Genomic DNA, 57671 nt, shown 5'->3' on the forward strand with positions numbered 1-57671 from the left:
TGGCTTTTCGAAACACATGTGGCTTTTCGGCGGAATAGAGGGCACACAAAAGGGGGCACCGCCTCCACCCCCTACGGGTAGAGAACGGTGCCCCCTTTCAGCACGCAGAGTCAATACGCCAAGTCAGCGCGCCGGGAAGCATAACGCTCCCACCTGCAAACCTTTTAGCGGCGAGCGCGGCGCAGCTTCACCAGGCCACGGTTAATGTGTGCCGCCCAGAGCGGACCCTCATACAGGAACGCGGTGTAGCCCTGCACCAGGTCAGCGCCAGCGTCCAGGCGCTCCTGCACATCCTCAGCGGTGGTCACGCCACCAACGGAGATGATGGCGAGGTCGTCGCCAATTTCGCGCTTGAGCAGGCGCAGTACCTCCAGGGAGCGCGGCTTCAGCGGCGCACCGGAGAGGCCGCCAGCACCGATTTCCTTGACCTTGGTCATGTCGCTGGTCAGACCCAGGCCGTCGCGGGCAATGGTGGTGTTGGTGGCGATGATGCCGTCCAGCTTCAGCTCCTTAGCCAGGGCTGCCACCTCGATCACGTCCTCATCGACCAGGTCCGGCGCGATCTTCACGGTCAGCGGTACGTGGCGGTTGGGGCTGACGCGGTCTGCCTCTTCACGCACGGCAGCAAGCAGCGGGCGCAGCGACTCGATAGCCTGCAGGGTGCGCAGACCCGGAGTGTTCGGGGAAGAAACGTTGACGACCAGGTAGTCTGCCTGCGGTGCCAGGGTGCGGGTAGAGATCAGGTAGTCCTCGATAGCGTTCTCGAGCTCAACGACCTTGGTCTTGCCGATGTTCACGCCGATAACCGGGCGTACGGCGCCGCGGTATTCGGTTTCGAGGTCTGCGCGGGCGGCGGCAACGCGCGGGCCTGCCGCTGCGGCACCGTCGTTGTTGAAGCCCATGCGGTTGATGACCGCCTTATCTTCCACGAGGCGGAAGAGGCGCGGCTGCGGGTTGCCGGGCTGCGCCTGACCGGTGATAGTACCGATCTCGACGTGGCCGAAGCCGATACCAGCCAGCGCGGCAATGCCCTTACCGCCCTTGTCGAAGCCTGCAGCCAGGCCGAACGGCGAGGGGAAAGTAATGCCCATGACGGTGGTTGCCAGTTCGGGTGCGGGCTGGAAGTACTTGCGCAGCGCGCGGGTGATGCCGACGTTGCGCAGGGTCTGAACGCCCCAGAATCCGACGTGGTGTGCCTTCTCGGGGTCCATGCCCTTGAAGAAGATGTTGAAGAAGGTCGGGTAGATGCGCATTTGTTCTCCCTAGTGTTGGAGGGTGTGGGTGGTTTATGGGGCTATGAGCCGGGACTGTATGCCGGGCCGTTACTTGTCGTTGGCGACGGCGTCGACAGCGCCACCGTAGCGGCGGTCGCGGCGCGCATACTCTTCGACAGCTTCCCAGAGGGTGCGGCGGTCAACGTCGGGCCAGAGCACGTTCATGAAAATCATCTCGGCGTAGGCGCTCTGCCAGAGCAGGAAGTTCGAGATGCGCTGCTCACCGGAGGAACGCAGGAACAGGTCAACGTCGGGCAGGTCGGGCTCGTCCAGGTACTTCTGGATGGTCTTTTCGGTAATGTTGCCGGGCTTGATCTTGCCCGCCACAGCGTCCGCTGCGATAGCTGCCGCCGCGTCAGCGATTTCTGCGCGGCCGCCGTAGTTCACGCACATGGTGAGGGTGCAGACGGTGTTATCGATGGTTTCGCGCTCGCAGTGTTCGAGCTCTTCGATGACGTTCTTCCACAGCTTGGGTCGGCGGCCAGCCCAGCGGATGCGCACACCCCAGGTCTTGAGGGTCGCCAGCTGACGCTGCAGCACCTCGGTGGAGAAACGCATGATGAACGCGACTTCGCTGGGTGAGCGCTTCCAGTTTTCGGTGGAGAACGCGTAGGCGGTCACGTACGGGATGCCCATTTCGATAGCGCCCGCAACAACGTCCAGCAGTGCCGCCTCGCCGGCGCGGTGGCCCTCGGTGCGGGGCAGGCCGCGTTCGTTCGCCCAGCGTCCATTACCATCCATGACGACGGCGACGTGCTGCGGAATGAACTTCTTCGGGATCGGCGGCGGGGTTGCCCCGGTGGGGTGTGCGGGCGGGGGTACGGGCTGGGTGCGTGCCATGTGTGCCTTTCTTCCCTGGCGGGTTCTCCCCCGGGGTCGTTTGCCTAGATATGCACCAGGTATAAACCTGGCGTGCTGTTAGCTATTTTACCGTGACATAGCGCGCATGGGTGGGTGCTTTAGGGGTTATTTTGCGTCCTGGTTGGCCCATGTTTGACGCTCCGGCGTGCATCTTTTACGATGCAGGAATTTCTGCTTCGAGGGCGCTCGCCGTTTTCAGGGGGTGTTCGAGCAGGTTCTGGGTGGTTTTCAGGTAGAGTCCCAGAATTTTGGAGGCGACCGGCACCGGTGCTGCGTCAATAGTCGCCCAGGCGCGCGGATCCGCCGATGCGGTAGCGAGCGCATAGCCGAGCTCTTCGGCACGCAGGCCGGTCAGGGGTGTGTCGGTGGCGGGTGCGCATTGGGGGCAGAGGACCGTGTGGTGTCCGTAGGTGTGGGCGGTGTGGAAGGCAATGTACCTGCCGCTTCCGCTTGTAGCGCCGGGGGTGCTACTGTCTGCCCCGTTATCGCCCCGGCTATCGGCGTTCACGAGCGGGTTGCCGCATCGGGTGCAATTCTCACCGATGAGCGGCCAGCCAGCGGCGTTCATGCTGCGCGCCAGGTAGCGGGTCAGGATTCTCTGCGGCACGTGCTGCCCGTGCGCGAGCGCGGCAAGCGCCCCGTGGGTGAGGGTGTAAATATCGGCGGTGCTATCGGTGTCTTTGGTGAGTGCTTCCGCCAGTTCGGCGATGGTGGAGGCACACGTGTACGCATCGTAGTTCGCCATAATCGGTGCGGTGTAGGCGTGCAGGGTTGCCGCCTGGGTGATGGTGTGCAGGTTGGTTCTGCCGCGGCTGAAGGACAGATCGGTGTGCATGAACGGTTCGAGTCGCCCACCGAACTTGGAGGTGGGTTTGCGTACGGCTTTGGCGACGGCGTGGGTGATTCCGCCGTCGCGGGTGAGCATGATGATGATGCGGTCGGTTTCGCCGAGTTTTTGGGTGCGGAGGATGAGGGCGGCGTCGCGCCAGGTGCGGGGTTCGCTCACGGGTGTCTCCGTTCTCGGTACATGCTCGGTAGGTGCGTGGTGGATGCTCAGTAGATGCTGAGGGCAAGATCTACGCGGGTGTTGCGGGTACGGTTCGACCCCTGCCTCGTTACCCCGCGTAGGGGGTACCGGTCAGGGGTCGGTCCGTAACGTATGGGCGAGGCGCTATTTAGTCCTCGTACTCGATATCGTCGTCGTCTTCATCTTCTTCGTCGTCGACCAGTTCGTCGAAGTCGTCATCGTCTTCGTCACCGTAGACGCTCAAGGGGGTGACCTCGTTGTGCGCCTCGAAGAGGGCATCTTCGTAGGCTTCGAAGGCGTTGGCGATTTCTACGTACGCCTCATCGACGGCGGGGTCGTGTTCGCCGGTTCGGTTTACGACGGCGGTCAGGTGCGCCTCCAGCGCGTCAAGGAGGCGGGTGAGTTCGGTGCGAGGATCAATGCTCATGCCATTATTCTACTACCTACGCGCCTATGGTGTGCGCCGGGCGGTCATACGGCGGTTTAAACGCGGAACTATGAACGGGCGCGGCAGGTCAATCGGCAGATAAATTCGGTGCCGTGCAGAGAACGCCAAAGCCAGAGCGGTAAGCCCAGGTTGGTCAAGTCAGGCTGGGCAAGCCAAGCTGATAAAGCCAGGTTGGTCACGCGAAGCAGCGCGCGGCACATCAAGCACCGCATAGAAGACCTTACAGACACAGCGAACCCGCCGTCCCCAGCTCCCCCACTCCTCAAGGGAGCAGGTGCCGGGTGCGGCGGGTTCTTCTGTCGGTTAGCTCAGCTTGACGCTGCACCTACTGAATGTTTGCTTCTTACGGGTTGAGCCCGAGAGAATGAGAAGCCGGGGTTTTAGAAGCCCAGGGATGCTGCGGATGCGCGGATTGCCTCAGCGGATGCCTTCAGCTGTGCCAGCTCAGCCTCGTTCATGGGAACCTCGAGCACGCGCTGGATGCCCTCGCGGTTGACGATGGTGGGCAGGGACAGTGCAACGTCCTTGAAGCCGTACAGCTCGCCTGCAATGGTGGTGGAGACGGGCAGCACTGCGTTCTGGCCGCCGAGGAATGCCTCAGCGATACGTGCGCCGGAGATACCGATTGCGTAGTTGGTGGAACCCTTGCCCTCGATAACCTTGTATGCTGCGCGCATAGCTTCGGTTGCGAGCTCTGCACGGACCTCTTCGGTGAAGACAGGCTTGCCGTCCTGCTCCCACTCGGTCAGGGGAACCATGCCGATGTTTGCTGCGGACCAGACGGGGAACTCGGAGTCGCCGTGCTCACCAACAACGTTTGCGTGAACGCTCTTGATGGAGACGCCAGCCTTGTTAGCAATCAGCCAACGCAGGCGGGAGGAGTCCAGAACGGTACCGGAGGACAGCACGCGGTTTGCGGGCAGGCCGGTGATCTTCTGAGCCACAACGGTGAGAACGTCACAGGGGTTGGTGACGAGCATGATGATCGCGTTGGGTGCTACGGACAGGATGTTCGGCAGCAGCTTCTCGAGGATTGCGACGTTTGCGCCTGCCAGCTCGAGACGGGGCTGGCCGGGCTTCTGGCGAGCACCAGCGGTGATGATGACCATGTCGCAGTCGCGCAGCAGTTCGATGTCGTCGCCACCGGTTACGGTTGCTTCGTGTGCGAACATTGCGCCGTGTGCGATGTCCAGTGCTTCAGCGTGTGCGCGCTTGCCGTCGATGTCGTACAGGACGATTTCGTCTGCGGAGCCGCGGACCATAGCTGCGTATGCGGTTGCGCTACCGACGCCGCCTGCACCGATGACGCCGAGCTTGGTGGGGTTGTTGACACCGTTCATTGCTGTATGCCCTCTTTTCGTGAGAGTTATCCGTGTGGTGCGAGAGGATTCTCGCGGGGTTTATTAGGAAGCGGGTGTGTGCCTCGGGGTTGAATTTCCTTGGGTGGGCGTCCTTCCCCGGTGAGCTTGCTTCGTTACTTTCTATTATGCCGCAGATTCTGCGTTTTGTGTTGGGTTATTTTGCTTTTTTCGATGGGTGCTGGTGACTTTATGGGCTATTAGGGGTGTTTTTCACTCATAAAACCAAATAATGACCTTCTGACCTTTTGAGCAAGCTCACATGTCGCTCTCACATATCACTAAAGTAGCCCTCAACATCCACGGCACCGCCGGAAGCCTCAAAATCAGCACGAACCGCCTGCGCCAACTTGTCGTCAATCAGGAAATCCAAAGCCACAGAAGCCAAACCGAACGACGCATCCAAAGCAGCATCCACCGCCGCCGGAGTGTCCGCACAGTGCGCGAACTCCACCGTGTGCATACCGGTACCTTCGGGCGCAATCTGAATCAGCGGGTGAATACCGGGCACGCGCAGGCTCACATTACCGAAATCAGTAGAAGCCGCCATGGTGTCACTGACCGTGCCAGGCGGGTACGGGTGGCGACCCACCGAACGCTGAGCCGAAACCCAACGCTTCAACAGCGGACGGTTCGTGCGCACCGGCATGGTCATCGGCGAAGAATCCCACGTCACCTCCGCACTCACACCAGCCATAAGCGCCGCACCCTGCAGCACCTCCTCAACCCGTCGCGACAGCGCACGCAGAGTCGGCGCATGCTTAGAACGGATATTAATGTGCAAGCTCGCGGTGGCAGGAATCAGGTTCGGGGCGTCCCCACCGTGGTCAATAATCGCGTGAATACGGTCAGAACCGGGAATCTGCTGACGCAACAAACCCAAACCCTGATACGCCAGATTCGCCGCGTCCAGGGCGTTACGACCCATAAACGGGTGCGAGGAAGCATGCGCGCTCACGCCCGTGTAGGTCACGCGACATTCACGGCGACCCAACCACGCCTGATCAGCCACATCGATAAAGTAGGGGTGCACCATAATGGCGGCATCCACCTGCTCGAACGCGCCGGCACGCGCCATCAGCTCCTTACCGGCATCGGACTCTTCGGCAGGAGTGCCGTAATAGAGGACCCTACCGCTAAACGCCTCGGGGCCGGTGGCGAGCGCATCCGCCAGGGCAAGGAAAGCGCCCAGGCCGGATACCGCAATGACGTTGTGACCGCAGCCGTGACCGATGCCCGGCAGCGCGTCATATTCGGAGAGAATCGCGATGGTGCGGTGCTTGGCGGGGTCGTAGTCGGCGCTGGCGAGCTCCACCTTAAAGGCAGTATCCAGCCCGAAGGCGGGGTACTCGATGCTGAGGTTCGGGTTACTGAGGTTCGGGTAGGCTTCGCGGACCGCATCAACGAGCGTGCGGGAGGCGAAATACTCCTCGTAGGCAGTCTCAGGATGCGCGTGAATCGCCTTGAGAATTGCGGTCAAAGAATCCGCACGGGAGGCAACGGAATCGGCGAGGTCGCGGCGAATATGCGCCAGCCCGCTGTCTTCGTCGAGGCGGTGCCCGTGATGCTTGCCGTGACTACGTTCCTGCTCGGGATGCGCATGGTCGGGGTGCTTGTGCCCGTGCTTGCGGCGGTGCTCAGCGGCACGCTTACGCTGCTCGGTTTCGAGGGCGAGGATTTCGGAGTACTCGCTACCGCGCACGCAATCAGCGTCGGGTGCGTCGTAGTGGCGGGTTGTTGCGGCGGGTCGGTTCGGTGCCGTTCGACCGGAACTGTCAGAAGTAGGCTGGGTGTGGGCGGCGGTGCCCTGTGCGTTCGCGTCAGTCATGCTTCTACGCTACCGTCTGCGCTCGCCGGGCGCTAGATGCTCGGGCGTGATGGAGTCGAAAACACCCAAAAAGAAATATCTGTCACATAAAAGAAATTTTGTATATATCCTAGGAATCTTTGATTTATAGGAGTAGCGTTAAGCACATGGGAGCGACAATCCAGCCGCACCCGTCACCATCCGGCGCTAGCGATGCGAATGCCGGCAGGACAGTTCACAACCGGTCCAAACCATGTCGTTTGGGCCTCTGTCAATACAGTGACAGACCCAAGGACGCGAACCGTACCGGCAAGCACACACCGCAGTGAGCGCCACAACCACGCTAAGGAGCTCCAATCCCATGAAGGCAGCACGCTTCTACGACCGTAACGACATCCGCATTGAAGACATCCCCGCACCCGAAGCAGCTGCGGGCGAGGTTCTGATTAAGGTCGCCTGGTGCGGCATTTGCGGTACCGACCTGCACGAATACCTGGACGGCCCCATCTTCTGCCCCCAGCACGGTCACCCCCACCCCATTTCTGGCGAGGACTCCCCCGTCACCCTCGGTCACGAATTCTCCGGTGTTGTTGAGGCACTGGGCGAAGGCGTAGACGACCTTGAGGTTGGCGACCACGTTGTCGTCGAGCCCTACATCATTCGTGATGACGTCTACACCGGCCCCGACTCCAAGGACTACCACCTGTCTAAGGACATGAACTTCATTGGTCTGGCAGGTCGCGGTGGCGGTCTGTCCGAGAAGGTTGCTGTCAAGCGTCGCTGGGTTCACAAGATTCCTAACAACATTCCCCTGGACGAGGCTGCACTGATTGAGCCCCTGAGCGTTGGCTACCACGCTGTTGAGCGTGCAGGCGAGTTCGAAGAGGGCGCATTCGCACTGGTGACCGGTGCTGGCCCCATCGGTCTGCTGACCTCCGCAGTTCTGAAGGCTAAGGGCGCTAAGGTTATCATCTCTGAGCTGTCCCCGCTGCGCCGCCAGAAGGCTCTGGACTCCGGCGTTGCTGACTACGCTTTCTCCCCCGCAGAGGTTGACGTTCTGGCTGAGATTCACAAGCTGACCGACGGCCGTGGCGCTGATATCGCGTTCGAGTGCACCTCCGTTCAGCCCGCACTGGACCTGATTCTGGATGCTCTCAAGCCCACCGGTAAGGTCGTCATCGTCTCCATTTGGGGCAAGCCCGCTTCCCTGGATGTTCAGAAGGTTGTGCTCAAGGAGCTCGATATCCGCGGCACCATCGCATACGTGAACTCCCACCCGGAGACCATCAAGCTCGTTGAGTCCGGCAAGATTGACCTCAAGCCCTTCATCACCGGCAAGATCGCTGTGGAAGACCTGATTGACAAGGGCTTCGACACCCTGATCAACCACAACGAGACCGCTGTGAAGATTCTGGTCACCACCGACCCGGAGCGTCTGGCTGAGTAATCTCTCTGAGTGCTGAGTAATTCAGTTTCAGCTGATGCAGCTACTCTTCTAGCTTCCTTAGCGTAGCTAGTGTGGGGTGAGGTTCCTTTCGAGGAGCCCCACCCCACTACTTTTTTGTGCGCTTTTTACCGGGTGCACAAAACCGGGAATACAAAACCGAGCATACAAAAATCCCCGGTTCCGAAGAACCGGGGATTATCTGTGCGCGAGGGGGGACTTGAACCCCCACCCTCTAATACGAGGACTAGCACCTCAAGCTAGCGCGTCTGCCTATTCCGCCACCCGCGCAGGTGACTTTCGAACGTTTTCCTTTCGGTGCCGTTCGAAGCAACACGTAATACTATACGGGCTTTCTGGATACTCCGCAAATCGAAAGAGCATGTTCTGCGTCACACATTCGAGGTTGGTTAGTTCCCCACACCCCGGGTGATCTTCTCGCACCTTGAGTAATATGACCGGCACGCCCACTCAACTGCCATATTTTCGGTCATAACGACTAGAATAAAAAGCATGAATAATGAGAACCTCTCCCGCGAAGAAGCCGCAGAACGTTCGGCTCTCATCAGTGTCGACACCTACGACGTGCATGTCGACCTGACTAACGCCAAGGACCCCGAATTCGAGTCCTACCCCACCGTCACCACCGTCCGATTCTCCTGCAACACCCCCGGTGCAGAAACCTTCATCGACTACATCCACCACAGCGTCGACTCCGTTAAGCTCAACGGCACCGAACTGACCCTGGCTGATGTCGTCAACGGCGCACGCATCACCCTGTCCAACCTGCAGGCAGAAAACGTACTCACCATCCACGGTCGCTCCTACTACTCCCGCTCCGGCGAAGGTATGCACCGCTACTTCGACCCCTCCGACGGTCGCGTCTACCTGTACACCCAGTACGAGCCCTCCGACTGCCGCCGAGTCTTCCCGAACTTCGAGCAGCCCGACCTGAAGGCAGTCTTCAACTTCCGCATCACCGCGCCCAAGGACTGGGTCGTCAGCTCCAACGGCGTACTCGAAAGCCAGGTCGTAGACCCCACCGACGACTCCATCACCAAGCGAGTCTTCTCCCCCACCGCCAAGATCTCCACCTACATCACCGCAATCGTTGCCGGCGAATACTTCACCGCAACCACCACCTACAAGCCCAAGAGCAAGGTCAACAGCGGTGACATCCCCCTGGTCGCATACTGCCGCCAGTCCCTCAAGCCGCACTTCGACTACGACCACATCTTCATGGTCACCAAAAACGGCCTGGACTTCTTCCAGGACCTCTTCGACTACCCCTACCCGTACCCCAAGTACGAGCAGGCATTCGTGCCCGAATACAACATCGGCGCAATGGAGAACCCCGGCCTGGTTACCTTCACCGAAGACTACATCTTCGTCTCCGGCGCAACCGAGGACGACCTCGAAGGCCGCACCAACACCATCTGTCACGAAATGGCACACATGTGGTTCGGCGACCTCGTCACCATGAAGTGGTGGGACGACCTGTGGCTCAAGGAATCCTTCGCAGACTTCATGGGCACCCTCGGCGCTAAGGAAGCCAACAACTTCAACGACGCATGGGTCACCTTCGCGAACAATCGCAAGGCATGGGCATACATGCAGGACCAGCTGCCCACCACCCACCCCATCGTTGCTGACATCCCCCACCTGGAAGCAGCATCGCAGAACTTCGACGGCATCACCTACGCAAAGGGCGCATCCGTGCTCAAGCAGCTGGTCGCCTATGTCGGCTTCGACACCTTCATCGAGGCAGCACGCGTGTACTTCAAGCGCTTCGAGTGGGGCAACACCTCCCTGAACGACTTCCTGCAGGTACTCAACGAGGTGTCCGGCCGCGACATGCAGGCATGGGCTAACGCATGGCTGCAGACCTCCGGCGTGTCCGCACTGGGCACCAAGCGTGTCTACGGCGAAGACGGCCAGCTCACCGACCTGATCCTCACCCAGGAACTGCCCGCACAGCAGCCCGCAGGTCTGGGCCGCCCCCACGTGGCAAAGCTGGAAACCTTCGCGCTGACCGACGGCAAGCTCACCTCCACCGGCCTGCTCTCCCTCGAGTACCCGGCAGAGCCCGTCTCCGAGCACCGCGTGGAGCTCACCGATGAGCAGAAGAAGCTCGTTGGCGAAGCTGACCTGCTCATGCTCAACGCAGAGGACCACACCTACGCCAAGGTCGCCCTGACCGACGAAGACGGCCTGCAGGCAGCTATCGAAGGTGTCTCCACCCTCGAGTCCGCACTCTCCCGCGGCCTCATCTGGGGATCCCTCTGGGAGAACGTCCGCGACGCCCGCCTGCCCGTCACCACCTACGTCGACGCAGTCGTCCGCAACGTCTCCAAGGAACCGAGCGCATCCCTGCTGGGCACCATGGTCAACAACGCACAGGTCGCTATCGCAACCTTCTCCGCACCCACCGGCCGCGAGCGCCTCTATGACGCTCTCTATGACGCATTCGCAGCCGCACTGGCACAGGCTAAGCCCGGCTCCGACGAGCAGCTGATTCTGCTGCGCGCCCTGATTTCGGTCTCCACCAACGCGACCAAGGGTGAAGAGCTCTGCCGCGATATTGCCCGCGGTGCTTTCGAAGACACCACCGGCGATATTGCTGACGCAACCGGCATTCCTTACGACCAGAACCTGGGTTGGAGTGCACTGGGTGCGCTCGCAAGCCGCGACCTGGTGACCGTTGAGGATCTGGACCGTGCGGCTAAGTACAGCCCCTCCTCGATTTCTTCGAATGGTTACGCGTACGCGATTGCTGCTCTGCCCTCTGCTGAGCGTAAGGCTGCCGCGTACAAGACCATCATGGAAGACGAGTCGCTGTCGAACGACGCTCTGGCCTCGACCATTAACGGTTTTGCTCGCGGTCCGGTTGAGCTGCGTGAGTCCTACTACGACTCCTACTTTGAGGCTCTGCTGCCCATTTGGGCGTCCCGTTCGATTGGTATGGCGACCCGCATTGTGCGTGGCCTGTACCCGAAGGCTCCGTACAACACCGGCTCCACCGAGGGTCTGGGCGTTGAGGGCAACCCCTCCGTGGCGCTGGCTCAGCGTTGGCTGGAGGCGAACCCCGAGGCTCCTTCGGCTCTGCGTCGTCTGGTTCTGGAGGCTCAGGATCACGGTCGCCGTTCGATTGTGGCTCAGAAGTTCAACGCTTCCCTGCAGGGCTAAGCTGCATGGTTTAAGGGCTTGTGGCGGGGTGTGAGCCGGCATCTAGACTAGGTTCCGCTCTCCCCCGCTAGGTTCTCAATCCGCTGTGAGAGACTGCCGTTCGGCACGCTCCCGGTAACACACTGGGATGTGCCGGGCGGTGGTCTTTTTCGTGGCTTTCTCAGCCGAAATTTTTGTTTCGGGAGGCTCTACGCGGCAGGGTCGCGGCTCTTTAGTGCCTTGACGTGGGCCGGCGTTACCGGGGCTGATTCCTCTAAAAAGAAAACTATATGCACCCGGTGCTAAAAGACAGATAAATGTCACCCGTTTTTGTGAGCTGTCCACACTGAAAGCATGAGAGAATAGACTAGGTATCCGCTCGCTTAGACATACATATCAGAAGGAGTTTTCAGTGGTCGATTACGCACTCGGTGACCGCGGTAGCGTTGACATTGTCACCGATGATTACTACGAAGCAGAAACCCTCCAAATCTTTGAGGAACTGCACATCGACCGTGAACGTATCTGGTACGGTGAAGCGCGTCTTGTTCCCGAACCGGATAACCCTTACGAACCCAACAGCATTGCCGTCTACATTGACGAGTTCAAGGTAGGCCGCATGAGCGTGGAGGACTCCGCCGCGTACTGGGATTCCATTACCCGCGTGGTCGCCTCCGGCTACGAACCTATCGCGCATCTGCAGCTCTCCGCTGTTGCCGTACGCGCTGAAGGCGGCAGCATGCACGTGAAGAGCACCGGTGTGCTCTCCCTGTCCGCACCCGGTTCTCTCTTCCCCCTCAACGACGCACCGACCCGCGCAACCCTGCTGCCCCAGGGCCCGTCCATGAAGGTGCTCGACGAGAAGGAACACTCCGAATACCTGCACAGCATCCTGCCGCCCAGCGGTGAAGGCCGCGTGATCCTGACCCTGGAAGCGAACCAGCTCAAGACCTCCGACGGCCGCGTTGTTGACAGCGTGGAGGTGCGCCACGACCGTAAGCTCGTGGGCCGCCTGAGCACCCAGATGTCTGAGCAGCTCGCACCCGTGATTCGCTACGCGTTCGAGAACGACCGCCTCACCAGCGCATGGGGCACTATTCGCGGTAACACCCTCGAGCTGTCCCTGACCGTTCAGGCTGCACGCCCTGCCGATATTCCGCAGGAATGGTACGAGACCCTGCCCAACAACGTTCCGGCTCTACTGCCCGTTGGTGAAGACTACGAGGTGCCCCCGGCATTCGTGCCCACCGAAGGCGAACGCCACTACCTGGAGTCCTCTGCACAGCAGGCGCCGAAGAAGCGTCGCGGTTTCATGAGCTCCCTGACCGGTGGTTCCTCCGCCCCCGAGTCGACCCGCAGTGAACCCGCCGCAGAGAAGCCTGCCATCGAATACAGCCTGGAAGAAGAGGAGTACTACGAGCCGAACGAGCGTGACCGCCTGCTGAACCTGATCAAGGGTGCAGGCCTCGCCGTTCTGGTCGCCGGCCTGATCTCGATACTGTGGACCCCGATGCTCGGCATCCTCATCGCTATCCTGGGTGGCGCTGTCGCGGCTGTAGCATTCTACTTTGGTCGTCAGCCCTACTACGAGGACTACGAAGAATACGACGAGTACGAGGAAGAATACGAAGAGACCGACGAGGCTGAAGAAGTAGACTCGAAGGCATAAACTCCTCCACGACAGAGCGTAAAGATACAACGCAAAGATACAAAAGGGGCGGCTACCCCACCATCACGGTGAGGTAGCCACCCCTTTTGTGTGCCTACCATCCTGAGCATCATGAGCTACGCGTGGAGAGCCGATTAAAACCAGCGGGGGTGAAAGCCTCATCAGCTTTCACCCCCGTAAGGAGTCAGATCTTAGTCCTGACCATAAGTTGCCATGAACTGATCCATGCTGTCATGTTGCAAAGCATAGGACAGGTTAGCGTTCGCAGCCTGGTTCACGATAACAATCGACTGACCGTCGTAAGACCAACCCGGACCCGCGTTCGGCAGGGTAGTCATGCGCATCGTGGTGTCACCACTGGTCAGCACCGGAGCCGCAATCTGAGCAATCTGTGCAGCATCCAGACCGGAGTCCACACGCATGTAACCAGCGATGGACTCAACAGCAGACTGGAACGAACCCACGTTGCTCAACGCGCCCTTCGCCTTCATCGTGTTGTACAGGCCGCGCAGGAACGCACGCTGGTTACGAACACGCTGGTAGTCACCATCAGCGAACTGGTAACGAGCACGCACGAAGGCAAGTGCCGCGCCGCCGTCCATGTGCTGCATACCCTGCTTGAAGGACCAAATGTTGATATCAAAGTTGAAGGGGACCTGAACGTCCACGCCACCAACAGAATTCACCAGAGCCTTGAAGCCCTCGAACTCAATCTCAGCCACGTGATCAATCTTGATGCCCAGCAGGTTCTCAACGGTTGCCACCTGCAGAGAAATACCACCGTAGTTCAGCGCCGCGTTAATCTTTGCCGAACCGTAGCCGGGGATGTTCACCCAGGTATCACGCATAATCGAGACCAGGTACACGCCCTTGCCGTCAGCCGGGATGTGCATGAGCATGATGCTGTCCGCACGGGAGCCGCTCACCTGAGCAGCTTCAGAACCGGAACGGGTGTCACTACCGAGCAGCAGGATGTTCTTACCGGGGCCCTTCACGACATCGTAACTGTAACCGTCATCCAGGATGCCGTCGCCATCCTTATCGTGTTCGCTGGCGTTTGCTGCAAGAGCCGCAGCAGCATCGGAGCCGTTAGCGTTGGTACCGTTCTTGCCGGTATCCGAGTTGGTGACGGTTGGAGCCTTCAACTCCGTCACGTTCAGGGGCTTAGCTTCGCCAAGCTTTTCCTTAATTTTGGCCTGATCTTCATCCACCTTAGTGATGGAGTCGAACTTCTCGGTCTTGCTATCCCAGGTGTGGCCAGCACGCCAAATAAAGAAACCAATACCGAGGGTAATAACCAGCAGAAGAATCAGCAGGATCAGCAGAATACGCTTGACCCATTTCTTCTTCTGCGACGGTTCAGAGTGAGCGTCGCTCATTAAGTTGTCCTTTGTTTGAGGTGGTGATACGCGAGGCGCGCAGCGCATCCAGCGAAGTCTCTAGAATGCAGAGAGCCGGAGAATACCCGCCGATACGGGGCGGCGCTGGAGGGCACAGAAAATGCACAACTCGCAAAATACTTTCCCATTGTAACGCTGTCAGCGGGTCTGCGCACCGGCGAACGAAAGGTTTTACACTACAACTTTCCTCACGTTCACGCGATTTATTTTGCTATGTGCCGCAGAACGCACAATGCCCCGCCTCCCTGAAAACCAAGGAGAACGGGGCATTGATTTCGCTAAAAAGCAAAACTGGGACAGAAGATTTACTTCTTGCCGAAGTTGCCGAAGCGTGCGTTGAAGCGCTCGACGCGACCTGCGGAGTCCATGATGCGCTGCTTACCGGTGTAGAACGGGTGCGACTCGGACGAGATTTCAACCTCGACGATCGGGTACTCGTTGCCGTCTTCCCACTTCTCGGTCTTGTCCGAGGTCATGGTGGAACGGGTCAGGAAGACCTTGCCGGATGCGAGGTCGCGGAACAGAACCAGGTTGTAGTCCGGGTGGATTTCTGCCTTCATTGATTACCTTCTTCTGCTACTGGATTTTGCCAGTAGCCCTTATATAGATGGAGTAGGTTTTTCGATGTGCAGCTATCGAGAAAATCTCAGAGCGCATCACCATTGTGCCCGCATAGGGCGCACACAACCCATTAAGGGTACCACCTTCACGGATTAAATCCCAGTACGTTCCCTCACAGGCACCAACCCACACACCGCGAGGGCACCCGAAGAAGGCACTCACGCGGGTTAGGAACCAGGTTAGAAGTCAGTTTATGAACGTGGGCGGGTCTCCCAGAATGCCACAGCGCTCGCCGCCGCAACGTTCAAAGAATCCACACCGTGCGACATCGGAATCATCACCGTATCATCACACGCCGCCAAGGTGCGGGGCGACAGTCCGTGCCCCTCCGTGCCCAGAATCAGCGCAAGCTTCTCATCCCGGCGAGCAGACAGCTCCTCCAGGGTCAGCGAGTCCTCCTCCAAAGCCAACGCCGCGCTCTTAAAGCCCAGATCGTGCAGGGTCTGCAAGTCAGCAGGCCACGACTCCAGGCGAGCCCACGGCACCTGAAAAACGGTACCCATCGACACTCGAATCGAGCGGCGATACAGCGGATCAGCGCACCGCGGAGTCACCAGCACAGCATCCACGTTCAGCGCGGCAGCCGAACGGAAAATAGCGCCCACATTCGTGTGGTCCACGATATCTTCCAAAATCGCCACGCGAGAGGCACCCTGCAGCAACTGCTCCAGAAGCTGCGGCGCCGGACGAGCCACCGCCGCCAACGCACCACGATGCAGATGAAAACCGGTCACCTGCTCCAGCTGCTCCTCACTACCCACATACGCGGGAGTGTCAGGATGGGCGCGCAGAACATCCGCCAAATCATCAGCCCACTTCTCACTCATCAGGAAAGAAACGGGCTGATGACCGGCAACGAGCGCACGACGAATCACCTTCGAGGACTCCGCAATGTAAATACCCCACTGCGGCTCCATGGCGCTACGGAGCTTCACATCGGTCAGCTGCGTGTAGTAGCGCAAAGCCTGCTCGGGTGCCTGCGCCAGAGCCGTGACCGACTCGATGGCGTAGACACGCTCGGCACGCTCAGCAATCTGTTCGGCGCTCAGCTGCTTCGGGGCACGGCTCATGCGCGCTTGAACGCGGAGTAACGACCCGCGGAGGTGACGGTCAGAGCCAGATCCATGTCGTAGGTTGCTGCGAGGTTCGCCTCGGTAATGGTGGACAGGATCGGGCCGGCGGCGACCACGCCACCGTCACGGACCAGTAGAGCGTGGGTGAAGCCCGCCGGGATTTCCTCGAGGTGGTGGGTGATGAGCACGGTAGCCGGTGCGTAGGGGTCGGCGGCAAGTGCGGTCAGACGCTCGACCAGGTCCTCACGGCCGGAGATGTCCATGCCTGCGCCGGGCTCGTCCAGCAGCAGCAGTTCGGGGTCGGTCATGAGGGCGCGGGCAATCAGTGCACGCTTACGCTCGCCGTCGGAGAGGGAGCCGAAGGTGCGGTCAGCGAGGGTGTCGACACCCCATTCAGCCAGCAGCTCGGTGGCGCGCTCGTCGTCCATGACGTCGTATTCTTCCTTCCAGCGGCCGGACACAGCGTACGCTGCGGTCACGACAACGTCGGAAACCTTCTCGTTGGCGGGAATCTGGTTTGCCGAAGCACCGGAGGACAGACCAATGCGCGGGCGCAGGTCGAACACGTCAACAGCGCCGAGGGTCTCGTCAAGGATTTCAACCTCGCCGCTGGTCGGGTGCAGGCGGGCTGCCGCAACCGACAGCAGAGTGGACTTACCGGCGCCGTTGGGGCCCAGAACAACCCAGCGTTCACCTTCGTTCACAGTCCAGGAAACGTCGTTGAGAATCTTGCGGCCGCCGCGAATCACGGAGACATTCTGAAGGTTGAGTACGGTGCTCATGGTTCTTCTTCCAGTGAGTTAGATGGATGGGATGCGCCCCCACCCCGCAACCCGTGCCGAGTTATCGGAGCGGTTGGCGCATAGTGCGCGGGTACCCCACATTGGGTTCCTCGCGCGAAGCCTTATGGGCTATAGGTGCCGCCGCGTCAGGGGCGGCGCGCCTGATCAAATGTACCTTGTCAGAGGGGCGGGCGCATCCGCAACGGCACCTATAGCAGCTGAAGTTATTAGTCGATGAAGCCGCGTGCGCCACCGACCAGCTCAACGTGGCCGGTCTCAACGTCTGCGGTGACCATCTTCGCGATTTCCTGCGCGAACTCGTTGACGGTGTAGAGCTTGCCGGCGGTCTCGCGGCGCTGCTCAATAGCGCCGGGGTGCAGGCGGTTCAGCAGGGTTGCGGTGACGGTGCCTTCAATCATGTCAGCGGACACGACGACCAGGGAGATACCCTTCTCGGAAAGTGCGGGAATCTCGGCAATCAGTGCGTCTTCGCCTGCGCGCTTGGACTCTGCGACGGGCTTGTACTCGTCCATGGTCTCAACCTCGCGGATGAAGTGCGCCTGGTGGCTGGTCACGAACACGATGCGTGCGCCTTCGGGCATCTTTTCTGCAGCCAGGCGTGCCAGGTTCAGCTGTGCGTCACGGTTCAGGCGCATTGCGTAGTCTTCGCCCATGCCGGTTTCCATACCGCCCGAAGCGTTCAGGATCAGGTAGTCCAAGGAACCGAAGGTCTCCACGGCGGTGTTGACGAGGTTCTGCAGGTCCTCATTGTTGGTCACGTCAGCCTGCACTGCGATTGCCTTGCCGCCAGCCTCTTCAATAGCCTTGACGATCTTGTTCGCGCGCGGTGCCTTGGAGCGGTAGTTCACCACAATGTTCGCGCCCTCAGCGGAGAGAATCTGCGCGGTGTCTGCGCCAACGCCGCGGGAGGAGCCGGTAATGATGATGGTCTTGCCGGTCAGCTGTGCCATAGTTTTATGTCCTTAAGTTTAGAAAGGGTGCGCCCACGCTCGGGCGCTTCGTGCAGTCCGTACGGGGTGGGGTTAGTGACCCATGCCCAGGCCGCCATCAACGGGGATGACAGCACCAGAAATGTAGCTAGCCTCATCGGATGCGAGCCAGCGAATCACGCGAGCGACCTCTTCTGCCTCCGCAAAGCGACCAGCCGGGATGGACGCGAGGTAGTTCTTCTTGGTCTCTTCGGGCAGAACCTCGGTCATTGCGGTGTTAATGAAGCCCGGTGCCACCACGTTAGCGGTGATGTTACGGCCGCCCAGCTCACGGGTGATGGAGCGTGCCATGCCAACCAGCGCCGCCTTAGATGCGGAGTAATTGACCTGGCCGGGGGAACCGTACAGACCCACCACGGAGGACACCAGGATGATGCGGCCACGCTTGAGCTTCAGCATGCCCTTGATGGCGCGCTGAACCACGCGGAAAGAACCGGTGAGGTTGGTGTCGACCACGTCGGTGAAGTCGGATTCCTTCATGCGCATCAGCAGCATGTCGCGGGTGATACCTGCGTTGGCGACCAGCACCTCCACGGGACCGAATTCTGCCTCAATTTCCTTGAAAGCTTCGTTAATGCTGTCGGCATCGCGTACATCTGCCTTGACGGCGAAAAATTCTTCGGGGGCTTCACCGCTGCGGTAGGTGATGCAGACATTGTGTCCTGCTGCCTGGAATTCCTTGGCAATTTCGTAGCCGATGCCTCGGTTGCCGCCGGTGACCAGCACGGTCTTGGGAGTGTTCTCGCTCATGAGCTTCCTTGATGAGTCGACCCCTCACGATCAGAGCCGATGCAGCGGCTACGCGGTTGGGGTGTGGACGGATGGACAGACAAACCCTATTTTACCGCGTTTTAGCGCAAAGGTGCCGCAGGCTACACTCCACTCTTGAACACTGAACACCTGCTCCCCTTCTTTTACATGCCTCATCGGGCGCGTACACTATCTGAAGCGGAACAGCCCGCACCCCTTTTCCGCGGAATCACGCGGGCACGGAATAACACCGCACGTAGAGGCGCAATAGTAAGGATAAGAAAACATGGATCTGCTCGGTTCACTTTCACAGGACGCACAACCCGAGTACGCCAAGTGCTCCCGCAAGGGTTGCCAGCAGGCGGCAGAATTTCAGCTGCTCTGGAACAACCCGAAGGTGCATACCCCCGAGCGTCGCAAGATTTGGTTGGCGTGCTCCGAGCATGTGGGCTGGCTGGAGAACTACCTGCGCGAGCGTGAGTTCTGGAAGCAGACTCTTCCGTTTGAAGGGTAGTGCCATCGAGAGGTGATGTCGCTTGAGGTGACGCCGTTTGAGGGATAACCCCGTCTATCGAAAGTAATTTCGATATATGCTATATTTGTTCTAATTAGTTCGAGTGAACATCCCGACACCCGGGCAACCACACTCGCAGGGCAATCACACTCGCTGAGCATTCGCATTCAAGGAGGCACCTCCCCATGATGGGCTATTCGCACACCGTCAGCGCCGCAGCTGGCTGGCTAGTGCTCGTCGAGACGGGAGTAGTGCAGGTTCCCGATACCCCCACCCTCATCGTGACCACCCTGGCGTGCGCCGGTGCGGGCATGCTACCGGATATTGACCACCACAACGGCAGTATCGCCAACTCCATTCCGCCCATTTCACGCTGGGTAGCACGCATTGTCGGGGCAGTCAGCGGCGGACACCGTAAGGGAACACACTCCATTCTGGGCTTGGTTGCCTTCTGGGCGATCGCCTATTTCAGTGCCAACCTGAGCTACAACGGAATCCCCTGGGCTTCACTACTTCTTGCCGCATTCTCGGGCGGTCTAGCCTTGCGCGTGCTCGGCGCACCGGGTGGATGGATCGGTGCCGTCGCCCTCGGGTACGCCGCCTACACGACTGATTCACTGGCGCTGCTCCCCTGGGCTATTTCGGTCGGCGCCACCATCCACCTGATTGGCGACCTGCTGACAACCCGCGGGCTGCTGCCCCTCTACCCCATTGTTATCAAACCCCTGGTGGCATCCCCCCTATGGAAAAAGAGCGGCTACATGGCGCTGCCGATCCTGGGTGATGCCGGCAGTGTACGCGAGAAGGCACTCGTTCTAGCACTGACCGGGTACGTCGCCTGGTACGCGGCAGCCATGATGGGCTTTACCGAATACCCTCTGCAAATGTTCGGACTGGGTATTCACGCCGCATAACGTGCCGCATAACTAAATTCTCACCGAGGACAGCAAAGCGCCCCGTCACTTCCCTACGGAAGCGGCGGGGCGCTTTTCTAATCCTTATCCCGACCTATCGGGGTGAGAGATTAAGCGTCCTGGATGGGCCAGAAGACGTCAACCTCAACGTTCTCTTCACCGGAGGTGGGGTACTTCTCGAACTCAGTGTTGTGCATTGGTAGTTCTCCTTCGTGAGCGGGCGGGAATCTCTTCTCCCCCGCGCTAGCTCACCATCGGTAGTGAGCCCTAATGTTTCGCGTTTGCGTCCTCGCAGTGGCGGGAACAGTTACAAGTCTACGCCCCATGCATGTTGTGTTTCTACCATTTTTCCCACAATGTATGTAGAGACACATGAAAAATTCAAAAAGCCCACACAGACCCCCTGAAATATCGCCCGAGAGCTTTTCTTTCTCGCAGAAAAACCCACAAGGCAACATTATTTCCCGTCAAATACGCCGCGAGTTTGGTGTGTCAGAACCCACAAGTCACATGCACGGGAATGCAATTACACCACATATGATCAGAAAACAATACAACCCCACAGGTCAGGTCACATTTTTCCGCACTATTCACGAGAAAAATACCGACAATATCTCCGCAACACATTTTCAGAACACAAAAATACGCCACGAACAATAAAACAACGCGCAATACATACAAAAAGGCCCCGATGCCACACAGCACCGGAGCCTCCCCCATGCTTATATGCCAGCAAATAGTGCTCTACGCCAGCGAAATAAGATCCTGGTATTCCTTCGACCACAGGTCCTCCACCGCATCCGGCAGAAGCAGCACACGCTCGGGGTCCAGCGCCTCCACGGCGCCCTCATCGTGAGAAACCATCACGATTGCACCCTGGTACGCCTTCAACGCGTTCAGAATCTCCTCACGCGAGGCGGGGTCCAGGTTGTTGGTCGGCTCATCGAGCAGCAGCACGTTTGCACTCGATGCCACCAGGGTCGCCAGGGACAGACGGGTCTTCTCGCCGCCGGAAAGCACACCGGCAGGCTTATCCACGTCATCACCGGAGAACAGGAACGAACCCAAAATCGTACGCACACGGGTGTCATCCAGATCCGGGGCGGCAGACTTCATATTCTCAAAGACGGTGCGGTCGCCATCAAGAATTTCGTGTTCCTGCGCGAAATAACCCAGCTTCGCGCCGTGACCGTACACGACTTCACCCGTATCAGGCTCGGTGGAACCAGCCAGCATGCGCAGCAGAGTGGTCTTACCGGCACCGTTCAGACCCAGCACCACCACGCGCGAACCGCGGTCAATCGCCAAATCAACGTCCGTGAAAATCTCCAGAGAGCCATAGGACTTCGACAGGCCCTGGGCAGAGAGCGGAGTCTTACCGCACGGCGCCGGATCCGGGAAGCGAATCGCCGCAACCTTATCGCTTTGACGCTCATCCTCCAGACCGCGCAGAAGCTTCTCAGCACGCTTAATCATCTGCTGAGCAGCAACAGCCTTCGTCGCCTTCGCGCGCATCTTATTCGCCTGCTCCATCAGAGCATTCGCCTTCTTCTGCGCATTCGCACGCTCACGCTTGCGGCGGTGCTCATCCTGCTCACGCTGAGTCAGGTAGTTCTTCCAGCCCATGTTGTACTGGTCAATCACGCAGCGGTTCGCGTCCAGGTAGAAGACGCGGTTGACCACCAGCTCCATCAGGTCGACGTCGTGGCTAATGACCATCAGGCCGCCCGAGAAGTTCTTCAAGAAGTCACGCAGCCACATAATCGAGTCGGCATCCAGGTGGTTGGTCGGCTCGTCCAACAGCATGGTGTCCGCATTCGAGAAGAGAATACGCGCCAGCTCCACGCGGCGACGCTGACCACCCGACAGAGTAGACAGCGGCTGGGCAAGCACACGCTCCGGCAGGTCCAGGTTGGAGGTGATGACCGCCGCCTCCGACTCAGCCGCGTAGCCGCCACCGGCAATGAACTCAGCCTCAAGACGGTCGTAGCGGCGCATACCCTTAGCGCGCACCGCCGGGTCCTCACTCGCCATATCGTCCTGCGCCTGACGCATCTTGCGCGCCACGCCGTCCAGGCCACGCGCCGAAAGGATACGGTCACGCGCCAGCTGGCTCATGTCATCCACCTTCGGGTCCTGCGGAAGGTAGCCGATAGTACCGCTGCGGGTCACCGTACCGTCAGCGGGCAGGGTCAGACCGGCAAGCACCTTAGTCATAGTGGTCTTACCGGCACCGTTGCGGCCCACCAGACCGATCTTGTCACCCTTATCGATGCGGAAGGTGACCTCTTCCATGAGCAGGCGCGCACCTGCACGCAATTCGAGGTTCTGTACAGCAATCATGGGTGCCTTTCCGGATGGCGGTCTGGTGTGTGGGTTGATAGTGCTCGGTGGGCGGGATTTGCCGGGTTAGAAACGGCGAGCGCGCAGAGCACCTCATCAATTTTAGTGCAGGCGTGCCAAGTGCGCATATGGGGCACCTTTTGTTTTCATGGTGTGCGGTGTACGATACATACCGAACACTATTCGTAGAACATTGTTCAAAAATTGGGTTGTGACAAGCAGTCAACCACCGCTACCCTCAACTCTGTAGAAAAATCTGCAGAGCAATACGTACCAAAGGAGTACCACCCCAATGACCGATTCCGTGCGCGAATCAGCCCAGGAACCCCAGGCAACTCAGGCACCGCGCCGTAACGTAGCGGCAAAGACCTCCCTCGCCACCGATCTCTCCCTCATCGCAGTGTTCGCGGGCTTCATCGCCGCGCTCGCCATCATGCCCGCCGTCAGCTTGGGCGGCGTTGCGGTTCCCTTCACCTTCCAGACCCTCGGCATTTACATCACCGCACAGGTGCTCGGCGGCAAGCGTGCCACCGCCTCCGTAGCGCTGTACCTGCTGGTTGGTTTCGCTGGCCTGCCCATCTTCGCTAAGGGCGGCGCCGGTTTGGGTACGCTCGCCTCCCCGAGTGCCGGCTACCTGCTCGGCTTCCTGCCCTTCGCCGCTATTGCCGGTACCCTCGCCTACCTGTTCACCCGCAACACCCGTTCGGTTGGTGCGACCTTCCTCATGGCTCTGGTCGCGAACTTCTGCGGTTTTGTGGTTCTGACCGCCTGCGGTATCGCCGGTATGATGGTGAACGCCCACATGACTTTTGACGCCGCGTTCAGCGCGGCAATGGTATTCGTTCCCTGGGATCTGGTGAAGTCCACGATCGCGGTTCTGGTTGGTCTGTCGGTACGCCGCGCCTTCCCGTCCCTGGCTTCTGCCCAGCGTTAAAGGCACACGATGTGCCACACGAGAGGATAGCTATGTTTTTTCGCCGCTCCACGCGCCAGCCTGCACCGCAGCAGGTGCAGGGCGAGCAGGCGGTGAGCGCCTCTACCAGCATGCCCGCCCTTGAGCTTGAATCGGTGAGTGTTTTCACCGAGCTGCCCGAAGGCGGGCATCGCCGTATCCTCAAGGATGTGAGCCTGCAGTTCACGGCGAAGCGCACCGCGGTGCTGGGTCTGAACGGTAGCGGCAAGTCCACCCTACTGGGGCTTTTCAATGGGCTCACCCACCCGGATGAAGGTATTGTGCGCGTGAACGGTGTCGACACCATGGAGGCACCGAGCCGCGACTCGAAGGGTGCGAGTTCTCGCGCTGGTTCACAGGGCGCTTTTGAGGGTGTGGGCATGCTCTTCGCCCAACCGGAGGCGCAGCTGATTATGCCCACCGTTGCGGAAGATATTGACTTGAGCCTGCGCCGTGCCGCCGCCGTTGAAGGTAGCACCCTCAGCGGTGAGCAGCGCCTCGAACGGATTCGTGAACTGCTCCGCGAGCGCGGCCTTGAGCACCTTGAAAACCAGAGCGTTTTCACCCTCTCAGGAGGCGAAAAGCAGCTGGTCGCTCTCACCAGTGTGCTGGCGGCGCGCCCGCAGATTCTTCTGCTCGATGAGCCGACCACCCTGCTGGATTTGCGCAATCGCGCGCGGCTACTCAAGCATTTGGAGTCGCTGGATCAGATGCTGGTGCTCAGTACGCACGACCTGGATTTGGCGGCGTCCTGCGATGAAGCCGTGATTATTCATGACGGGCGCCTGCTCGCTCAGGGGGATGCGGGGCAGCTGGTACAGCAGTACCGCACGTGGTGTGCCGAGGGGTTCCCGAACGAGGGTGCGACCGAAGGTCTGGATTCGGCAGGAGGCGCGCATGGGCGCTAACACGCCGCGCGTGAATCCTCGCCCCGCCGGCCAGGGCTCGGATTTCAATCCCGGTACTCTGCTGGTGGGTTTCTATCAGCCGTTGAACACGCCGGTGCATCGGGCGCCGCTGTGGCTCAAGGGTACGCTCTTCTTTGGGTTGTTTCTGCTGTTGGCGGTGACCGGCTGGCAGGTGGCGCTGGTGGCTTTGGTCGCCTCCACTCTGTGCGCTCTATGGGCTGGCGTGCCTGCCTCCCAGCTGTGGCTGGTGGTTCGCGCGTTGTCTCTGCTACTACTGATTATGGTCGCCTATTACGTGTTGACGGCCCAGTACGCCTCCGGCGCGGATGCTATCGCGACTATGCTGACGGCTTTTTATGCGTCCCGCGCTCTGCTGGTGAGCACTCCCCTGCCGGTTCTGATTGACGGCTTTGTGAGGCTGTGTTCGCCGTTGCGTTTCGTGGGTCTTTCTCCCGAGCGTCTGGGTCTGCTGATTGCGTTGATGGTCCGGTCGATTCCGGCGCTCATGGATCGTTGGGGTGCGTTGCGCAGGGCGGCGGTGGCGCGTAACCTGCCCAAGCGCATGTATTGGCGGCTGCTGATTCCGTGGGTGGTGCAGGCGGTTGATTACGCGACGGCGACCGCTCGTGCTTTGCGGGCGCGGCACGTGGACGAACTGAAATAGCGCAGACACGCGAGAGGGGCGGGGTGAACCTTGTAGGTTCATCCCGCCCCTTCGCTTTAATCGCCCAGCTAGGCTGGTTTAGGGCGTTTCAATGAGGAGCGCCGCCGGGAGCTGCTCCCACCACAGGTACCAGTCGTGCTGACCGTAGAGCGCCTCCACGAGCTTGTCGAAGCCGCGGTAGACGCGCACCGGCATCGCCGAGGAAACCATCGTGTGCTCGACCGCCAGAATCTCGGCGTCGCGGCGGGTCGTGACCGGTACCGGCGTGTAGAACTCGATAAAGTCTGAGGCGATAACAGCCGGGTAGGCGTCATCGCGTTCAAACCAGTAGCGGGCAATGGACAGCATCGCCTCGGGGCTGGGGCTGGAATCCCAGCCGCCGAAGGGCAGGTAGGCGAACACCCCGGATACATCCCGCAGCGGCAGGTCCATAATCAGCAGTTCCGCGGCGCTGTCGATGTCGGTGGTTTTGACCTTCTCATTGATGATGCCGGCGGTCAGTTCGAAGGGGTACTCCGCCTTCAGCGGCATGCCGATATCGTCTTCACCGAGTTCGCCGTTTTCCATGAGACGGCGGTAGGTTTGCAGGTAGGCGCTCTCGTTCAGCTGTCGGAACGCCTCATGCGCGGCGACTTCTACACCGACCTGGTCCAGGTAATGATGCTGGTCGGTGATGAGCTCGTGTGCGTACCGCTTGACGGTGTCTGCGGTGATGTTCTGCACGGGCGTTGAGGTGCGCAGGGAGACGTTATTCTCAATGGTCCCGAGCAGGGTCGGGTCGAGGGCAACCACGATGGGGGTTGTTCCCCGGTTCTTGCCCTCGTAGAGGTGTTCGAGGTATCGCCGGTTAAGTTCGGCTCGTGGGGCGCCGTGGCGGATTCGCTCGTGTGGGTAGGGATACAAAGCGACGAAGCGCTCGTAGAGCTCTGCCATGGTGTTCTCCGATGTTTGGTTGCCCCCAGTTTATCGCGTATTTTCGCACAAAAATACGGGTTTTTGAAGGTTTTAGCAGGGCACGGAGTGCGAGCATTTTTTCCGTTTGATGAGTGTGTATCGGTGTGTGCTAAACACGCTTAAACTGCCTTAGTGTTGGGCGGTTTGTGCACCGATTTTCGCCAGAAAAAGACAGAAATTTTTTGCCACCATATGAGATTTTGGGCGAGTTACACCGGGCGGCACCAAAGGGGTCGGCGGACACTTTCGTGGAGGTGGCGGGCACCTCCTGAATGCCTGTTACCAACCGCAGATACACGGCAGAAAGGGCACTAAACCCACAATTTCAGAAGGAAAAATACCCTATTTTCTTCTTCGGCGCGTCATATTTGACGTATTAAGGGCGTCTCGGGCGAGTTCTGCCGCCGCCGCGTAGTTACTGGAGTAAAGTGTTGGTACCAGCTACCACCCGTGCCGCGTTGGTGCGGACAACGTCGCTGGGACCATCAACTCGCAGGAGTTCAAACCAACGGAGGTTCTCATGTCGAATAACTACTACAAAGAGATGGTTCGCCTGGCAGACAGCATCGCTGATAAGGCGCATGAGGGGCAGACTGACCGTAACGGCTGGCCCTATATCTCCCACCCCCGCCGTGTAGCTCTTGGGGCACGTAAGCTTGTGTCTGAGTTGGCTGCCGCAACTCACCCTGATACCTCTTTGGAAGAGCTGAAGGCTGAAGTGCAGATCGTGGCACTGTTGCATGACACGGTGGAGGATACCGGCGTTTCTCTCGCTTTCTTGGCGCGTCACTTCTCGACGCGTATTGTGGATGCGATTGAGGCCTTGACCCGCCGCCCGGGTGAGTCGCGTGAGTCGTATCTGAGCCGGGTGCGTGTGAATGATTTGGCTCGTCTGGTGAAGCTTGCCGATATTGCGGATAATACTGACCCGCAGCGTTTGGCGCTTCTGGAGGAACCGACTCGTACCTGCCTCATGATCAAGTATGAACACTCGCTGAAGCTGCTACACCTGAACGACTAGGTTCAGCGCTAACCGAAAATAGAAGCCGCCCGGTATGGATTGTGTTCCATGCCGGGCGGCTTCTATGAATCATCTATTGAATTAGCTCAGGTGAGAGACTGCGTAATCAGCTTCTTCCTCGGTGAAACCTTCAACGGAAGAAGTCAGCTGAGAACGGATTGCTTCAGGAGACATGTTCATCGTCTTCTGGTAGCTCTTTGCGCTCTCCAGGGCATTTGCGTTCCAGTCAGCCTTCATATTGTCCACAGCATACTGAGCAGCTTCAGGAGTGAACTTTTCGAATTCACTGGTGAGCTGGTCGTAGATACGCTGCTTGGACATGTGCATGGTGCGAGAATAAGACTCCGCCTTCTTCAAAGCAGACTTATATTCAGTGGGAACGCTGTTATCATTCTGCTTTGCGTTGGATTCCGCCCCAGCTACGGGAGAGGATTCAGTACCAGTTTTCTGAGAAGCCTCAGTAGTAGCAGCAGAAGAATCAGCAGCTGCAGAAGATGAAGAAGCGCTCGCACTCGTAGACTTGCTGGAGCCGCCGCCCATCATCGAAGCGCAACCGCCAAGAAGAACAAGAATAACGAGAGTGATAAACCACCAACGGAGGTAGAAAGGCTTCTTCTTAACGTAGACAGAACCGTCAGCGGCAATAATCTTTTGTGCCATGATTTCCTTTCGGCATCCTCAAGCAGCCATTGCATAAGGAGCCTAAATATGATGTGAGTGTATGATTCACAAGGAAATATACTTGACCCCCCCATTGTCAAAGTGGCAAAAATTGGCGTTGCTCAGAACAAGCATCCACTGCTCACATATCTGATATCGCACAAAAATACCCGCCCGGTGCCGAAGGCATACACCTTCCGCACCGGGCGGGTACCTTATCTGCGAGTCAGGAGCTTAGATGTTGAAGCCCAGCGCGCGCATCATATCGCGGCCGTCCTCAGTAATACGCTCCGGGCCCCACGGCGGCATCCAAACCCAGTTCACACGCCAAGAATCAACCAGGTTCTCCAGGTTGCTCTGAACCTGCTCCTCAATAACCTCCTGCAGCGGGCACGCCGCGGTGGTCAGAGTCAGGTCCAGAATGAGGGTTCCATCCTCATCCCAGCGCAGACCGTAGAGCAGACCAAGGTCAACAATATTGACGCCGAGCTCCGGGTCAATGACCTCCTTGAGGGCTTCCTCAATTTCTTCCTGAGGAACACGAACCTGCACAGTCTCAGTCATAGTTCTATCTTTCTATCAGAATCCGATAAGGAGAAGAAGCTTACTTCTTACCCACGTAAGAAACGTAGCCCTCTTCTTCCAGGCGGTCAGCCAGCTCGGGGCCGCCCTGGTCAACCATCTTGCCGTCCACGAACACGTGCACGAACTGCGGCTTGATGTAGCGCAGAATGCGGGTGTAGTGGGTAATCAGCATGACGCCCATGTCGTTAGCCTCGTGCGCACGGTTCACGCCCTCAGACACAATCTTCAGTGCGTCAACGTCCAGACCGGAGTCGGTCTCGTCCAGGATGCCGAACTTGGGCTTGAGCAGCTCCAGCTGAAGAATCTCGTGGCGCTTCTTCTCACCACCGGAGAAGCCCTCGTTCACGTTACGTGCGATGAAGTCGGGGTCAATCTCCAGGTTCTTCATGGCTTCCTTAACGTCCTTGGTCCAGGTACGCAGGGAGGGAGCCTTGCCGTCCACAGCGGTCTTAGCAGAACGCAGGAAGTTGGACATGGTCACACCGGGAATCTCAACCGGGTACTGCATAGCCAGGAACAGGCCTGCGCGTGCACGCTCGTCCACGCTCATCTCGGTGATGTCCTCACCGTCGAGCAGGATCTGACCGGAATCAACCTGGTACTTGGGGTGGCCAGCAATGGTGGAAGCCAGAGTGGACTTACCGGAACCGTTCGGGCCCATGATTGCGTGAATCTCGCCCGAGTTGATGGTCAGGTTAACGCCCTTCAGGATGGGCTTGGTGGTTTCGTCGTCGAGGATAACCGAGACGTGAAGGTCCTTGATTTCAAGAGTAGACATTGATTTCTCCTGGTAAAGCTTAGTTGTTGCTGAGGGCGAGCTCTGCCTCAAGGGCCTCGGTGAGCTGCTCTTCAAGTTCGGGGACACGGATCTGCTGAATGATCTCATTCAGGAAGCCGCGCACGACCAGACGGCGTGCCTCAGCCTCCGGAATACCGCGAGCCTGCAGGTACCACAGGTGCTGCTCATCGAGCTGGCCGGTGGTGGATGCGTGGCCGGCGCCCTCAATCAGGCCGGTCTCAATCTCCAGGTTCGGCACGGAGTCAGCGCGGGGGCCAACTTCCAGCAGCAGGTTACGGTTCAGCTCGTAGGTGTCGGTGCCTTCTGCATCCTTACCAATCAGAACGTCACCAACCCATACGGAGTGCGCACCCTTACCCTGCAGCGCGCCCTTGTAGGTCACGCGGGACTTGCAGTTGGGTACGGAGTGGTCCACGAACAGGCGGGACTCAATGTGCTGACCTGCGTCTACGAAGTACAGGCCGTACATTTCAGTCTCAGCGCCGGGAGCGGTGAACTTAGTGGAGGGGGTCACGCGCACCAGGTCGCCGCCGAGGGACACCACAACGTGCTTGAAGCGTGCGTTGCGGCCCAGCTTAGCGTAGTGTGCGGAGGCGTGGATTGCGTCGTCAGCCCACTGCTGCACGGAAACAACGTTCAGCTCAGCCTCGTCGTTCACCACGAACTCAACGTTCTGTGCCAGGACGGTGGAGCCGGTGTGGCGTAGAACCACGACAGCCTTCGAGAAGGGCTTAGCCTCAATCACGATGTGCTGCGCGGCTGCCTCGTTGCCGGTGCCGGTGATGTCGATTTCCACGTGCTCAGCCAGTTCAGCTTCGGCGGGGATGGTCACCACGGTTGCTTCGGTGAAGCTGGACCACGCGTTCGCTGCCACACGGTCCTCGGGGATACCTGCGGAGCCGATGCGTGCATCCTCACGGGAGACGGTCTCAACCTGAACCTGCTCGGGTGCAGTGATCTGCGGTGCCGGTGCGGTGCCGGTCAGCTTCTCCAGGTGCAGGCCACCCAGACGCTTCAGCGGGGTGAAGCGCCAGTCCTCTTCACGACCGGTCAGGGGCGCGAAGTCCTCCACGTTGTAGGAGGTCTTACGCTCTGCACGGGATGCTTCGAGTACCTTCTGGATGTTGTTCGGGTTGGAGCCCTGGTGGTGTGCCTCGGTGGCACGGTACAGGGTGTCATCGTGGGCGAACTCGGTGGCGAGCTTCTCGCCCTCCTGGTCCATGCCGGGGATGATCGGGGAGTGGTAACCCAGGGTTTCTTCGTTGGTCGGCATTAGCCCACAGATCCTTCCATCTGAAGTTCGATCAGGCGGTTCAGTTCGAGTGCGTACTCCATCGGCAGCTCGCGGGCGATAGGCTCAACGAAGCCGCGGACGATCATCGCCATTGCTTCTTCTTCGCTCAGGCCGCGCTGCATCAGGTAGAACAGCTGGTCCTCGGAGACGCGGGAAACGGTCGCCTCGTGACCCATGGTCACATCGTCCTCGCGGACATCCACGTAGGGGTAGGTGTCGGAGCGGGAGATGGTGTCCACCAGCAGTGCGTCACAAACCACGGAAGACTTGGAGTGCTTAGCGCCCTCACGAACCTGAACCAGGCCGCGGTATGCGCTACGGCCACCGTTACGTGCCACGGACTTGGACACAATGGTCGAGGAGGTGTTCGGTGCAATGTGAACCATCTTCGAGCCGGTGTCCTGGTGCTGACCCTCACCTGCGAATGCGATGGACAGGGTCTCACCCTTAGCGTGCTCGCCGACCATGTAAACAGCCGGGTACTTCTGGGTGACCTTGGAGCCGATGTTGCCGTCCACCCATTCCATGGTGGCGCCCTCGTGCGCAACCGCACGCTTGGTCACCAGGTTGTAGACGTTGTTCGACCAGTTCTGGATGGTGGTGTAGCGAACGCGTGCGTTCTTCTTCAGCACAATCTCAACCACTGCGGAGTGCAGGGAGTCGGACTTGTAGATGGGGGCGGTGCAGCCCTCAATGTAGTGAACGTAGGAGCCTTCGTCCGCGATGATCAGGGTGCGTTCGAACTGGCCCATGTTCTCGGTGTTAATGCGGAAGTACGCCTGCAGCGGGATCTCCACGTGGACTCCCGGGGGAACGTACACGAAGGAGCCACCGGACCATACGGCGGTGTTCAGCGCGGAGAACTTGTTGTCACCAATCGGGATGATGGAGCCGAAGTATTCCTTGAACAGTTCGGGGTATTCGCGCAGACCGGTGTCGGTGTCGACGAAGATCACGCCCTGCTGCTCCAGGTCCTCACGGATCTGGTGGTACACGACCTCAGACTCGTACTGTGCAGCCACACCCGCGACGAGGGAGTTACGCTCCGCCTCGGGAATGCCCAGGCGCTCGTAGGTGGTGCGGATGTCCTCGGGCAGTTCCTCCCAAGAGGTCGCCTGACCCTCGGTCGAACGCACGAAGTACTTGATGTTGTCGAAGTCAATTTCGGAAAGATCCGCGCCCCAGGTGGGCATGGGCTTACGCTCGAAGAACTTCAGCGCCTTCAGACGCATGTCCAGCATCCACTGGGGTTCGTTCTTCTTTGCAGAGATGTCGCGCACGACGTTCTCGTCCAGGCCGCGCTTTGCTACCTGGCCTGCTTCGTCGGAGTCTGCCCAACCGTACTCGTAGTTGCCAATGCCCTCGAGTTCGGGGTTCATCTCCAGGATCTCTGAAATGACGGTGTCGTTGGCGTTCTGCCCAACTTTCTCAGTCATTACGGCCTTTCTTCGATGGTTATTACATTTCTCGCCGCCACCTGCCGGTTGCAGGCGCGGTAGTTGAGGGGGCTGATGCCGCACTCAACCACAATGCGTGATGCGGTGTACGTGGTGTGGTTGCGGGCGGGTTTCAGCGTGCGGGTCGCACCCTTGAGGGGGGCATCGGGGTGCGCCGCTGCGTACTGCGGTAAGCGTTACGCGGAAGGTTCTTCTGCGTTCTTCTCGCTCTCGGCGGTGATACGGTTCAGGGGCACGTGCGTGGTACACACGTGAGCACCCGAAGCCATGGTTGAAAGCCTACGGACATCAACGCCGAGCAGGTCAGAAATAATCCCGGTTTCCTGCTCGCAGAACACTTGGAAGTCTCCAGCAAGGTCGCGCACCGGGCAGTGACCCTGACAGAGCTGAATACTTGCAAGGAAATGCTCGGGAACGGTTCGTCCTGCAGGAGGTGCGGTGACCTGAGCGGTCGCCACGAAACCGTCCTTGCTCATTGCCTCTGCGAGCGCCTGCGCTCGGGCTGCCACATCGTCACCGGCGGCTTCTACGACGGGGCGGTAGCGGGCTTCCATGTCTGCGGCGCGGGCGGAGGCGAAAGCTTCGAGGGCTTCCTGGCCGACCGTGTCGCGGAGCATTTGCAGGGCATTGCGGGCAATGATTAGGTAGTCGTTGCCGAGGCGTTCGTGGCCCTGGGGGGCGATCACGTAGCGGCGGGCGGGTCGTCCAGCTCCGGCGCCGTGCTTTTTGATGGGTGCGACCTCGATCATGTTGTTGGATTCGAGGGCGTCGAGGTGGCGGCGTACCGCTGCGGGGGTGAGGCTGAGGAGCTCACCGAGGGTTGCTGCAGATACGGGGCCATTGTTAAGGACTTCGCGTAGGACGCGGTCCCTGGTGCGTTCTTCTGCCTCGGCTTTGCGCTTGGATGTGCGTGCCGCGGAGGACTTTGTACTGGAAGCACCAGTAGAGCCCGAGGCGGCAGTTCGGGTGCCGTTTCGGGTCTGCGCCTCGTTCATTGAGGCGCGCTGAGGGGTCTTATTCACGGAATACACAAATAAAGTATGTCCTAATTAGTTTTTCTTTGGCTAGTTAGGTACCCCTACTTGCTAGCTTTTCTACCTTAAAGCGAACTTTTGGGTCGTAACGAGCGTGCCTTAGACGTGAGTTAGGGCATAAGATGAAGGGGGCACACACACGCTCATCATCGAAAAAATCGAAAGTGACTGTCTATGGAGACCACCACCGCGGGCCAGCAGGACCACCCGGGGCGTGCATCCGCCGTGTCAACGGCACACGCTGAGCACCACACGGAGCCCAGCGCCTCCCCCACCGCACGACGACGCATCATCGCCGAAGAACCGGCGCTCAGCATTAAAGACCTCATCAAAGAGTTCAAGCCCTCACGCGCCTTCCGCACCAAATACCCCGAACGGCTCACCGCCAGCGGGCTCTACCGCGCCGTCAACAAGGTCAACCTGCGCGTCTTCCCCGGTGAAGTGGTCGTCCTGCTCGGTGCTAATGGCGCTGGCAAAACCACGACCCTCGCCTGCGCTCAGGGCCTGCTCAAGCCAACCCGCGGTACCGTGCGCCTGCTCGGAGAAAACCCGCTGCAGGCGGACCCGGAGCTACGCGCCAAGGTCGGCATTATGCTCCAGGACGGCGGCCTGCCCAACGCCATGCACCCCATCCCGCTGCTCGAGCATATTTCGACCATGTACACCGACCCGTACCCGGTCGAAGAGCTCGCAGAACGCCTGGGCATTGACGCTTTCAACGGCACCACGATTCGCCGCCTCTCGGGTGGTCAGAAGCAGCGCGTCTCTCTCGCCGCCGCCCTCATTGGCCGCCCGGACGTGCTCTTCCTCGACGAGCCCTCCGCAGGTCTGGATCCGCAATCCCGCAACGTTGTCTTCGACATTATTCGTGAACAGCGTGAACTCGGAACCGCAATCGTGCTCACCACGCACCTGATTGACGACGCGCAGAAGCTCGCCGACTACGTCTACATCATTGAAAACGGCACCACGGTTCAAGAAGGTACCGTCTCCGAGCTCATCGCCAGCGACGGCACGAACCGCCTGCAGTACACCCTGGATGCACCCACCCCCACCCGTGAGCAGCTGCTGCCCGCGCATCTGCGTGCCGGTGTGGAGCTCATCGAGAAGGTGCCCTACACCCCGGCTCGTGACGGTGCACCCTCCGTACCCGGCGCGTATGAGCTGGTCGGCGCACTGCGTCCCGAGCATCTGGCGGCATTCACCTCAGCGCTCGCCGAGCGTTACCTCATGCCGATTTCCCTCACCATGGAACCGAAGACTCTTGAGGATGTCTTCCTCGACATTTCAGGACGTGATATCCGATGAGCAACACCGCACGCACTAACAATAACCGGGCAGCAGAAAACCAAGTAAAAGAAAAGCCTGCAGAAGAGAGCCGAGCAAAAGAGAACCAAGCGGAAGGGAACCGAATGGAAGAACGCACCGCGAACACCCGCTCCGCCGTAGACACTCGCCCCAGGGTCTCTTCTATTGACGAAGACGAGGAGTACATTCCCCCGCGCGCGAACTACCCGCTCGTGCGCGTGATCGAGCAGGGCCGCTACGAGACCATGGCGATGCTCCGCAACGGCGAGCAGCTGATGCTCAACATTATTTTTCCCGTCATGGCGCTTATTGCGTTGCGGTTCACCGGTCTGATTGATGAGTACGCGAACTCGGTCGGGGTCTCCCGCATGGACGCGGCGGTCCCCGGCGTTCTGGCGCTCTGCGTGATTTCTACGGCGCTGTCCGGCCAGGGCATTGCCACCGGTTTTGATCGCCGCTACGGCGTGCTGCGGTTCCTGGCGACCACTCCCCTGGGCCGTAACGGCCTGATTATGGGCAAGTGCATTGCGGTGCTGGTGGTCGTGGCGATTCAGTTCACCCTGGTGGCGGTTCTGGGGTACGGCCTGGGGTGGCGCCCGGACGCTATCGCCGTCTCCCGCTCCATCATCACGATGATCATGGGTGCTGGCGCATTTACGGCGCTGGGCCTGCTCATCGCCGGTACGGTGCGTGCGGAGGCGACCCTCGCCATCGTGAATATCGCCTGGGTGATTCTTGCCGGTGCCGGCGGCGTGGTGTTCCCGCTGAAGTCCTTCCCTGACTGGTACGCCGGGGTTGTGGCGTGGTCGCCCTCGGCGGCTCTGGGCGACGCGCTGCGCGGCAACTTCATTCAGCATCAGTGGCTTGCCGAACCGCACTGGGTCCTCATTGTGTGGACCGTGGTCATTGGGTTTGTTGCCTCACGTAAGTTCAAGTGGTCCGACTAGAGGCAGCGCAAATACAGACAGCGCAAGCGCAGACAGTGCAAGAGCAGACAGAGCTTCTTCTCATCGCAAATTAAAAGACGGGCGCCGGATATGTTCCGATCATATCCGGCGCCCATACATATAACACAAACCTTTAGTCTCAACCACGCACAAAGTGCACGGTCAGAGACTAAAAGAAAGCACTCTCCTCCAGAACCTTTTATCTCACCACCACAGTAAGATAATCGACGGTTCTTACGCGGAGGAGGGGCTTCAATCACCGAGATGCAGACCGACCCAACCACTGTTTCGGTCTGCAACCTTCCTGCTCAACCTTAACATGAGCTTCACCACTTACACAAAAATTGTTACGTTACTGAACAATATTCAGCGCATAGCTCAGAAACACAGCTCAAACGTGCACCGCGAAATCCGCGGAGCCCGCGTTGTAGCGTCGCTTTTTCTCCATCTCAGCCCCGTATCACCCTGTGAATGTCTGCATTCACACACCGGATACTTCCGCCCAGTGAACTATCCTGTTAAAACGAAAGGGTCGAAACAACTCTCCGGACGCCCCGCGCACAGCACCCCGTGTGCCCCGCACCTACCCGGGTGCCTACCGGCGCGGGAATAAGCGCCACCGAAGGCACGTTACACCCGACGGACAGCGCGCTAGCACAAGCCTGCTGGCGCATCCACTCACGTTGTGAAAGGACACCCACGTGGCAGAGAACTTCCAGTGGACAGAAACCGACCAGCGCGCCGTAGATACCGCACGTATCCTCGCCGCAGACGCCGTAGAAAAGGTCGGATCCGGCCACCCCGGCACCGCAATGAGCCTGGCGCCGGTCGCCTACCTGCTCTTCCAGAAGGTCATGAACCAGGATCCCTCCGACGACCGCTGGGAAGGCCGTGACCGCTTCATCCTCTCCCCCGGCCACACCTCCCTCACCCTGTACACTCAGCTGTTCCTCGGCGGCTACGGCCTCGAAATGAGCGACCTGGAAGCCCTGCGCACCTGGGGTGCCCTCACCCCCGGCCACCCCGAATACAAGCACACCAAGGGCGTAGAAATCACCACCGGCCCGCTCGGCCAGGGCCTGGCCTCCGCCGTTGGTTTCGCCTACGCACAGCGTCGTATGCGCGGCATGTTCGACCCCGAAGCAGCACCGGGCACCTCCCCCTTCGACCACCACGTCTACGTCATCGCCTCCGAAGGTGACGTGCAGGAGGGCGTGACCGCCGAAGCCAGCGCGCTTGCGGGCCACCAGGAGCTCGGCAACCTGATTGTCGTCTGGGACCGCAACCACATCTCCATTGAGGAAGACACCGACGTTGCCTTCACCGAGGACGTAGCAAAGCGCTACGAGTCCTACGGTTGGGATGTTCAGCGCGTGGACTGGACCCGCACCGGCGACTACGTTGAGGACGTCGCAGAACTGTACGCCGCTATTGAGCGCGCGAAGGCTGTCACCGACAAGCCTTCCTTCATTGAGCTGCGCACCATCATCGGCTACCCCGCCCCCACCAAGCAGAACACCGGCGCAGTACACGGCTCCAAGCTCGGCGCCGATGAGGTAGCCGCAACCAAGGAACTGCTCGGCTTCGACCCCGCCAAGAGCTTCTTCATCGAGGAGAACGTGCTGGCACACACCCGTCAGCTGCGCGAGCGCGGCGCTGCGGCACACAAGGCATGGGACGAGAAGTTCGAGGCATGGGCTAAGGCTAACCCCGAGCGCGCCGAACTGTACAAGCGCCTCGTTGCAGGCGAACTGCCCGCGGACTACAAGGCTGCTTTCCCCGTGTTCGAGGCTGGCACCTCCGTGGCAACCCGCGCGGCATCCGGCACCGTCATCAACGCTATTGCTGACACCTTCCCCGAACTGTGGGGCGGCTCCGCTGACCTCGCCGGCTCGAACCTGACCACCATCAAGGGGGCAGAGTCCTTCAACCCGGCATCGCGAACCACCGAAGACTGGACCGGTAACCCCTACGGCCGCGTGCTGCACTTCGGTATTCGTGAGCATGCTGCCGCAGCAATCGTTAACGGTATTGTGCTCTCCTCCCCCACCCGCGCATTCTCGGGCACCTTCTTCGTGTTCTCCGACTACCAGCGCCCGGCCGTTCGCCTCTCCGCACTGATGGGCGTTCCCTCAGTGTACGTGTGGACCCACGACTCCATCGGCGTGGGCGAAGACGGCCCCACCCACCAGCCGATCGAGCACCTCTCCGCCCTGCGCGCCATCCCCGGCTTCGACGTGGTTCGCCCCGCGGACGCTAACGAAACCGCCGTCGCATGGCGCACCATCCTGGAGAAGTTCGACCGCCCCGCAGGTATCGTGCTCTCCCGCCAGAACCTGCCCGTCTGGGCTCGTGAAGACGTGCACGCAGACGCTGAGGGCGAGAAGTTCGCTTCCGCTGAGGGCACCGCACGCGGCGGCTACATCATGGCTGACACCGAGGGCACCCCGGACGTCATCCTGATCGCTACCGGTTCCGAGGTTGAGCTCGCTGTTCAGGCTCGCGCAACCCTCGCAGAGCAGGGCATCGCGGCTCGCGTGGTTTCCATGCCTTCACGTGAGTGGTTCGCTGAGCAGGACGCAGAGTACCGCGAGTCGGTTCTGCCCTCCTCGGTTGCAGCCCGCGTCTCCATCGAAGCTGGCCTGGCAATGAGCTGGTACGACCTGCTCGGCACCGCCGGCCGCGCCGTATCCATCGAGCACTTCGGCGCATCCGCCGATGCGAAGACCCTGTACCGCGAATTCGGTATCACCGCGGAGGCTGTCGTGGCTGCCGCTAAGGAATCCATCGCCGCCGCTAAGTAGGCAATAACAACGCCGCGGTAACTGCCGCGCACACTGCGCTCCCCCTTGTACGTGTGGGGCGCGGACGCAACGGGGAGGCTCCGGCTGACCGCTCAGCCGGAGCCTCCCGCCGCCCAGTAGTTTTCACTGATATCTCAAATTTCAATTTCGACAAAGAATCGAAGGTTTTCACATGTCTGAGTCCACTCAGAAGCTTTCCGACGCCGGTGTCTCCATCTGGCTTGACGACCTCTCCCGTGAGCGTCTGACCAGCGGCAACCTCGCCGAACTCATCAAGACCCACAACGTCGTCGGTGTGACCACCAACCCCACCATCTTCGCTGGCGCGCTCTCCAAGGGTGCCGCATACGCTGAGCAGATGCGTGAACTTGCCGCCGCTGGCGCAAGCGTTGAAGAGGCAGTCTTCGCCGCAACCTGCGACGACGTACGCGCAGCCTGCGATGTGTTCGCACCCGTTTACAAGGCATCCAACGGTTTTGACGGCCGCGTCTCCATCGAGGTTGACCCCCGCCTGGCACGCGACGCCGAAGGCACCGCCAAGATGGCACGTGAACTCTACGAGCGTGTAGGCCGCGAAAACGTCATGATTAAGATCCCCGCAACCCAGGAAGGTCTGCGCCCTATCGCAGAGACCCTGGCTGCTGGCATCAGCGTGAACGTGACCCTGATCTTCTCCCTGACCCGCTACCGCGAGGTCATCAACGCCTACATGCTCGGCCTGGAGCAGGCGCTGGAGAACGGCAAGGACCTGTCCACCATCCACTCGGTCGCATCCTTCTTCGTCTCCCGCGTAGACACCGAAATCGATGCACGCCTCGAAGCTGCCGGCGGCGACGCTGTGCAGCTCAAGGGCAAGGCAGGCCTGGCAAACGCACGCCTCGCCTACGAGGTGTTCGAGGAAATGTTCTCCTCCGAGCGTTGGGCACGCCTGCAGGCACACGGCGCAAACGTACAGCGCCCGCTGTGGGCATCCACCGGTGTGAAGGACCCCTCGCTGCCGGACACCCTGTACGTCACCGGCCTGGTCGCACCCAACACCGTGAACACCATGCCCGAGGCAACCCTGAACGCTGTTGCCGATCACGGCGAGGTTACCGGCAACACCATCGTGCCGAACTACTCCGAGTCCAACAACGTTCTGGACGCTATCTCCGTTCACGTCTCCTACCCGGAGGTCGTGGAAAAGCTCGAGGTTGAGGGCCTGTCCAAGTTCGACGTCTCCTGGGAAGAGCTGCTGCAGACCGTCCGCGAAGCACTCGAGCAGGCCAAGTAGCCGCACCCCAGTAGCCATCGAAAATATAGCGTGGCACTAAACACTGTCGGTGTGCACCGCCCGATGCGCACCGCGGCACCGCATCCTAATCCGCCGGGGTTCCCGCCAGAGCTTCACCGTTCGGGGAATCTCGGTGAATTAGGGTGCCACTGAGACAATCCCGTCAAAACCGGTACAATACAGGGTACACACCTTCCAGAATGCGGCATCGCCTCCGCGCGACAAGGTACGAACCGCGCGCCGCACGAACCAACCAAGGCAATCAAAGGAATATATTGTGACTAACGGTCATGAAGCGAACCCCCTCAGGGACACTCGCGACCGCCGCATTACCCGCATTGCGGGGCCGTCCGCGCTCGTCTTCTTTGGCGTAACCGGTGACCTGGCCCGCAAGAAGCTGCTTCCGGCAGTGTATGACCTCATGAACCGCGGTTTGCTCCCGCCGAGCTTCGGCCTTGTCGGCTTCGGCCGCCGCCCCTGGAGCGATGACGACTTCCGCGCCTACGTGCGTGAATCTGTTGAGGCAAACGCCCGCACCCCCTTCCGCGAGGACGTATGGAACCAGTTCCAGCAGGGCATGCGATTCGTTGAAGGTGCCTTCAACGACGACGCAGCCTATGAACAACTCAAGAGCACCCTTGCCGAACTCGACGAGCGTGGCGCTCACGGCAACCACGCCTTCTACCTCTCCATCCCCCCGAAGGCATTCGAGCAGGTCCTCACCAAGCTCGCCGAACACGACCTCGCATCCCGCGATAACGACACCATCAACCCCGTCGACGGTTGGCGCCGCGTGGTCATTGAGAAGCCCTTCGGCCACAACCTTGAGAGCGCACGCGAGCTGAACTCCATCGTGGAGGCAGTCTTCCCGCCCGACGCCGTGTTCCGCATCGACCACTACCTGGGCAAGGAAACCGTTCAGAACATCCTGGCGATGCGTTTCTCCAACCAGATGTTCGAGCCCCTCTGGAACTCCCACTACGTGGATCACGTCCAGATCACCATGGCTGAAGACATCGGCATCGGCTCCCGCGCAGGCTACTACGACGGCGTGGGTGCGGCCCGCGACGTCATCCAGAACCACCTGCTGCAGCTGCTCGCTCTCACCGCCATGGAAGAGCCCCTCAGCCTCGACGCTAAGCACCTGCGCGCCGAGAAGGCGAAGGTCCTCGAAGCAGTCCGTATCGACGACCTGCCGAACTCCTTTGCACTCGGCCAGTACGCCGCAGGCTACCAGGGCGGCGAGCACGTCAACGGCTTCTTCGACGAGAACGACATCCCCGCAGACTCCCGCACCGAAACCTTCGCAGCGCTGAAGGTGTCCATCGCAAACCGCCGCTGGGAAGGCACCCCCTTCTACCTGCGCGCCGGCAAGCGCCTGGGCCGCCGAGTCACCGAAATCGCCGTGGTCTTGAAGAAGTCCTCCGACCGTCTCTTCGGCGAACGTGAAAACCCGCAGGTCGGCCAGAACGCCATCGTCATCCGCGTGCAGCCCGATGAAGGCATGACCATCCGATTCTCCGCGAAGGTGCCCGGCACCCAGATGGAAATCCGCGACGTCAACATGGACTTCGGCTACGGCCACTCCTTCACCGAAGAGTCCCCCGAAGCCTACGAACGCCTCATCCTGGACGTTCTGCTCGGCGAGCCGCCGCTGTTCCCCCGCCACGAAGAAGTTGAGCTCTCCTGGAAGATCCTCGACCCCTTCGAAGAGTACTGGGAAGAAAACCGCATTAAGCCTGAACCCTACGAGTCCGGTTCGTGGGGTCCGCGTTCAGCACACGAGATGCTTGAGCGTGACAACCGCGCTTGGAGGCGCCCGTGATCTCGCACCTGCATAACACCACCGTTTCCGCTATCAACAAGGAACTGAGCAACCTGGCTGCAGCCAACGGTAGCCTCAGCAGCGGACGAGTACTCACCCTCGTTGTCCTCGCGGAAAAGGGCCACTCCCGCGAAGCGATGCGCGCCGCAATTCGTGCCTCCCACGAACACCCGAGCCGCATTATCATGCACATCTCCCACGACCCGCTCGACCCTGACCAGCTGGATGCAGAAATCCACCTGGGCGGCGACACCGGCGCATCCGAGATGATTGTTCTGCGCGGCTGGGGTAGCGCATCCCGCCCGACTGAGGCACTGATTTCCGGTCTGCTACTGCCTGACTCCCCGATTGTGGTCTGGTGGCCGCACTCGGTTCCGGAGAACCCAGCACAGCACTCCATCGGTCGTATCGCTCAGCGTCGTATCACCGACTCTGCGCGCGCTGAGGACCCGAAAGAGGCTCTCAAGCACCTCGCCGAGGTGTACCGCGCCGGCGATACCGACCTGGCGTGGACCCGCCTCACCCTGTGGCGCACCCAACTGGCTGCGCTCCTGGAGCAGATGCCCTCCTCCCCCGTACGCCGCGTGGTTGTGTGGGGTTCGAGCAAGTCCCCGTCCGTGGTGCTGCTCGGTACGTGGCTCGGCTGGAAGCTTGAAGCGCCCGTACACCTCGCCACCATCGGCGCGGCAAACCGCGGCCTGTACCGCGTCAGCATTGAGCGTGAAGACGGTTCCGTGACGATGTTCCGCCCCGGCATTTCCGTGGCGACCATCTCCACCCCGTACGCACCCGACCAGCAGATTGCGTTGCCGGTGCGTACCCTTGCCGAGTGCATCTCTGAGGAGCTGCGCCGCCTCGACCCGGACGACACCTACGGTGACGTGCTGAAACAGGCGCTGTGCACCGTCACCCTCGTCGATGACACCTGCCAGCCTGAAGACATGCTGGATCTCGAAGAATACCCGGAGGTTTTCGATGCCTAAGATTCAGAACATGGGCGCATCCACCCCCACCCTGGTGGCGCACCCGACCCGCGACGCTCTCGCAGCGGACGCGGTGACCCGCATCCTCGACATCATTGAGCATGTGCTCTCTGAGCGCACCATCGCCCACATTTCGCTGACCGGCGGCACGATGGGTATCGCCACCTTGAAGGCGTGGGCTGAGAACGAGCGCGTGAAGGATATCGACTGGTCCCGCGTGCACTTCTGGTTCTCCGATGAGCGTTACGTGCCCGAACGCAGCCCCGAACGTAATGACGGCCAGGCTATTGAGGCACTGCTCGCTCCCCTGCTCTCGCACGGCCTGGTTGTGGGCAATGTGCACCGCATGGGCCCGTCCGATATTTTCACCGGCCTTGAGGCTGCCGCCGAGCACTACGCTTTTGAGATGCGTGACTACGCCGGTTCTGCACCGGCTGTGACCGTGCAGATGCCCGAGGGCGCGACCGAACTTCCGTTGACTGGCGGTCACGGTGGCGGCGCGGGTCACGAGCATGGCGGCTCCGGCGGCTGTGGTTGCGGTGGCGGCGGCTGCGGTTCGTCCGCTCCCGAGCAGTCCATCGAAGAGACCACCCTGGACGAATTTGATGCTGAGGCTGCTGAGCCCGCAGGTGGTTGCGGATGCGGCGGCGGAGGCTGCGGTGGTGGCGGTGGCGGCCAGTGGCCCGCACCGGTCTTTGACATCACCCTGCTGGGCATGGGCCCGGACGGTCACATTGCGTCCCTGTTCCCGGGCCGTAAGCAGGTTCTGCTGGGTACCGGTCTGCCGGAGGATCCGGTTGAGGGCGGTAAGGCTGTAACCGTGATGGTTTCTGATTCGCCGAAGCCGCCGGCTGAGCGTGTGTCGGTGACCCTGCCGATTATCAATAATTCGCGTCACGTGTTCTTCCTCATCACCGGTGAGGATAAGCAGGATGCGACCGGCCGCCTTCTGGCTGGCGCGAAGCTGGACGCTGAGGATCTGAACGCGGAGCTGCTGCTGGAGACCCCGGCGGTGGGTGCGCGCGGTAAGAAGCAGACCTTGATTTTTGCAACCGAGGAGTCGCTGGCTCCTGAGAACCGCCCGTAAGGTTCGGTTCTGAACTGCATTGGATAAAGGGTGGAGCCCCGGATAGACATCTATCCGGGGCTTTTCTCTATGGTTTTAAGTCACCCCGAAATGGTACTAGAAGTGGTACCATGAAGTATGCCGAGTCACACTCTCCCCCGCCAGGAGCTCTACACCTACCGCGTCGAGTGGTCTGAAGACGACCAGGAATTCGTCGGAACCGTAGCCGAATTCCCCAGCCTCTCATACCTGGCCCCAACCTCTACCGAGGCATTCGCGGGTATTCGAGAAGTCGTCGCCGATACCCTTGAGATTCTTGAAGAAGATGGCCGCGAGGCACCCGAACCGTTCTCTCTGCGTTCCTTCTCAGGACGATTCAACTTGCGTGTTTCACCGCAATTGCATCGTCGTCTGGTTCAGCAGGCAGCGCTTTCTCACCAGAGCCTGAACCAGTACGTGAGCCAACAGCTCGAAGCGGTCGCCTAAGTAAGCCTGTACATCTTCATCATCCAACGAAGATTCCAAAATGTTATGACATGACAAAAGAGTGGAGCCCCGGATAGTTTCGACTATCCGGGGCTCCACTCTTGCTACGCCCGCCTACTGTTCAGCAGCGGCAGGATTCTGCGGTTTCTAATTCTTCAGCTGCTGTGCCTGCGGCTGGGCTTCCTCCGCTTCGCTCTCAAAGCCCACGTACAGTGCCGCCAGCGACGGAACCGTCGCCTCCAGCACCTCCTGCGCCTCCTCAGCGGTCGAGGTGAGCTTCGCGCCGGTCAGCTGCAGGTACTCGCGCACCGTCATGGGCTGCGCCCAGTCAAAGTGCTCACGCACGGCGGTGATGTTCGCGCCAGACTGCAACACGTTAATGCCGTGGGCAAGACCAATATCCGTCACCTTCACGATGGCGTCGGTCTCCTCCGGGATGTCGTACGGGTCGCGGTTCTGCAGGTCCACGATGAACGGAAGCACGCCGCGGCTCTCAGCGCGCAAGGTGAACTTGGTGTGCACCTGGCTCACCTCGTGCACCTCGCCCACACCCACGGCGGGCACCACCATGAAGCCCGCCTGCAGGTCGTTCACCGCGGCCAGGGTGTGTGCCTCCCCGAAGCCGGAGTACAGCTGCACCACCGGCACGAGGTAGCACACCTCCGCCTTGAGCGCCTTGCGAGCCTCAATGTCGATGTACTCCCAGGCGCCGCCGGTACCGTCCGTAATGTCGCCGGAGTGGTGCGCGTAAATGGCGCCCTGGCTGTTTTTCACGGTCTGCGACCAGTAGCTGATCTTGTCCATGTAGTTGCCTTCGGCATCGAACATCATCAGCGACAGGTCAATGTCCACGCCCTCATCCCAGAAGCAGAAGAGGCGAATCACGCCGGTGGGCGGCAGGTGCACCGTCGAGGTGTTGTAGCGGCCCATACCGTCCAGGGAGGGGCGGGCACTGCGTGTGTTCAGCGGCATAATCGTATCACCCACCTGCTCGGGCAGGTAGATGCTGGTCTCGGCAAGACGGCCGGACAGGCCAATCTCGACCAGGCGCTCCAGCAGGTCCAGCACGACCGGGCTGTACTCGCGCGCCGGAATCATGGTGGCGATACCGGTCTTGGACAGGTTCATGCGCTGCGGGGCGGCAGGCTGAGTCTTCTGAGCGGACGCCGCGCGGCGCTCCTCGCGCTGGCTCGCGGCAGGTTCGGAACCGACCGGGATAGAAGGCAGCGGGTTCTCCGGGCCGGAATTATCCCCAAAGAACGAGCCCAACGGGTTCGGGATGCCCGCGTTCTGCATGAGGTTCTGAACCCTCGCGACGCCCTCCGGGTTGCGGCGCGCATAGTCAGCCATCTCCCGGTCCTCCTGCACCGCCACCGGGTTGGCGGGGCGCTCCTTGGGCGGGTTCGCGAGCGCGTTACGCTGCAGGGTCACCAGGTTGCGGATTTGCACCAGGATGGGCGCGGAAACGCGCGGCGCCACGGCGGCGAACGCGTCAAAGATGATCTGCTGGCCGGGGCTCGGCGCGGTGTCGATGCCGTAGCGGGGCGCTTCGAAAGCATCCAGGGCGCGCACCAGCTGGCGTGCAAACACGCCGGGGCGGGTCGAGAGCAGACGTGCCACGTTCTGCGCATCCCGGGTGGCGTAGGCGCGGTCCACCAGCGACTCGAAGCTGTACACCTCACCGCGGTACAGGTCGTCAGCCCAGCGGCTCAGCGCGGTCAGTGACGGGTAGTCACCGGGGTGAATCGCCTTGACGAGGCGCTTGTACATTTCGGCGGCAGGCGCGCTGTCGTAGCGGGCACCGACCGGGTCAGCCTCCAGCACCCGGTTGAGCAAGTGTGCGATGCGAGTGCGTTCGCTGCGGCGCAGCTTCAGGCGCGGCGCGATGCTCAGGCTCAGGTCCCCCACCGTGCCGTTGAAACGCAGACGCGAGTAGGCGGCGGCGAGGGCGAGCGCCTCCTTCATGGTGCGCAAGTGCTCAGCGTCTTCGGGGTGCAGGCAGGCGGCGATGAACACGCGGTTTTCGCGGCTGGTGTTCTCCGGTCGGGCAGCCGGCAGTGCGTCATGCTGGGCGAGGAAACGGCGCAACGCCACAAGGTCGCGCTGGTCGGTCTGGTTGTACGCCTGCTGCTGACCGAGCAGCTGCTGGTAGAGGGCACCCGCCATGATCAGGGCGTTCTGCACGCCGCTGACCATCTGCAGGGGTCGGCGGTTGCGTTCCATGCTGGTGAAGTTGGAGCGGCTCATCGGCTGCTGCCACTCGTAGGGCACGTAGTTCTCGGGCAGGCCGCCAAGGATTCGCTCGGTGCCGTCCGGGTTGTAGTACGGGTTGGAGAGGTAGTGCATGATCTGCTCGGTGTAGCGTTGCTCGTCGGTGAGCGTCAGGGCGCGCAGATCAAAGTCGCGGCGGAACACGCGGCCGGGGCGGTACCCGTATTCGTAGGACCAGATGGTCGCGAACAGGGCAAATTCGTTGGCGCTGGCGTTCAGCGCCTGGGCGAGGGACTCAGGGCTGAGGGTCAGACCGCAATTGCTCAGGACGGACACCCGCCCCAGGTCGGTGTCGAATACGCCGGCCTGGTGCCGCTCATTAATGCTCGAGTAGTTCGAGCGGTAGGAGGGGTCGTACAGGTCGGTGAAGACGTACACGCCGTAGCGGCGCATCAGGATGAGGCGCACGAGGGGGCTGAGGCCCTCGGGGGCTTCACCCTGAAGGTAGGCGGACTCGTTGAGGTAGGGTGATTCCTGCAGGTAGGGGGATGCGTCGTAGGGAGTGGTCACGGGTCGTCCTTTCCGTTGGTCTCACCCGACTGTCACCGTCGGTGGTGTGCGGCTATGTTCTTATCGTAGCGGTGTAGGCGCGGGTTGTCGCTGGGTTTGGTCATCGGTGACCTGCGGGGTAAATGTTCGCGGGGAGCAACCAACCGTTACGTATCGCGGAGCCGGGGCGGCGCTTATCCGCCGCGTGCTTGTCCATCAGCCGCTTATCTGTCGGTCGCGCGGGAACGGGGGTTAAAAGAAAAATGGCGGGAAGCGAAGAATCCGACAAATATAAGAAAAAGATATTTCAGAAAGTAGGACTCTTCATGATCCGCCATTACCTATAGAGTACTCCCGCCCCGCGATGGCGGTCAAGCCGTTTCGTCACGGGGCGGTGAGTGCGGTTGGGTGCACGAGGTTGGGTACACAGGGGTTGCGTGCGTAGGGGTGCAGATACGGGGTGCTCCCCTATGACTCCCCTACCGTGAGCTACCCTTCAGCGCCTACCGATGAGGTGCCCCCACCCGAGGTGTCCCCGCTCGAGGTTTCTCCACCCAGCAGGGCGAGCGTAGCTTCGCGGGCAGCAAGCGCCTCCTCAGTCACGCGCGGGGTCACCGCAACCAGGGCGCGCAGGCTCTTCGCCAGCACCGTGGAGCCCTTCATTTTCGGCTCCAGTTCGGCGGGGATTTCAACCGGCGTGCCGTACAGTTCGGCAAGCTCCACCGCCAGGCGCACATAGTCGCCGCCCTTCGTCAACCCGCCAACCATCGGCAGCAGCAGGCGCAGAACCTGCAGCACACGCCAACCCGCCAGAACACCGATAGACGACACCTCACGCAGGGTCGCCACCAGGCGGTTAGGAAGAACCATCCCGTCCTCCAGAGCCCACTTCAGGGTCTCTGCGAAGGTGGATGTATCCAGCAAGCCCGCCTCAAAGAGCGCCGCGATGGCTTCTGCCGCCGCCAGACGGTACTCGGGGTTCTTCGCGCTCGCCACGTAACCGAGCAGGGTGCAGGAGGGGGCGCCCACCTGCACGGTGGACTCCCTCAGCGCGCGCATGAGCACGGGGACGGGGTTTACGGTCTTCTCCTCAACGCACTGCGAAGCGGCAAACAGGAAGTATGCCGAAAGCAGGTCCGGGTTGTTCTGAAGCAGCCAGGACGCCCACTCGGTGAGCGCCGGGAGGAAGTCACCCAGCCAGCTGTCAACCCTGTCGAGATTCAGCAGATACACGAAGGGGATCAAGGCGGTGTTAAGAGCTTCGTAGGCGATGGCTTCCTTGGGGCTCATGCCAGCGGTTGCGTGGCTCAGCGCCTCGCGAGCCTCATCCGCGGTATCCGCAATGTCGCCCTTGACCTGCCACATGGGCTGGTACTTCACGAATTCCTCAACGTTAAAGTTTTCGAAGCCTGCCTCGCGGAGACGACCCGACCTGCTGGCCTCCTGGTATTCCCAGACTCGATCATTGTCGAGACCGCGGTTGAAGCCGCTCCAGGGCATATCCATGCCAGAAACAGTGCGATAAGTCCAGTCACTGTAGGTCAGCTGGCGGGCGGGTAGTGGTGCGCTCAGCAGGCGCACTGTACGACCATCCGTGTGGTACTCTCCCCCGGCGGCGACGGCACGCATCTGCTCGCGGAAGATCTCGTAGAGGTCACGGTAACCCTTCAACGGCTTGTAGTCAGCATTCCAGAGATGGTGTTTATTCTGAATAGTCAGACGTATCATCTCTTCCTTGCCCAGGAGCGCGTTACTCGGGCGGGCTCGTGCAACCATCTCACTACGGTCGGAATACTGCAGGAGCGGCGTCAGCTCGGGTAGCTCCCACGACTCGTATCCCGCGGCCTCGGCGTTAGCTTCCAACACGGCGCAGAGCGCAGGCATGTACGCGACGTTGTTGTAGCTGTAATGGTCAGCAATTTTGCGCAGGGTACGAAGCTGCTGCTGATCTGCCGGTGCCAGCTTGTCGGTCGCGGCAAAGTGGTAGAGACGTGCCAGGTTCTCTCCCCTCGCAACGGGGAGTTCGGCCCCCACGATTTGGCCGAGATGGGTGTTCGATTCCTCGGTCAGCAGAGTGCAGAACTCGTTCACGTCCGTAATCGGGGTGAACGGCTCATGGTGCGGGGTGCCGGGCAACAGCACCGGCGGCACCTCTACGGAGGCGCCCGCCGCCTCCGCCTCTTCCGCCATGGGGAGGCGGTCTTCGGGCAGGCAGGCTTCCGCGGCACCGCGCAGTTCCAGGGGTAGCACCTCGTAGGCTTCGAGGACGCGGTCGGCAATATAGTTGGCGAGCGCTACTTGCTCGGCGGTTTGCGTCTTCTTGCGCTTGGCTTTGCTCACACCGGCGTACTGGGTGGCGATGAGCTTGAGCAGGCGCAGGGCGCCGCGCTGAATCTTCTTTTCGGTGCGGTAGAGGTTCGCGCCGAGCGCGTCGATGAGCTGTTCCAGGTCTACCTGTTCGAGGGGCTGCAGGTCGGGGGTCTTCTGCAGTGCGGCGGGTGCGCAGGCTTTGAGGACGTTCTGCAGCATGGTCTGCGCGAATCCGACGGAGGCGCTGGGCTCTGCGGTGAGGACAGCCATGAGCTGCCCGAGGCGGGCCCGGTTTTCTGCGTTGGTGGGTTGCAGGTCGGTGTAGACGGAGTGGAACGCTGCCGAGTTGAAGGCGCTGAAATCGCTGGTCAGGCCGCGTAGCAGGGCGTCCAGGATCTCGTCGCGAATATCGAAGTATTCGCCCATGAGGCGGCAGAGTTCCGCGCTTTCACCCATGTGGTTGCCGTAGCCCTTGAAGAGCACCCCCTCGGTGCGGAAGACCGCCCAGAATTCCTGGTCGAGCAGGGTCATATCGCGGGTGAAGAAGGTCTTGAGCTGGGCGTGGTTGCTGGCGCTTCCCTTCTTCACACAGGGCAGGGCCTCGTGCAGGAAAAGAACCAGGTATTCGGGGGCATCGCAGCTCAGGTTACGGGCGCGAAGCAGCGTGTAGCAGGTTTCCCATATCTTCTTCGAACGAGCCCAAGAGTTCGGCAGGCCCTCAATGAAACGCAGAATCCACTCGTCGGGGCGTTCGGTGGCGCCGAGCAGGAACGCGTCAATCAGCTGCTGATCCGGGCGCCCCTCCCAGAGCAGGGTGCGCATGGCGCGGCCGGCGGAACGGTGGTATTCCCACGGGTCACCGTCGGGGGTGCGCACGAGCGCGCCGGCAACGTAGGCGGCGAGCGGGGTGCGGTTAATGTGGTCGCTACCGATCACGCTCCTGGGGGTGAGGGTTCGGGCGAGGGATGCGCGTTCCTCCTCGGTAGCGCCGGTGATGACGGCGTGGTATTCCTGCACGTCAGTTGATTCTGCCTCCATAAGGGCTTTGAGGGCGGCACGGCGCTCTTCGAGGGTGCGCTCACCGGCGTTATGATCGCTGGCGCTGCGCTCGTTAGGGTTATGCGGCTGGGCGGTATCAGTCATTGGTACCTGCTTTCGGGTCGGTCATAAAGTATGTCGATTAAGGGGGGTAGGCGGGGTGCGGTATGAACGTTTTAGCCCTGCACCTGGTTGAGGATATTCCGTGCATACCGCGCCTTCTGCGAAGAACCGGTCAGCGTGCCCAACCAGGCACGCAGCGGCTCATCCACGAGCTGCGCACGGGTGGCAGGGTCGAGAGTCGCCAACGCCTGGCTGAAGGCGCCCAGCAGCTTACCGAGCGAGTTCGCCCCGGTATCTAGGTGCGGTATGAGGCGCGCGAAGAAGCGCACCGCCGCCCGTGCATCCAGCTGAGCGAAGTCGGTGAGGGCAAGCGCCCAACGGTTCAGCATCGCCAGCGGCACAAAGTTCACGAAGCCTGCGGTGGCATCCTCGAGGCTGAGCTGGTCGTCCAGTACGCGGTGCATGATTTCCACAGCGAGGGAACGAATCTCAACGCGCTGCTCCGAGAAGCCCGCGGCAAACACGAAGGCGCAAGCGGGACCCCACACGCCGGGGTGCGCCGCCAACGCCAGGTAGAGTTCACGGTCGAAGGTGGAGTGATCCAAGATGTACCAGTTGCTGCCGGCGCAATAGTACGCCAGCGGTTCTGCCCGCGAGGGGTAGAGCAGGGCGTATTGTCCTTCTTCGTCGTGGTGGGCGGTGGCGAGGCCGCGGAAAGCATTCAGCTCGGGGGTAGAGGCGCCGTCCATCACCCCGTTCAGCTGAAGGCCCCAGCTTGTTTCTCTCTGGGATACCGTGATGGATTCCAGGTAGGGGTTGACGCGCCCGGTGGCGAGGGTGCCGTCGAGGGCGGAGCGGAGCACGCGAATCTGTGTAGGCGCAGAGCGCGGAGCGTCCTCTTGAGCGTTCTTCACGTATTGCTCTTCAAGGCTTTCAAGCAGGGTCAGCGCCTCAGCGCGGCGGTTCTGCGCATCCTGTCGCTGCTCGTCGGTAGCGTATGGAGGCAGCACCTCCGGCACACGCACACGCAACAGCGCCGCCGTGAAATCCTGGCGCAGGATGGGGGCTCCATCAGCCAGGTTCTTGGCGTACCGGCGTACCAGGGTATCCGGATGCACCCACCCGCCGAGCAGTTCAGGGGTGGCGAGCGGCGTGTAGCTCTGCCTGCTCTTCAGCGCGCCGAGGGCATCCTTGAAGCCGGTGCTGAAGAACGCGGCGTGGCGGGAGTACATGTAGTGCAGGTTCGGCACCGTACCGGGGTCTTCCCTCGGGGTCATCTCCGATGCCTTCGGGCGCTCACGCAGCTTCCCGGCGGCGGCAAGAACCGTCAAATGCGCGCGCATGTCGAACCATTCCAGGCCCCAGTGGTTCAGCTTTTTCAAGCAGATAGGAACAAGCTGTTCGAGCAGGTTGGGGCTCTGCGCGATGCCGTCGGCGCTGAGCAGGTAGGCGGTGAGCAGTTCCAGCTCCAGCTCGCATCCGGCGTGCGTTTCGGGCTGGTCCACTTCGTTGAGAGTGTCGGGGGTGGCGCAGGGCGCGACCTGGTGGTGCAGCAGCGCACGGGCGCGTTCTTGCACGTCAGATGCGGTAACGGGGCGCACGGGGGTGTCCCAGTACCGGTGGATTACAGCGCGGGAGGCGGCGAGCGCCTCCGCGGCGGCGGCCTCAATATCAGCGGCTTCAGTGAGGGCGGTGCTTTCGGTACCGCTCCCCTGGCTATTCTCCGGGCTGTACCCATCTTCGAGGAGCGGCGAGCCCTCTTCCTGAATCTGCGCCACAACCAGCGGATCGAGCTGGGGTCGGTAGTCGCGGTAGAGTTCGCGGGCACGCTCGGCGAACACGATAGTCTCGGCGCTCGCGTTGTCTGCAGCGCCCGCCTGCACCCATTCTTCGAGGTGGTTGAGGGCGGCGGCTTGAACCTGCGCGTGGGTGTGGCTGAGCGCCATGACCACAGCGTCTTCGCAAGCGGCAGCATCGAGGGTGCCCGCCCGGTACAGCGCCTGGAGCATGGTCAGGATTTTGAGTGCGTTTGCTTTAGTTCCGGCGCATACGGCGGGTGCCGCGTAGGCGAAGGCGGTGGCGTCCAGCGCCTGCGGGTTTTTGCTCCAGAGGCGGTGAATATGCTGCACGCCGAGGGTTACGCTCGGGCCGATGGGCGAGGAGAAAAGCGTCAGAAATTCGCTCTGACGTGCCGCGATTTCTTCGGCGGTGAGTTTGAGTCCGGTGACCAGGCGTGAGAACCAGCCAACCCGGTACGCAGGGAAGTCGCTCATGAGGGAGCTCAGGAGCGCATCAATGAGACGGTCACGGCTAATCAGCCCGGTTTCGGTGGCTTCGATGAGGGCGCAGGACCAGCCGGGGCTGTTGACCTTCTGCGCGGGCTTGTAGGAGTCGCGCTGGGTGAGGGATACGTCCCGGTTGCCTTCAACGGCGAGCATGCCCCAGATGAGTTCTTCGCGGAGCTGCTTATCCTCGCGCAGCAACGGGAGGATTAGCTCGCGGTCGCAGTTGATGAGGGCGGTGTAGTATTCCTCGTTGTGTTCGAGGCGCGCCCCGCCGTAGAGCTCAGCTAGGCGCATCGCAACGCTTCCGGTGAACCAGCCGAACTCTGCGTAGGCTTTGACGCGGTCCTGTGTAACGGTTCCAGGCGTGTTTTTACCGAGCTGGGAGCCGTAGGGGGTGGTGACAATGTCGAAGTACTGCCAGCGGCGGTAAATCTGTTCGAGGGTGCCGCCGACCGCCAAAATGTTGGCGAGGTTGCGGTTGAAGTGCATGATGTCGCTCCAGGTTTTCTGTTGCCTGAGGAGCGGGTAAATGACTTCACCGGGGAGCGGCTCGGTGATAACACCTTCGGGGAAGGTGTGCGTTTCGGGGCGTTTGCTCATGGTGGTCTTTCGGAAGGAAGCTGAAAGGAACTCTCGCGGCAGAAATTGTGCGGCTCAGATTTTCGCCGCAAGAGTTTAGTGCGGTGCGTGGTGTGTCTAGCCTGCGGCGTGTTCGCGGTAGAGAATACTGACCGCCAGCGCGTGCTTGCAGGGGCCGCGCGTACCGCGGTACTTCAACCACCAGGGGCAGGAGCAGAGGTACCCCTCCACAGCGTACGGGTCGGCGGGCAGCACCACGGTGTACGTGTTCGCGCCGCTGCGCACACTGTACTCGCCGGTGCCGTGCTCGCCCGCCCCGACCCGCTCAATAGCGCCGGAGTCGGCAAGCTTTTTCGCGCCGACCAGGCGCGGGTGCATGGCGGTCAGCGCCTCCGGATGCACGGGCAGCGGGCGGTGGAAATACTCGCCAGCGTGCGCGTCAAAACCAACCTGACCGGAGGAAGCCAGCAGGGCGAGGGCGTCGCGGGTTGCCGCCTCGTCCAGGCCTGCGCGGGCAGACATGACGGGCACGTCAATGCGCGGCTCGAAGGAAAGCAGCACGCTGAGCATGTCAGCGTTCTGGGCGGTGTTCGGGTTAGACAGCGCCTGCAGCACGGATCCCTCACCGGAGAATCCGCGTGACTTTTCGGGACTCAAACCGATGCTCAGGCGTGCGCCGGGCAGGTGCGCCACCCACACGCTGGGCACGGGCGCGTTACCGGCGCTCACGGGCTCACTGTACGCGTCCAGGCGCTGAATGTGGCGGATGAGCGGTTCAAGCACGCGCAGACGCTCGGGGCCCGCCACGCATACGGATCCGGCGGTGGCGCGGGTGGCAAGGCGCAGGGAACGCACCGCACGGGTCGCCCACAGGACCGCCTTGGTACTGGAGTTACGCGGCAGGGAGTGGATGAAGGTTCGGGCGGCGGCAGCGTCCAGGCTGTGCACCGGGCTCATGCGGGATGAGAGCATCTGCGTTTCTGCAAAGCCTTTGAGCCAGCGGATGGGCAGCGGCACTTTTTCTTCCATGACGGAGCCGTCAAGGGTGGTGGTGAGCAGCCCGTCGTCGCCGACGTTCAGGTGGATGGGCTCCCCTGCTCTGAGGGAGGCAAGCGCGGCACGCAGGGGCGGGTTGACGTCTACGTTGGTGACGCCTACGGCGCTGTGGCTGGCATCGAGTGCGCTGGAGTCAACGTCAAGGCGCGCGTACACTCCGCAGCAGGCGCTGAAGGATTCGAAGCGTAGGCCTTCGGCGGTGCTGGTGACGACGGGGTCTGCGGCGCGTAGGGCTCCGGCGAGGGAGCTGGGCGGCACGTAGAAGCGGGTGCGGGCGACCCTGGCGACGACCAGTAGTGCAGTGGCGTAGACGTCTGCTCGTTCGAGGAACCCGGAAAAGAAGTACGGGTGGGATGCGGCACCTTCGGGGGTGCTACCGCCGCTGGTGGCGAGGCTGAGCGCGCGGGAGTCGGCGCCGTCGATGAGGGCTGACGGGGCGGTATACGTGTAGTCGAGGGTGTAGGCGCTCATGGCTTCTTTGCCTTTCGTATGTGGTGTATACGTCCTATCATGCCGTAAAGATTCGCGCCCCGCTACCGCTTTCGTCATTGCCGTTTGGTGCATAAAAAATCCCCGGCATTCTCGGTTGAGAAGTGCCGGGGAGAAGCTCTATTTGGCTCACCCTCGGTGGGGTGGGCGTGGGCTCTGGCGAGAGGCGACTAGACGACGATCTGGCCGTTAAAGCGCAGGGCCAGGCCGTACAGGACCACTGCGATAACCCAGATGACGATCACGGTGACGGTCAGGCGGATCAGGTTCTTGGACGCCATACCGGAGGAGTTCAGGGAGTTAGTCATACCGCCGCCGAACATGTCGGAGAGGCCGCCGCCCTGACCGCGGTTGAGCAGCACAAGCATCACTGCGATCACGCTGGTGATGGCGATGATGACCATGAGTACGTTCATGATGACGTCCATGGGGACCTTCCTTCGTTGTCTTCTGGTGGGGTGCCTGGGCTGCGGGGCGCAGACAGACGGGTTTAACTATACGCTACCGCCGCCATTCGGTCACGTTGAGGCGGCTTTTTACGCGGCGCGGTTGCTGCGGCGCTGGTATTCGCTGGGGGTCAGCTGCAGGGCTGCGGGGCGGTCGGTGAGCACGCGCTGGGCGGTGAGTTCGTCGCCTTCGGTGTCGTAGGCGCGTACGTATCCGCCATCGATGAGGTAGTAGGTGAACTGCTGCGCGGCTGCCCAGTAGGCGCCTCCTTCAGTGTAGAAGCCCTGGTCTACCCAGTCGCGCAGGGTGAGGGTCACGGGGATTTCCGGTGAGGAGGTGCGGCTGTAGAGCTGGTCGAGGAATGCTTCTCGGCGGCTCTCGAAGTACTGGTATTCGGGCGAGGGTTCCTGGTATTCTGCGCCGCCTGCGTAGCCGATGCTGCCGCCGTCGTTGCCGGGTAGGCGCGGGGCGGACACTTTGCGGTTGCGCAGGTAGCTGTAGAGGATCATGCCGACGAGGGCTGCGATGACCAGGGAAAAACCAAAGCTGAACATGCCGTTAAGTGTACGGGGCGAACCGCGGAGTCGGCGTATTCTGGGCGGGTTTTGCGGTTAGGGGCGAACGTGCCCGGCTCTTCTCCCCCGCCTCTTACGTCTGGCTCCTACTCCCGGCTCTTACGCCCGCCTCGTACATCCACCGCTATCTCCGGTGGCGATTAAATGGTTCAGCGCCCGGTCGGGTGGGTACCCGCCGGGCGCTGTAACGCTATGAGACGCTATGGTGCGTCGGGGTTTTATGCGTCGAAGCGTGCGATTGCTGCGAACTCGTCAGCCTGCAGGGATGCGCCGCCGACGAGCACGCCGTCCACATCTTCCTTGCCCATGATGGAGGGTGCGGAGGAGGACTTGACGGAGCCGCCGTAGAGAACGCGGACCTTCTCTGCAACGTCTGCGGAGTAGAGCTTAGCGATTTCTGCGCGGATTGCTGCGGACATTTCCTGTGCGTCGTCTGCGGTTGCGACCTTGCCGGTGCCGATTGCCCAGACGGGCTCGTATGCGATGACGAGGGTTTCTGCCTGCTCTGCGGTCAGACCTGCGATGGAGCCGCGCAGCTGCTCGAGGGTGTACTCGACGTGGGTGCCTGCTTCGCGGATTTCGAGGGGCTCACCGACGCAGAGGACGGGGGTCAGGCCGTGCTTGTATGCTGCCTGGACCTTTGCCGCGCACAGCTCGTCGCTTTCGTGGTGGTAGGTGCGGCGCTCGGAGTGGCCGACGAGCACGAAGGTTGCGCCGAGCTTGGAGAGGAATGCGCCGGAGATTTCGCCGGTGTATGCGCCGGAGTCGTGGACGGAGAGGTCCTGGCCGCCGTAGAGGATGTCCAGCTTGTCGCCTTCGACGAGGGTCTGCACGGAGCGGATGTCGGTGAAGGGCGGGAAGACGGCTACTTCGGTTGCGGAGAAGTTGAAGTTTGCGTCGTCGAGGGTCCATGCGAGCTTCTGGACGAGGGTGACTGCCTCTGCGTGGTTGAGGTTCATCTTCCAGTTGCCTGCGATGAGGGGCTTACGCGACATAGTTCGCTCCTTAGCTTTCCCGCGCGGTATGCCGGGCGGGGTTGTTGTTCGGAATTTTCCTTTTCTATTTTAGAGGGTTGGCGGCATATTTTCACTGGTTCGGCGCGGTTTTATGCTGTGCCTTGACTATTCTCACCCCGCGTTCGCTGATTGCGCGGAACCCCGGATACGAAGTACCGGCAGGGTGGAGCTTAGGGGGCTCTACCCTGCCGGTATTCTGCCGGTGGTGTTTGTCTACGGTGTGTTAGTACCTGCCGCCGTTGAGAGCGGACAGCAGAAAAGAAAAGGTAATGGCGATAATGATTGCTTCGAGTGCCATCACTCGTGCGCATAAGCCGAGGGACTGTGCCCAGGGCATCTTACGGGTGGCGATTGCTTCGGTAATCCAGGTGACGAGTGCACAGTATGCGAAGGCGATACACACCCAGATAATGATGCTCGCAATAATCAGCAGGGGCGCGTTAGGCCCTGTCGTGTACGTCAGGTATAGCGACATTAGAGGTATCCCGCCGATAGACACTCCAAGGGGAACCGCAACCAGGAGGCAGATAAGCGAGTAGAGGCCCATGCGCTTAGGCTCTGCGGGCGCGGGTGCTACCGCCTCGGCGGGAGCCGCGGATGCGGCACCATCTACGGCGGGGTCTTGCGCGGGACTCTGGAGGGCGGTTGCGGTAGGTACTGCAGTAGCTTCTACCGTGGTGCTTTCTGCAGCGTTGTTCTGCACGGTGTTTTCCTGTACAGCATTGCTCTGCGCCGTATTCTCCGGCAAGGGGCTGCCCTGCACGGCGCTGTCCTGCGCGGGCGCGCCGGGGTTCTGGGGCGACTGTTCCATATGTCTCCTAGGGTGGTTGGTGTGGTGTGGTTATCGATGATGTCGTGCGGCTACCGGGAAGATGGGATCTTATACCTCTAGCCCTTCGAGGGAGAATCCCGGAGGGTATAGCGGCGTGGCGTCCTTATCGTCTTCCACCAGCACCCAGCGGCCGCGCAGGTGCTCCGCACAGAGGAAAGCGTATTCTTCCTCACCGGTCTTCAAGAACTTATCGATGGGTAGCTTCTCCCCCGTTTGGGGCACATAGAAGACAGCTTCATCACGAATACGTCGCCTTGCCTGGTATCTCAATATCTGCCGACCATTCTTACTGCGGTCATTAATACCGGCGGTGGTAACCTGCAGGCGGTACACGTCCTGATTAGCAATAAGCCAGCCGCGGTTTTCCCGGTACAGCCGAAGAAGCTCAGGAGAAATGATCTCTTCGGGGTTGATCACTTCAGAGAGCGGTTTGGTATCTCCGGTGTAGTAGAAATAGTTCAGGGCGGCATAAAAGTACGCCTGAAAAATATAGAAACCACCGCGGTTATACTCATTCATTCCCGGCTGCAGAACGGGGTAGGGCACATTCTGGGCTGCATGCTCTTCAGTGGCGGGTACGTACCTGCCGTTGCGTTCGTAGGCGGTGTAGACCATAAACCCCGCTGCGCTTCCACGGTCTACGTAACCAGCATCAAACTTCTCATCAGGTTCTAGAGCGATTAGTGCCCTATCCCATTTAAGAAGACGCATTTTCTGCTTTTCCTCATTGGTGGCGAGGAT

The 57671-nt window shown here is 60.8% G+C and carries 46 protein-coding genes and 1 tRNA gene (1 of these 47 only partly in view); 17 read left to right on the forward strand and 30 right to left on the reverse strand.

Annotation, left to right across the window (positions count from 1 at the left end; genetic code table 11):
• Positions 1-164: 164 nt before the first annotated feature.
• The 6 genes from HMPREF2710_RS06155 to HMPREF2710_RS06180 form a co-directional block, all read right to left on the reverse strand.
• Positions 165-1253, reverse strand: coding sequence for a quinone-dependent dihydroorotate dehydrogenase (locus HMPREF2710_RS06155; RefSeq protein ID WP_070600156.1), 1089 nt, complete (start codon positions 1251-1253; stop codon positions 165-167).
• A 69-nt stretch (positions 1254-1322) separates the two neighbouring features.
• Positions 1323-2114 carry an isoprenyl transferase gene (locus HMPREF2710_RS06160; RefSeq protein WP_049341241.1) on the reverse strand — a complete coding sequence of 264 codons (792 nt, stop codon included), beginning with the start codon at positions 2112-2114 and terminating at the stop codon, positions 1323-1325.
• Positions 2115-2289: 175 nt separating this feature from the next.
• On the reverse strand, positions 2290-3141 hold the full coding sequence (gene recO, locus HMPREF2710_RS06165) for a DNA repair protein RecO (protein WP_070506305.1): 852 nt from the start codon (positions 3139-3141) through the stop codon (positions 2290-2292).
• Between the two features lie 169 nt (positions 3142-3310).
• Positions 3311-3589, reverse strand: a complete 279-nt coding sequence (locus HMPREF2710_RS06170) for a hypothetical protein (RefSeq protein ID WP_070506306.1) — start codon at positions 3587-3589, stop codon at positions 3311-3313.
• Between the two features lie 401 nt (positions 3590-3990).
• Positions 3991-4950: an L-lactate dehydrogenase gene (locus HMPREF2710_RS06175; protein ID WP_012903553.1), complete on the reverse strand. Its 960-nt coding sequence runs from the start codon at positions 4948-4950 to the stop codon at positions 3991-3993.
• A gap of 289 nt (positions 4951-5239) precedes the next feature.
• On the reverse strand, positions 5240-6796 hold the full coding sequence (locus HMPREF2710_RS06180; protein WP_070600157.1) for an amidohydrolase: 1557 nt from the start codon (positions 6794-6796) through the stop codon (positions 5240-5242).
• A gap of 340 nt (positions 6797-7136) precedes the next feature.
• Between HMPREF2710_RS06180 and HMPREF2710_RS06185 the strand changes: the two genes are divergently transcribed.
• A complete protein-coding gene (locus HMPREF2710_RS06185; protein WP_049362194.1) occupies positions 7137-8222 on the forward strand; it encodes a 2,3-butanediol dehydrogenase in 1086 nt (361 codons plus the stop codon).
• A 202-nt stretch (positions 8223-8424) separates the two neighbouring features.
• Here HMPREF2710_RS06185 and HMPREF2710_RS06190 read toward each other — a convergent pair.
• Positions 8425-8510 (reverse strand) — tRNA-Leu (locus HMPREF2710_RS06190).
• A 222-nt stretch (positions 8511-8732) separates the two neighbouring features.
• On the opposite strand from HMPREF2710_RS06190, the gene pepN reads away from it, so the two are divergent.
• Both pepN and HMPREF2710_RS06200 read left to right on the forward strand, forming a co-directional pair.
• Entirely contained in the window at positions 8733-11405 is a 2673-nt protein-coding gene (gene pepN / locus HMPREF2710_RS06195) for an aminopeptidase N (protein WP_070600159.1), read from the forward strand.
• Positions 11406-11796: 391 nt separating this feature from the next.
• Positions 11797-13053 carry an HIRAN domain-containing protein gene (locus HMPREF2710_RS06200; protein ID WP_070600160.1) on the forward strand — a complete coding sequence of 419 codons (1257 nt, stop codon included), beginning with the start codon at positions 11797-11799 and terminating at the stop codon, positions 13051-13053.
• A 191-nt stretch (positions 13054-13244) separates the two neighbouring features.
• On the opposite strand, the gene HMPREF2710_RS06205 is transcribed toward HMPREF2710_RS06200, so the two are convergent.
• From HMPREF2710_RS06205 to HMPREF2710_RS06230, 6 genes are all read right to left on the reverse strand, one after another.
• The gene (locus HMPREF2710_RS06205) at positions 13245-14432 is read right to left on the reverse strand and encodes an LCP family protein (RefSeq protein WP_049358335.1); all 1188 of its coding nucleotides are present in this window, start codon (positions 14430-14432) and stop codon (positions 13245-13247) included.
• Between the two features lie 326 nt (positions 14433-14758).
• A complete protein-coding gene (locus tag HMPREF2710_RS06210; protein WP_005506069.1) occupies positions 14759-15013 on the reverse strand; it encodes a type B 50S ribosomal protein L31 in 255 nt (84 codons plus the stop codon).
• 252 nt (positions 15014-15265) lie between these two features.
• Complete coding sequence (locus HMPREF2710_RS06215) at positions 15266-16144, reverse strand: TrmH family RNA methyltransferase (RefSeq protein WP_070600162.1); 879 nt, start codon at positions 16142-16144, stop codon at positions 15266-15268.
• On the reverse strand, positions 16141-16929 hold the full coding sequence (locus tag HMPREF2710_RS06220) for an ABC transporter ATP-binding protein (RefSeq protein WP_049327170.1): 789 nt from the start codon (positions 16927-16929) through the stop codon (positions 16141-16143). Before HMPREF2710_RS06220 ends, HMPREF2710_RS06215 begins: the two co-directional genes overlap by 4 nt.
• Before the next feature lie 227 nt (positions 16930-17156).
• Positions 17157-17900 (reverse strand): SDR family oxidoreductase, encoded by a 744-nt coding sequence (locus HMPREF2710_RS06225; RefSeq protein ID WP_070600164.1) that lies wholly within the window; start codon positions 17898-17900, stop codon positions 17157-17159.
• Positions 17901-17972: 72 nt separating this feature from the next.
• The gene (locus HMPREF2710_RS06230; RefSeq protein ID WP_005509097.1) at positions 17973-18689 is read right to left on the reverse strand and encodes a beta-ketoacyl-ACP reductase; all 717 of its coding nucleotides are present in this window, start codon (positions 18687-18689) and stop codon (positions 17973-17975) included.
• A gap of 286 nt (positions 18690-18975) precedes the next feature.
• Here HMPREF2710_RS06230 and HMPREF2710_RS06235 point away from each other — a divergent pair, with 286 nt between their 5' ends.
• Positions 18976-19203, forward strand: a complete 228-nt coding sequence (locus tag HMPREF2710_RS06235) for a hypothetical protein (protein ID WP_005506080.1) — start codon at positions 18976-18978, stop codon at positions 19201-19203.
• 188 nt (positions 19204-19391) lie between these two features.
• Positions 19392-20117 carry a metal-dependent hydrolase gene (locus tag HMPREF2710_RS06240; protein ID WP_246824538.1) on the forward strand — a complete coding sequence of 242 codons (726 nt, stop codon included), beginning with the start codon at positions 19392-19394 and terminating at the stop codon, positions 20115-20117.
• A gap of 744 nt (positions 20118-20861) precedes the next feature.
• Here the strand turns inward: HMPREF2710_RS06240 and abc-f are convergent.
• Positions 20862-22460, reverse strand: a complete 1599-nt coding sequence (gene abc-f, locus HMPREF2710_RS06245) for a ribosomal protection-like ABC-F family protein (protein WP_070600167.1) — start codon at positions 22458-22460, stop codon at positions 20862-20864.
• A gap of 292 nt (positions 22461-22752) precedes the next feature.
• Here abc-f and HMPREF2710_RS06250 point away from each other — a divergent pair, with 292 nt between their 5' ends.
• The 3 genes from HMPREF2710_RS06250 to HMPREF2710_RS06260 are packed head-to-tail and all read left to right on the forward strand — an operon-like array spanning position 22753 to position 24984.
• A complete protein-coding gene (locus HMPREF2710_RS06250; protein WP_049341262.1) occupies positions 22753-23394 on the forward strand; it encodes a biotin transporter BioY in 642 nt (213 codons plus the stop codon).
• A gap of 32 nt (positions 23395-23426) precedes the next feature.
• Positions 23427-24320, forward strand: coding sequence for an energy-coupling factor ABC transporter ATP-binding protein (locus tag HMPREF2710_RS06255; RefSeq protein ID WP_070600169.1), 894 nt, complete (start codon positions 23427-23429; stop codon positions 24318-24320).
• Positions 24310-24984, forward strand: coding sequence for an energy-coupling factor transporter transmembrane component T family protein (locus HMPREF2710_RS06260; RefSeq protein ID WP_044150464.1), 675 nt, complete (start codon positions 24310-24312; stop codon positions 24982-24984). The genes HMPREF2710_RS06255 and HMPREF2710_RS06260 overlap by 11 nt, the downstream gene beginning before the upstream one ends.
• Positions 24985-25062: 78 nt before the next feature.
• Here the strand turns inward: HMPREF2710_RS06260 and HMPREF2710_RS06265 are convergent, their stop codons facing one another.
• A complete protein-coding gene (locus tag HMPREF2710_RS06265; protein WP_070600172.1) occupies positions 25063-25917 on the reverse strand; it encodes a DUF4253 domain-containing protein in 855 nt (284 codons plus the stop codon).
• A gap of 541 nt (positions 25918-26458) precedes the next feature.
• On the opposite strand from HMPREF2710_RS06265, the gene HMPREF2710_RS06270 reads away from it, so the two are divergent.
• A complete protein-coding gene (locus HMPREF2710_RS06270) occupies positions 26459-26959 on the forward strand; it encodes an HD domain-containing protein (protein ID WP_070600174.1) in 501 nt (166 codons plus the stop codon).
• Between the two features lie 81 nt (positions 26960-27040).
• On the opposite strand, the gene HMPREF2710_RS06275 is transcribed toward HMPREF2710_RS06270, so the two are convergent.
• From HMPREF2710_RS06275 to HMPREF2710_RS06300, 6 genes are all read right to left on the reverse strand, one after another.
• Complete coding sequence (locus tag HMPREF2710_RS06275) at positions 27041-27619, reverse strand: Ltp family lipoprotein (protein ID WP_049347590.1); 579 nt, start codon at positions 27617-27619, stop codon at positions 27041-27043.
• A gap of 234 nt (positions 27620-27853) precedes the next feature.
• Positions 27854-28183: a metal-sulfur cluster assembly factor gene (locus HMPREF2710_RS06280; protein WP_012903572.1), complete on the reverse strand. Its 330-nt coding sequence runs from the start codon at positions 28181-28183 to the stop codon at positions 27854-27856.
• Positions 28184-28223: 40 nt separating this feature from the next.
• Positions 28224-28982, reverse strand: coding sequence for a Fe-S cluster assembly ATPase SufC (sufC, locus tag HMPREF2710_RS06285; RefSeq protein ID WP_005509109.1), 759 nt, complete (start codon positions 28980-28982; stop codon positions 28224-28226).
• A 19-nt stretch (positions 28983-29001) separates the two neighbouring features.
• A complete protein-coding gene (gene sufD / locus HMPREF2710_RS06290; RefSeq protein ID WP_049337646.1) occupies positions 29002-30276 on the reverse strand; it encodes a Fe-S cluster assembly protein SufD in 1275 nt (424 codons plus the stop codon).
• Positions 30276-31733 carry a Fe-S cluster assembly protein SufB gene (gene sufB, locus HMPREF2710_RS06295; RefSeq protein WP_049337647.1) on the reverse strand — a complete coding sequence of 486 codons (1458 nt, stop codon included), beginning with the start codon at positions 31731-31733 and terminating at the stop codon, positions 30276-30278. Before sufB ends, sufD begins: the two co-directional genes overlap by 1 nt.
• 197 nt (positions 31734-31930) lie before the next feature.
• Entirely contained in the window at positions 31931-32785 is an 855-nt protein-coding gene (locus HMPREF2710_RS06300) for a helix-turn-helix transcriptional regulator (protein ID WP_049337648.1), read from the reverse strand.
• A 177-nt stretch (positions 32786-32962) separates the two neighbouring features.
• On the opposite strand from HMPREF2710_RS06300, the gene HMPREF2710_RS06305 reads away from it, so the two are divergent.
• The 8 genes from HMPREF2710_RS06305 (at position 32963) to HMPREF2710_RS06340 (ending at position 43480) form a co-directional block, all read left to right on the forward strand.
• Complete coding sequence (locus HMPREF2710_RS06305) at positions 32963-34096, forward strand: ABC transporter ATP-binding protein (protein WP_070543471.1); 1134 nt, start codon at positions 32963-32965, stop codon at positions 34094-34096.
• A complete protein-coding gene (locus tag HMPREF2710_RS06310) occupies positions 34093-35043 on the forward strand; it encodes an ABC transporter permease (protein WP_070543469.1) in 951 nt (316 codons plus the stop codon). Before HMPREF2710_RS06305 ends, HMPREF2710_RS06310 begins: the two co-directional genes overlap by 4 nt.
• A 701-nt stretch (positions 35044-35744) precedes the next feature.
• The gene (tkt, locus tag HMPREF2710_RS06315; protein WP_070506334.1) at positions 35745-37847 is read left to right on the forward strand and encodes a transketolase; all 2103 of its coding nucleotides are present in this window, start codon (positions 35745-35747) and stop codon (positions 37845-37847) included.
• Positions 37848-38019: 172 nt separating this feature from the next.
• Positions 38020-39120: a transaldolase gene (tal, locus tag HMPREF2710_RS06320; RefSeq protein WP_070506337.1), complete on the forward strand. Its 1101-nt coding sequence runs from the start codon at positions 38020-38022 to the stop codon at positions 39118-39120.
• A 277-nt stretch (positions 39121-39397) separates the two neighbouring features.
• Complete coding sequence (gene zwf / locus HMPREF2710_RS06325; protein WP_070506339.1) at positions 39398-40945, forward strand: glucose-6-phosphate dehydrogenase; 1548 nt, start codon at positions 39398-39400, stop codon at positions 40943-40945.
• A complete protein-coding gene (locus HMPREF2710_RS06330; protein ID WP_070506340.1) occupies positions 40942-41928 on the forward strand; it encodes a glucose-6-phosphate dehydrogenase assembly protein OpcA in 987 nt (328 codons plus the stop codon). The genes zwf and HMPREF2710_RS06330 overlap by 4 nt, the downstream gene beginning before the upstream one ends.
• Positions 41921-43015, forward strand: a complete 1095-nt coding sequence (locus HMPREF2710_RS06335) for a 6-phosphogluconolactonase (RefSeq protein ID WP_070506343.1) — start codon at positions 41921-41923, stop codon at positions 43013-43015. The genes HMPREF2710_RS06330 and HMPREF2710_RS06335 overlap by 8 nt, the downstream gene beginning before the upstream one ends.
• Before the next feature lie 117 nt (positions 43016-43132).
• A complete protein-coding gene (locus HMPREF2710_RS06340) occupies positions 43133-43480 on the forward strand; it encodes a type II toxin-antitoxin system HicB family antitoxin (protein WP_012903584.1) in 348 nt (115 codons plus the stop codon).
• Between the two features lie 147 nt (positions 43481-43627).
• Here the strand turns inward: HMPREF2710_RS06340 and HMPREF2710_RS06345 are convergent, their stop codons facing one another.
• The 9 genes from HMPREF2710_RS06345 to HMPREF2710_RS06385 all read right to left on the reverse strand — a co-directional run.
• Positions 43628-46261: a hypothetical protein gene (locus HMPREF2710_RS06345; protein WP_070600176.1), complete on the reverse strand. Its 2634-nt coding sequence runs from the start codon at positions 46259-46261 to the stop codon at positions 43628-43630.
• Between the two features lie 468 nt (positions 46262-46729).
• A complete protein-coding gene (locus HMPREF2710_RS06350) occupies positions 46730-49693 on the reverse strand; it encodes an endonuclease (RefSeq protein WP_070600178.1) in 2964 nt (987 codons plus the stop codon).
• A 71-nt stretch (positions 49694-49764) separates the two neighbouring features.
• Positions 49765-52536 carry a DUF6493 family protein gene (locus HMPREF2710_RS06355; RefSeq protein ID WP_070600180.1) on the reverse strand — a complete coding sequence of 924 codons (2772 nt, stop codon included), beginning with the start codon at positions 52534-52536 and terminating at the stop codon, positions 49765-49767.
• 96 nt (positions 52537-52632) lie between these two features.
• Positions 52633-54042, reverse strand: coding sequence for an SWIM zinc finger family protein (locus HMPREF2710_RS06360; protein ID WP_070600183.1), 1410 nt, complete (start codon positions 54040-54042; stop codon positions 52633-52635).
• A gap of 188 nt (positions 54043-54230) precedes the next feature.
• Positions 54231-54488, reverse strand: a complete 258-nt coding sequence (gene secG / locus HMPREF2710_RS06365) for a preprotein translocase subunit SecG (protein ID WP_012903590.1) — start codon at positions 54486-54488, stop codon at positions 54231-54233.
• A gap of 108 nt (positions 54489-54596) precedes the next feature.
• Entirely contained in the window at positions 54597-55061 is a 465-nt protein-coding gene (locus HMPREF2710_RS06370; protein WP_070600185.1) for a hypothetical protein, read from the reverse strand.
• Between the two features lie 239 nt (positions 55062-55300).
• Complete coding sequence (gene tpiA, locus HMPREF2710_RS06375; protein WP_005509126.1) at positions 55301-56077, reverse strand: triose-phosphate isomerase; 777 nt, start codon at positions 56075-56077, stop codon at positions 55301-55303.
• A 244-nt stretch (positions 56078-56321) separates the two neighbouring features.
• Complete coding sequence (locus tag HMPREF2710_RS06380; protein ID WP_070600186.1) at positions 56322-56909, reverse strand: histidyl-tRNA synthetase; 588 nt, start codon at positions 56907-56909, stop codon at positions 56322-56324.
• 69 nt (positions 56910-56978) lie between these two features.
• Positions 56979-57671, reverse strand: the 3' portion of a protein-coding gene (locus HMPREF2710_RS06385; protein ID WP_070600188.1) for a DUF6318 family protein. 189 nt of this gene lie beyond the right edge of the window; the window shows 693 of its 882 coding nt (coding positions 190-882); its start codon lies off the right edge, out of view — the gene reads right to left on this strand; its stop codon occupies positions 56979-56981.

It is taken from the genome of Rothia sp. HMSC069D01 (genome assembly GCF_001810135.1).
Lineage (GTDB): Bacteria > Actinomycetota > Actinomycetes > Actinomycetales > Micrococcaceae > Rothia.

Coding starts and splice junctions, on each gene's coding strand:
- HMPREF2710_RS06155 (WP_070600156.1), bottom strand. CDS start 1,253: ATGCGCATCTACCCGACCTTCTTCAACATCTTCTTCAAGGGCATGGAC.
- HMPREF2710_RS06160 (WP_049341241.1), bottom strand. CDS start 2,114: ATGGCACGCACCCAGCCCGTACCCCCGCCCGCACACCCCACCGGGGCA.
- HMPREF2710_RS06170 (WP_070506306.1), bottom strand. CDS start 3,589: ATGAGCATTGATCCTCGCACCGAACTCACCCGCCTCCTTGACGCGCTG.
- HMPREF2710_RS06175 (WP_012903553.1), bottom strand. CDS start 4,950: ATGAACGGTGTCAACAACCCCACCAAGCTCGGCGTCATCGGTGCAGGC.
- HMPREF2710_RS06180 (WP_070600157.1), bottom strand. CDS start 6,796: ATGACTGACGCGAACGCACAGGGCACCGCCGCCCACACCCAGCCTACT.
- HMPREF2710_RS06185 (WP_049362194.1), top strand. CDS start 7,137: ATGAAGGCAGCACGCTTCTACGACCGTAACGACATCCGCATTGAAGAC.
- pepN (WP_070600159.1), top strand. CDS start 8,733: ATGAATAATGAGAACCTCTCCCGCGAAGAAGCCGCAGAACGTTCGGCT.
- HMPREF2710_RS06205 (WP_049358335.1), bottom strand. CDS start 14,432: ATGAGCGACGCTCACTCTGAACCGTCGCAGAAGAAGAAATGGGTCAAG.
- HMPREF2710_RS06210 (WP_005506069.1), bottom strand. CDS start 15,013: ATGAAGGCAGAAATCCACCCGGACTACAACCTGGTTCTGTTCCGCGAC.
- HMPREF2710_RS06215 (WP_070600162.1), bottom strand. CDS start 16,144: ATGAGCCGTGCCCCGAAGCAGCTGAGCGCCGAACAGATTGCTGAGCGT.
- HMPREF2710_RS06220 (WP_049327170.1), bottom strand. CDS start 16,929: ATGAGCACCGTACTCAACCTTCAGAATGTCTCCGTGATTCGCGGCGGC.
- HMPREF2710_RS06225 (WP_070600164.1), bottom strand. CDS start 17,900: ATGGCACAGCTGACCGGCAAGACCATCATCATTACCGGCTCCTCCCGC.
- HMPREF2710_RS06230 (WP_005509097.1), bottom strand. CDS start 18,689: ATGAGCGAGAACACTCCCAAGACCGTGCTGGTCACCGGCGGCAACCGA.
- HMPREF2710_RS06235 (WP_005506080.1), top strand. CDS start 18,976: ATGGATCTGCTCGGTTCACTTTCACAGGACGCACAACCCGAGTACGCC.
- HMPREF2710_RS06240 (WP_246824538.1), top strand. CDS start 19,392: ATGGGCTATTCGCACACCGTCAGCGCCGCAGCTGGCTGGCTAGTGCTC.
- abc-f (WP_070600167.1), bottom strand. CDS start 22,460: ATGATTGCTGTACAGAACCTCGAATTGCGTGCAGGTGCGCGCCTGCTC.
- HMPREF2710_RS06250 (WP_049341262.1), top strand. CDS start 22,753: ATGACCGATTCCGTGCGCGAATCAGCCCAGGAACCCCAGGCAACTCAG.
- HMPREF2710_RS06255 (WP_070600169.1), top strand. CDS start 23,427: ATGTTTTTTCGCCGCTCCACGCGCCAGCCTGCACCGCAGCAGGTGCAG.
- HMPREF2710_RS06260 (WP_044150464.1), top strand. CDS start 24,310: ATGGGCGCTAACACGCCGCGCGTGAATCCTCGCCCCGCCGGCCAGGGC.
- HMPREF2710_RS06265 (WP_070600172.1), bottom strand. CDS start 25,917: ATGGCAGAGCTCTACGAGCGCTTCGTCGCTTTGTATCCCTACCCACAC.
- HMPREF2710_RS06270 (WP_070600174.1), top strand. CDS start 26,459: ATGTCGAATAACTACTACAAAGAGATGGTTCGCCTGGCAGACAGCATC.
- HMPREF2710_RS06275 (WP_049347590.1), bottom strand. CDS start 27,619: ATGGCACAAAAGATTATTGCCGCTGACGGTTCTGTCTACGTTAAGAAG.
- HMPREF2710_RS06280 (WP_012903572.1), bottom strand. CDS start 28,183: ATGACTGAGACTGTGCAGGTTCGTGTTCCTCAGGAAGAAATTGAGGAA.
- sufC (WP_005509109.1), bottom strand. CDS start 28,982: ATGTCTACTCTTGAAATCAAGGACCTTCACGTCTCGGTTATCCTCGAC.
- sufD (WP_049337646.1), bottom strand. CDS start 30,276: ATGCCGACCAACGAAGAAACCCTGGGTTACCACTCCCCGATCATCCCC.
- sufB (WP_049337647.1), bottom strand. CDS start 31,733: ATGACTGAGAAAGTTGGGCAGAACGCCAACGACACCGTCATTTCAGAG.
- HMPREF2710_RS06305 (WP_070543471.1), top strand. CDS start 32,963: ATGGAGACCACCACCGCGGGCCAGCAGGACCACCCGGGGCGTGCATCC.
- HMPREF2710_RS06310 (WP_070543469.1), top strand. CDS start 34,093: ATGAGCAACACCGCACGCACTAACAATAACCGGGCAGCAGAAAACCAA.
- tal (WP_070506337.1), top strand. CDS start 38,020: ATGTCTGAGTCCACTCAGAAGCTTTCCGACGCCGGTGTCTCCATCTGG.
- HMPREF2710_RS06335 (WP_070506343.1), top strand. CDS start 41,921: ATGCCTAAGATTCAGAACATGGGCGCATCCACCCCCACCCTGGTGGCG.
- HMPREF2710_RS06340 (WP_012903584.1), top strand. CDS start 43,133: ATGCCGAGTCACACTCTCCCCCGCCAGGAGCTCTACACCTACCGCGTC.
- HMPREF2710_RS06350 (WP_070600178.1), bottom strand. CDS start 49,693: ATGACTGATACCGCCCAGCCGCATAACCCTAACGAGCGCAGCGCCAGC.
- HMPREF2710_RS06355 (WP_070600180.1), bottom strand. CDS start 52,536: ATGAGCAAACGCCCCGAAACGCACACCTTCCCCGAAGGTGTTATCACC.
- HMPREF2710_RS06360 (WP_070600183.1), bottom strand. CDS start 54,042: ATGAGCGCCTACACCCTCGACTACACGTATACCGCCCCGTCAGCCCTC.
- secG (WP_012903590.1), bottom strand. CDS start 54,488: ATGGACGTCATCATGAACGTACTCATGGTCATCATCGCCATCACCAGC.
- HMPREF2710_RS06370 (WP_070600185.1), bottom strand. CDS start 55,061: ATGTTCAGCTTTGGTTTTTCCCTGGTCATCGCAGCCCTCGTCGGCATG.
- tpiA (WP_005509126.1), bottom strand. CDS start 56,077: ATGTCGCGTAAGCCCCTCATCGCAGGCAACTGGAAGATGAACCTCAAC.
- HMPREF2710_RS06380 (WP_070600186.1), bottom strand. CDS start 56,909: ATGGAACAGTCGCCCCAGAACCCCGGCGCGCCCGCGCAGGACAGCGCC.